50 protein-coding genes (1 of these 50 running past the window's edge) are annotated in these 57,671 nt (G+C 32.7%); 41 read left to right on the top strand and 9 right to left on the bottom strand.

Annotated features, from left to right (window positions below):
* The 8 genes from EDD63_RS03055 to EDD63_RS03020 form a co-directional block, all read left to right on the top strand.
* On the top strand, nucleotides 1-832 hold the 3' portion of the coding sequence (locus tag EDD63_RS03055) for an iron-containing alcohol dehydrogenase (RefSeq protein WP_134168374.1). Its footprint begins 338 nt before the window's first position; 832 of the gene's 1,170 nt are visible here — the last part of the coding sequence; the start codon falls outside the window, past its left edge; the stop codon is at nucleotides 830-832.
* 186 nt (nucleotides 833-1,018) lie between these two features.
* The gene (locus EDD63_RS03050; RefSeq protein ID WP_134168372.1) at nucleotides 1,019-3,898 is read left to right on the top strand and encodes a hypothetical protein; all 2,880 of its coding nucleotides are present in this window, start codon (nucleotides 1,019-1,021) and stop codon (nucleotides 3,896-3,898) included.
* A 214-nt stretch (nucleotides 3,899-4,112) separates the two neighbouring features.
* A complete protein-coding gene (locus EDD63_RS03045) occupies nucleotides 4,113-7,034 on the top strand; it encodes a hypothetical protein (protein WP_134168370.1) in 2,922 nt (973 codons plus the stop codon).
* A gap of 91 nt (nucleotides 7,035-7,125) precedes the next feature.
* Nucleotides 7,126-7,974, top strand: coding sequence for a tRNA 5-(aminomethyl)-2-thiouridylate-methyltransferase MnmM (gene mnmM, locus EDD63_RS03040; protein WP_134168368.1), 849 nt, complete (start codon nucleotides 7,126-7,128; stop codon nucleotides 7,972-7,974).
* 33 nt (nucleotides 7,975-8,007) lie between these two features.
* Entirely contained in the window at nucleotides 8,008-9,360 is a 1,353-nt protein-coding gene (locus EDD63_RS03035; protein ID WP_134168366.1) for an MATE family efflux transporter, read from the top strand.
* A 103-nt stretch (nucleotides 9,361-9,463) separates the two neighbouring features.
* Complete coding sequence (locus EDD63_RS03030) at nucleotides 9,464-9,964, top strand: phosphatidylglycerophosphatase A family protein (RefSeq protein ID WP_134168364.1); 501 nt, start codon at nucleotides 9,464-9,466, stop codon at nucleotides 9,962-9,964.
* Nucleotides 9,965-9,985: 21 nt separating this feature from the next.
* Complete coding sequence (locus EDD63_RS03025; RefSeq protein WP_134168362.1) at nucleotides 9,986-10,375, top strand: hypothetical protein; 390 nt, start codon at nucleotides 9,986-9,988, stop codon at nucleotides 10,373-10,375.
* Nucleotides 10,330-11,145, top strand: coding sequence for an AAC(3) family N-acetyltransferase (locus EDD63_RS03020; protein WP_134168360.1), 816 nt, complete (start codon nucleotides 10,330-10,332; stop codon nucleotides 11,143-11,145). The genes EDD63_RS03025 and EDD63_RS03020 overlap by 46 nt, the downstream gene beginning before the upstream one ends.
* Nucleotides 11,146-11,192: 47 nt before the next feature.
* Here EDD63_RS03020 and EDD63_RS03015 read toward each other — a convergent pair whose 3' ends face one another.
* The gene (locus EDD63_RS03015) at nucleotides 11,193-11,645 is read right to left on the bottom strand and encodes a GAF domain-containing protein (RefSeq protein ID WP_134168358.1); all 453 of its coding nucleotides are present in this window, start codon (nucleotides 11,643-11,645) and stop codon (nucleotides 11,193-11,195) included.
* 94 nt (nucleotides 11,646-11,739) lie between these two features.
* Between EDD63_RS03015 and EDD63_RS03010 the strand changes: the two genes are divergently transcribed.
* Genes EDD63_RS03010 through tsaD form a run of 6 tightly spaced genes read left to right on the top strand, consistent with a single transcriptional unit; the run spans nucleotide 11,740 to nucleotide 15,978 of the window.
* Nucleotides 11,740-12,294 (top strand): DUF402 domain-containing protein, encoded by a 555-nt coding sequence (locus EDD63_RS03010; protein ID WP_134168356.1) that lies wholly within the window; start codon nucleotides 11,740-11,742, stop codon nucleotides 12,292-12,294.
* Entirely contained in the window at nucleotides 12,281-13,489 is a 1,209-nt protein-coding gene (locus tag EDD63_RS03005) for an aminoacyltransferase (protein ID WP_134168354.1), read from the top strand. The genes EDD63_RS03010 and EDD63_RS03005 overlap by 14 nt, the downstream gene beginning before the upstream one ends.
* A gap of 12 nt (nucleotides 13,490-13,501) precedes the next feature.
* Entirely contained in the window at nucleotides 13,502-13,942 is a 441-nt protein-coding gene (tsaE, locus tag EDD63_RS03000) for a tRNA (adenosine(37)-N6)-threonylcarbamoyltransferase complex ATPase subunit type 1 TsaE (protein ID WP_134168351.1), read from the top strand.
* Nucleotides 13,942-14,523: a tRNA (adenosine(37)-N6)-threonylcarbamoyltransferase complex dimerization subunit type 1 TsaB gene (tsaB, locus tag EDD63_RS02995; protein WP_134168349.1), complete on the top strand. Its 582-nt coding sequence runs from the start codon at nucleotides 13,942-13,944 to the stop codon at nucleotides 14,521-14,523. Before tsaE ends, tsaB begins: the two co-directional genes overlap by 1 nt.
* Nucleotides 14,520-14,960 (top strand): ribosomal protein S18-alanine N-acetyltransferase, encoded by a 441-nt coding sequence (gene rimI / locus EDD63_RS02990; protein ID WP_134168347.1) that lies wholly within the window; start codon nucleotides 14,520-14,522, stop codon nucleotides 14,958-14,960. Before tsaB ends, rimI begins: the two co-directional genes overlap by 4 nt.
* A 1-nt stretch (nucleotide 14,961) precedes the next feature.
* Complete coding sequence (tsaD, locus tag EDD63_RS02985) at nucleotides 14,962-15,978, top strand: tRNA (adenosine(37)-N6)-threonylcarbamoyltransferase complex transferase subunit TsaD (RefSeq protein WP_134168345.1); 1,017 nt, start codon at nucleotides 14,962-14,964, stop codon at nucleotides 15,976-15,978.
* A gap of 35 nt (nucleotides 15,979-16,013) precedes the next feature.
* Here the strand turns inward: tsaD and EDD63_RS02980 are convergent, their stop codons facing one another.
* Together EDD63_RS02980 and EDD63_RS02975 are read right to left on the bottom strand one after the other, a co-directional pair.
* The gene (locus tag EDD63_RS02980; RefSeq protein ID WP_134168343.1) at nucleotides 16,014-17,216 is read right to left on the bottom strand and encodes an ATP-binding protein; all 1,203 of its coding nucleotides are present in this window, start codon (nucleotides 17,214-17,216) and stop codon (nucleotides 16,014-16,016) included.
* A 163-nt stretch (nucleotides 17,217-17,379) separates the two neighbouring features.
* A complete protein-coding gene (locus tag EDD63_RS02975) occupies nucleotides 17,380-18,249 on the bottom strand; it encodes a hypothetical protein (RefSeq protein ID WP_134168341.1) in 870 nt (289 codons plus the stop codon).
* Nucleotides 18,250-18,322: 73 nt separating this feature from the next.
* On the opposite strand from EDD63_RS02975, the gene EDD63_RS02970 reads away from it, so the two are divergent.
* On the top strand, nucleotides 18,323-18,814 hold the full coding sequence (locus tag EDD63_RS02970) for a MarR family winged helix-turn-helix transcriptional regulator (RefSeq protein WP_208318292.1): 492 nt from the start codon (nucleotides 18,323-18,325) through the stop codon (nucleotides 18,812-18,814).
* 57 nt (nucleotides 18,815-18,871) lie between these two features.
* Here the strand turns inward: EDD63_RS02970 and EDD63_RS02965 are convergent, their stop codons facing one another.
* Entirely contained in the window at nucleotides 18,872-20,779 is a 1,908-nt protein-coding gene (locus tag EDD63_RS02965; RefSeq protein WP_134168339.1) for a BglG family transcription antiterminator, read from the bottom strand.
* 170 nt (nucleotides 20,780-20,949) lie between these two features.
* Between EDD63_RS02965 and EDD63_RS02960 the strand changes: the two genes are divergently transcribed.
* From EDD63_RS02960 to EDD63_RS02910, 11 genes are all read left to right on the top strand, one after another.
* The gene (locus EDD63_RS02960; RefSeq protein WP_134168337.1) at nucleotides 20,950-21,261 is read left to right on the top strand and encodes a PTS sugar transporter subunit IIB; all 312 of its coding nucleotides are present in this window, start codon (nucleotides 20,950-20,952) and stop codon (nucleotides 21,259-21,261) included.
* 30 nt (nucleotides 21,262-21,291) lie between these two features.
* Nucleotides 21,292-22,530: a PTS sugar transporter subunit IIC gene (locus tag EDD63_RS02955; protein WP_134168335.1), complete on the top strand. Its 1,239-nt coding sequence runs from the start codon at nucleotides 21,292-21,294 to the stop codon at nucleotides 22,528-22,530.
* Nucleotides 22,531-22,541: 11 nt separating this feature from the next.
* Nucleotides 22,542-22,886 (top strand): PTS lactose/cellobiose transporter subunit IIA, encoded by a 345-nt coding sequence (locus EDD63_RS02950; protein ID WP_134168333.1) that lies wholly within the window; start codon nucleotides 22,542-22,544, stop codon nucleotides 22,884-22,886.
* Between the two features lie 50 nt (nucleotides 22,887-22,936).
* Nucleotides 22,937-24,364 carry a glycoside hydrolase family 1 protein gene (locus EDD63_RS02945; RefSeq protein ID WP_134168331.1) on the top strand — a complete coding sequence of 476 codons (1,428 nt, stop codon included), beginning with the start codon at nucleotides 22,937-22,939 and terminating at the stop codon, nucleotides 24,362-24,364.
* Nucleotides 24,364-25,800, top strand: coding sequence for a glycoside hydrolase family 1 protein (locus tag EDD63_RS02940; RefSeq protein ID WP_134168329.1), 1,437 nt, complete (start codon nucleotides 24,364-24,366; stop codon nucleotides 25,798-25,800). The genes EDD63_RS02945 and EDD63_RS02940 overlap by 1 nt, the downstream gene beginning before the upstream one ends.
* Before the next feature lie 199 nt (nucleotides 25,801-25,999).
* A complete protein-coding gene (locus tag EDD63_RS02935; RefSeq protein ID WP_134168327.1) occupies nucleotides 26,000-27,019 on the top strand; it encodes a hypothetical protein in 1,020 nt (339 codons plus the stop codon).
* Nucleotides 27,009-28,613 carry a hypothetical protein gene (locus tag EDD63_RS02930; RefSeq protein ID WP_134168325.1) on the top strand — a complete coding sequence of 535 codons (1,605 nt, stop codon included), beginning with the start codon at nucleotides 27,009-27,011 and terminating at the stop codon, nucleotides 28,611-28,613. Before EDD63_RS02935 ends, EDD63_RS02930 begins: the two co-directional genes overlap by 11 nt.
* A 279-nt stretch (nucleotides 28,614-28,892) precedes the next feature.
* A complete protein-coding gene (locus EDD63_RS02925; RefSeq protein ID WP_134168323.1) occupies nucleotides 28,893-29,525 on the top strand; it encodes a redox-sensing transcriptional repressor Rex in 633 nt (210 codons plus the stop codon).
* Nucleotides 29,526-29,527: 2 nt separating this feature from the next.
* Entirely contained in the window at nucleotides 29,528-30,910 is a 1,383-nt protein-coding gene (gene asnS / locus EDD63_RS02920; protein WP_134168321.1) for an asparagine--tRNA ligase, read from the top strand.
* A 95-nt stretch (nucleotides 30,911-31,005) separates the two neighbouring features.
* Nucleotides 31,006-31,818, top strand: a complete 813-nt coding sequence (locus tag EDD63_RS02915; RefSeq protein ID WP_243833726.1) for a PTS system mannose/fructose/sorbose family transporter subunit IID — start codon at nucleotides 31,006-31,008, stop codon at nucleotides 31,816-31,818.
* Between the two features lie 168 nt (nucleotides 31,819-31,986).
* A complete protein-coding gene (locus EDD63_RS02910) occupies nucleotides 31,987-32,787 on the top strand; it encodes a MurR/RpiR family transcriptional regulator (protein WP_134168319.1) in 801 nt (266 codons plus the stop codon).
* A gap of 28 nt (nucleotides 32,788-32,815) precedes the next feature.
* Here EDD63_RS02910 and EDD63_RS02905 read toward each other — a convergent pair whose 3' ends face one another.
* Nucleotides 32,816-34,291, bottom strand: a complete 1,476-nt coding sequence (locus EDD63_RS02905) for a glycoside hydrolase family 1 protein (RefSeq protein ID WP_134168317.1) — start codon at nucleotides 34,289-34,291, stop codon at nucleotides 32,816-32,818.
* Nucleotides 34,292-34,678: 387 nt separating this feature from the next.
* Between EDD63_RS02905 and EDD63_RS02900 the strand changes: the two genes are divergently transcribed.
* Entirely contained in the window at nucleotides 34,679-36,052 is a 1,374-nt protein-coding gene (locus EDD63_RS02900) for a PTS transporter subunit EIIC (RefSeq protein ID WP_134168315.1), read from the top strand.
* A gap of 244 nt (nucleotides 36,053-36,296) precedes the next feature.
* Here EDD63_RS02900 and EDD63_RS02895 read toward each other — a convergent pair whose 3' ends face one another.
* Together EDD63_RS02895 and EDD63_RS02890 are read right to left on the bottom strand one after the other, a co-directional pair.
* Nucleotides 36,297-36,965, bottom strand: coding sequence for an SdpI family protein (locus tag EDD63_RS02895; RefSeq protein WP_166667526.1), 669 nt, complete (start codon nucleotides 36,963-36,965; stop codon nucleotides 36,297-36,299).
* Nucleotides 36,962-37,234 (bottom strand): autorepressor SdpR family transcription factor, encoded by a 273-nt coding sequence (locus EDD63_RS02890; RefSeq protein WP_134168311.1) that lies wholly within the window; start codon nucleotides 37,232-37,234, stop codon nucleotides 36,962-36,964. The genes EDD63_RS02895 and EDD63_RS02890 overlap by 4 nt, the downstream gene beginning before the upstream one ends.
* 252 nt (nucleotides 37,235-37,486) lie before the next feature.
* Here EDD63_RS02890 and EDD63_RS02885 point away from each other — a divergent pair, with 252 nt between their 5' ends.
* The 5 genes from EDD63_RS02885 (at nucleotide 37,487) to EDD63_RS02865 (ending at nucleotide 42,764) form a co-directional block, all read left to right on the top strand.
* Nucleotides 37,487-37,954 carry a PTS sugar transporter subunit IIA gene (locus EDD63_RS02885; protein ID WP_134168309.1) on the top strand — a complete coding sequence of 156 codons (468 nt, stop codon included), beginning with the start codon at nucleotides 37,487-37,489 and terminating at the stop codon, nucleotides 37,952-37,954.
* Between the two features lie 13 nt (nucleotides 37,955-37,967).
* Entirely contained in the window at nucleotides 37,968-38,282 is a 315-nt protein-coding gene (locus EDD63_RS02880; protein ID WP_134168307.1) for a PTS fructose transporter subunit IIB, read from the top strand.
* 14 nt (nucleotides 38,283-38,296) lie between these two features.
* Nucleotides 38,297-39,349, top strand: coding sequence for a PTS fructose transporter subunit IIC (locus tag EDD63_RS02875; protein WP_134168305.1), 1,053 nt, complete (start codon nucleotides 38,297-38,299; stop codon nucleotides 39,347-39,349).
* 32 nt (nucleotides 39,350-39,381) lie between these two features.
* Nucleotides 39,382-40,653, top strand: coding sequence for a class II D-tagatose-bisphosphate aldolase non-catalytic subunit (locus EDD63_RS02870; protein ID WP_134168303.1), 1,272 nt, complete (start codon nucleotides 39,382-39,384; stop codon nucleotides 40,651-40,653).
* 86 nt (nucleotides 40,654-40,739) lie between these two features.
* The gene (locus EDD63_RS02865; protein WP_134168301.1) at nucleotides 40,740-42,764 is read left to right on the top strand and encodes a BglG family transcription antiterminator; all 2,025 of its coding nucleotides are present in this window, start codon (nucleotides 40,740-40,742) and stop codon (nucleotides 42,762-42,764) included.
* 44 nt (nucleotides 42,765-42,808) lie between these two features.
* On the opposite strand, the gene EDD63_RS02860 is transcribed toward EDD63_RS02865, so the two are convergent.
* The gene (locus EDD63_RS02860) at nucleotides 42,809-43,663 is read right to left on the bottom strand and encodes an HAD family hydrolase (RefSeq protein WP_134168299.1); all 855 of its coding nucleotides are present in this window, start codon (nucleotides 43,661-43,663) and stop codon (nucleotides 42,809-42,811) included.
* Between the two features lie 212 nt (nucleotides 43,664-43,875).
* Here EDD63_RS02860 and EDD63_RS02855 point away from each other — a divergent pair, with 212 nt between their 5' ends.
* Nucleotides 43,876-44,583: an alpha/beta hydrolase gene (locus EDD63_RS02855; protein ID WP_134168297.1), complete on the top strand. Its 708-nt coding sequence runs from the start codon at nucleotides 43,876-43,878 to the stop codon at nucleotides 44,581-44,583.
* Between the two features lie 24 nt (nucleotides 44,584-44,607).
* On the opposite strand, the gene EDD63_RS02850 is transcribed toward EDD63_RS02855, so the two are convergent.
* The gene (locus EDD63_RS02850) at nucleotides 44,608-45,720 is read right to left on the bottom strand and encodes a metallophosphoesterase (RefSeq protein WP_134168295.1); all 1,113 of its coding nucleotides are present in this window, start codon (nucleotides 45,718-45,720) and stop codon (nucleotides 44,608-44,610) included.
* Nucleotides 45,721-45,927: 207 nt separating this feature from the next.
* On the opposite strand from EDD63_RS02850, the gene guaA reads away from it, so the two are divergent.
* The 8 genes from guaA to EDD63_RS02810 all read left to right on the top strand — a co-directional run bounded on the left by guaA (nucleotide 45,928) and on the right by EDD63_RS02810 (nucleotide 57,200).
* Entirely contained in the window at nucleotides 45,928-47,469 is a 1,542-nt protein-coding gene (guaA, locus tag EDD63_RS02845) for a glutamine-hydrolyzing GMP synthase (RefSeq protein ID WP_134168293.1), read from the top strand.
* Nucleotides 47,470-47,640: 171 nt separating this feature from the next.
* The gene (locus EDD63_RS02840) at nucleotides 47,641-50,499 is read left to right on the top strand and encodes a Z1 domain-containing protein (RefSeq protein WP_134168291.1); all 2,859 of its coding nucleotides are present in this window, start codon (nucleotides 47,641-47,643) and stop codon (nucleotides 50,497-50,499) included.
* Nucleotides 50,489-52,576 carry a hypothetical protein gene (locus tag EDD63_RS02835; protein WP_134168289.1) on the top strand — a complete coding sequence of 696 codons (2,088 nt, stop codon included), beginning with the start codon at nucleotides 50,489-50,491 and terminating at the stop codon, nucleotides 52,574-52,576. The genes EDD63_RS02840 and EDD63_RS02835 overlap by 11 nt, the downstream gene beginning before the upstream one ends.
* Complete coding sequence (locus EDD63_RS02830) at nucleotides 52,569-53,504, top strand: hypothetical protein (protein ID WP_134168287.1); 936 nt, start codon at nucleotides 52,569-52,571, stop codon at nucleotides 53,502-53,504. Before EDD63_RS02835 ends, EDD63_RS02830 begins: the two co-directional genes overlap by 8 nt.
* 4 nt (nucleotides 53,505-53,508) lie before the next feature.
* Nucleotides 53,509-54,177 (top strand): DUF6339 family protein, encoded by a 669-nt coding sequence (locus EDD63_RS02825; protein WP_134168285.1) that lies wholly within the window; start codon nucleotides 53,509-53,511, stop codon nucleotides 54,175-54,177.
* Entirely contained in the window at nucleotides 54,174-55,094 is a 921-nt protein-coding gene (locus EDD63_RS02820; protein WP_134168283.1) for a PD-(D/E)XK motif protein, read from the top strand. Before EDD63_RS02825 ends, EDD63_RS02820 begins: the two co-directional genes overlap by 4 nt.
* A gap of 1 nt (nucleotide 55,095) precedes the next feature.
* The gene (dcm, locus tag EDD63_RS02815) at nucleotides 55,096-56,340 is read left to right on the top strand and encodes a DNA (cytosine-5-)-methyltransferase (protein ID WP_134168281.1); all 1,245 of its coding nucleotides are present in this window, start codon (nucleotides 55,096-55,098) and stop codon (nucleotides 56,338-56,340) included.
* A gap of 110 nt (nucleotides 56,341-56,450) precedes the next feature.
* Complete coding sequence (locus EDD63_RS02810; RefSeq protein ID WP_134168279.1) at nucleotides 56,451-57,200, top strand: HNH endonuclease; 750 nt, start codon at nucleotides 56,451-56,453, stop codon at nucleotides 57,198-57,200.
* The last annotated feature ends 471 nt before the right edge of the window (nucleotides 57,201-57,671 follow it).

The raw sequence follows: 57,671 nt of genomic DNA, 5'->3' as shown, positions 1-57,671 counted from the left end.
AGATGCATGGGAACTAATCTTAGATGCGAAAAAGATTAAAGCAGCTTTGCCTATTATTTCTGTACTTACATTAAGTGCAACAGGAAGTGAAATGGATCAAACAGCAGTTATCACAAATCCAGAGACAAAAAGTAAAAAAGGGTTTGCTAATGATTTACTATTTCCAAAAGTTAGCATTTGTGATCCAACATATACCTATACTGTAAATGCATTTCAAAGCGCATCAGGTGTAGCAGATATCATGTCACATATCATGGAAACATTTTTCCATCATGAAGCTGGATGTGATATTTCTGACCAAGTAGCGATTGATTTGTTGAAGACATGTGTAAAGTATGGTCCAGTATTACTAGATGAACCGAATCATTATGAAGCACGTGCAAATATTATGTGGGCATCAACATGGGCAATCAATGGATTTTTAGTATCAGGTCCAGGGAAGAACTGGAGCTGTCATGCAATGCAACATATTTTAAGTGCATACTATGATGTAACACATGGTGCAACACTCGCATTATTAGAACCAGCTTGGTTATCTTATATATTGAATGATACGAACAAAGATCGTATTGCACGCTTTGCAAGAGAAGTATTTAATGTTGAAGAAGAAAACACGTATAAGTGTGCGCAAAAAGGAATTCAAAAGTTATATGAATTTTTCACTGTTACAATGAAACTACCAAAGAATTTTGCAGAATTAGGTATTCCAAATGATGCAAATTTTAAAGAACTTGCTGAAGAGTGTGTTAAGTCACGTCCAGGTGGTAAAATCGGTGGATACGAAACACTAGAAGCAAATGATGTGTTTGAAATTTATAAGCGTTGTTTCTAAACAAAAAATGGAATAAATGTCAAGGCTATGTATGTAAAAATGCATAGCCTTTTATACGTATGAATGGTAAGTACTTATAGTAGTTATTTGGTTAAGTTTTCGTTATAATTTATACACTGTTTTGTGCAATCTATTTGTATGGAACACTATTTTGTGTATGTGTGTTTTTGGAAAGAGGAGAAAATGATGAGAAAACTAAAAACATACCTTTATGCGGTTTTAATTGTTGTGATTGTTTCGATATCGATAGTGCCAGTACAAGGGACTTTAAAAAAACAAACAATTACTTCAAATCGAGAACCTGCTGTTCAAAACAATCAAATAGCTTATGATAAGGAATATGAGCTAGGAAGTGCAACTGAGTTTATGGAATTGCAAGATATTATCAATGATGCAGTTGTTAATGACTACACATCTATTAAAGTAAATGTAATTGATCAAACTGCAATGATGACCAAGATGGTGAATATTAACAGTTCAAAATTAAAGCATGTGGTTATTGATACTACAAACTTTGCAATGATCATTCAAAACGAACTTCATGTTAAAGGAGATGTTGTATTTGACTATGAGGGAGAACATGGAGTAAGTGTACACTTGCTAGAAGGTTTTCAAACGGCTGTAAATATCAGTAATTCTGCTAAAGTACGTCTTTTGCATGTGCAAGGAAATGAAAACTACATACAAGCGAAACCCATTCAATTTGGAGTTCAACTATATGATGATGCGCAAGCAACCATAGAAGGGGATATTTCATTCTTTTGGAATGCTGTATATTTTACTGATAATACAAATACAACATATCTTGAAGTAAAAGGTAGCATTCATGACTGTAACTATGGTATTAATGCTACAGATAATGTACCAGGAGAAAGAGCTCGAGTTTTAGTTCATGGAGATGTTTCGAGTGAAGCTTTTGTTTTTGACTTTAGATGCTCTTTTGATGTAGAAATACTTGGTGAAGCAAAAGTTAATTCTGGAACACTTATGAGTGTATATGGTGATGATATTGATATCAGAATAAAAGCAAAACAGCTATATAGTGTAAATGATACCGAGCGTATTCGTTTTAATGGAAACAATATTACACTAGATTTAGACTTAGAAATGTATACTAAGAGTAGATTCGAAATAGAGTTTGAAGATGAAAGTCATTTGGTACTATATGGAGATTTTATTGGAAGCAAAGCTGGTTCATTAATTGAAGTAGAAGGTGAAGGAAGCTTAACCTATGCTGGAACAATGATAAATCAAAAAGGGAGTACACTAAAAGCAAATGGTGTTGATGTAATACTTGAAGATGAAAGTGTCCTAGTTGGTATAGGAAATACACAAGAAGATATAATTCAAGCGAAAGGTGTTACAAACAATGGTGTTATTGTTGCTGTAGATGAAGAATACAAAAGTGAAAAAACTGAGAATTCCCAAGATGGAGTGACAGTATTTGGAACAAATGCAAAAGATGTTGTATGGAAAAAACAAGCAGATGGAAGTATGTGGTTAACATATAAAGATGTTCCATTGATGAAAGAAAAAGAAGTAAATCCACAAAATATCGGAGAATTTAGTATAGGATTAGGTGATGAATATGAATATCATTCGATTCAAGAAGTGCTTGAAGCTACAAAGTCACTAAATTACACAGATACGATTATTAAAGTATGTAGCCCAAACATGGTGGAACAAGAACAAATTGTATTGAGTAGTGAGGAATCGACTCATCCGTATCTAGGCTATCAAACGAATGTGAGCATTGATACTTCAAAATACAAGTATGAATTGCATAACATTTTACATGTTTATGATGAATTTCGTTTTACATATACAGGTGATCATGGAGTTGACTTAAAGTATAAAAACAATAAAGATTTTAATCATGTACTTGCGACAGGAAATGCGTATATTGAAGTGAATCATATCGATAGTCAAATCTTCGATGATGGACAAAATGTATTTGCTGTTGCAATCACAGCAAATCAAAAAGCAAATGTAGTTGTTAATGGATCAGTTTCAAATGCGACAGTTGGTTGTTATATTCAAGATGAAGCACAGTTAGATATTTTGGGTAATCTTGATGCAATAGAAACAGCTCTTTATATTGTTAATGATCATACTCAAAAGACACCAAGTGCATATCTACATGGTAATATCACAGCAGGTGATCTTGGCGTATTTGCTAATGGAAATGTGAATGTAGAAGTTGGTGGAATCATATACACAAGCGGACGCAGTGCACTCGAACTTGCTGGAGAGAACATTAATGCTTATGTTTCTGTTGGTGGTATTGAAAGAGAAATAACAAGTGAGAATGAAGACAATGCAGATATTCATGTGTATGATTTCATTGATAATACGAATGTAAATTTAGATATTAAAAATACAATTGAGAAACCAATTACAATTTTGATTGATGGCGATGCGAAACTTAATGCGGTAGGACAATGGTTTGGGCAAACAACTGCTTCTTTAGTAGAAGTTGATGGAGAAGGTGAGTTAATTGTAGATGGAGGAATTATTAATACGTTAGGAACTGCACTTTTTGCAAGTGACACTGCATCTATCAAAATCGCAAAAGATGGCTATCTTATTGGAAAAGGAAGTACACAAGAAGATGTTATTGATTGTCTAGATGCACAATTACAAAATGAAGGAACCATTATTGCATGGAATGGAAATACAGAAAACCTTAAACATGCAACAAGTATAGGCTTAACAGTATTTGGAAAGCATGCTAAGAAAGTGACATGGTTTGTTGATGAAGGTGAAAACATTCATCTAGCACTTGATGGACAGCCAATTCTTTTAGTGAAAGAAGGAGAACTTGTAGTTGAACAACCTTCAGATAAGCCAAAAGATCCTAATGTTGATAAACCAATAAATCCAAATGGTGAAAATCAAACAGATTCAAACGTTAAAAATCCAACGGAATCTAATGTTGTGATTACAGGTACTTCACCAGAAACTGGTGATACAACAAATGCAGTATATTGGGTTAACTTGATTGTAGTTGCTAGTGCGCTCATCTTATTTATTCTAAAGAAGAACAACACAATAAAATCTAATTAACTATGAGTGTTTAGAAGTTACAAAACAAAAAAACAATTGATTGTCAAGGCTATGCGTGTAAAAATGCATAGCCTTTTATACGTATGAACGGCTAGAATGAATAGTAGTGATTGTATATCATTTTCGTTATAATTTATTGGGTGTTTTACATACTATTTCTACGTAAGATATCATTTTGTGTATGTGTGTTTTATAGAAAGAGGAAGGAATACGAATGATTAGAAAACTAAAAATTTGTTTACGTGTTGTTTTAGTAATGGTAGTTTTTGTAATGTCAATTATGCCAGTACAAGCAACACTAAGAAAAGAAGCAGTCGTCTTAAACCATGAGGTAGAGATTCAACAAGATCAAGTAATTTATGATAAGGAATATGAAATTGGAAGTTCTACAGAATTTGATGAATTACAAGACATACTTGTTGATGCAAACAACAACAAATATGTATCAATTAAAGTTAAAGTTGTGGATCAACCTGCAATTATGAGACAAAATGTAAAAATGTCGTTTCGAAAATTGAAACACGTGGTAATTGATACAACGGATTTTGAAATGATTCTTCAAGCTGGAATTACAATGAAAGATGATTCTACATTTGACTATGTAGGAGAACATGGTGTTCGTGTAGCAATGGTAGATGAAGGTCTAGCAGCAGTAAAAGCTTATGATTCATCAAGTATTCGTTTGCTTGATGTTAAAGGAATTCAAGATAATAACCAAAGTGAAAAAGTCCGTATCGGTGTATTAGCAAATAATCAAGCAAGTGTAATAATTGAAAAAGATATTTCGTTTGTTCGTACGGCTATGAATTTATCTAAATACACAAGTGATATGAAGGTTGTTGTAAAAGGAAATATACTAAAATGTAAACGAGGTATCAATACCAGCGAGTCAACCGCAGGAGAAAAGGCAAATGTTTTGATATATGGAGACATGTCACTTGATGCATTTGTTGTTGAAGCCAGAAGTTCAATTGACATTGAAGTGCGTGGAGAAGTAAAGACTAATTCTGAAATGCTTATGGATATAACTGAAGACGATGTGGAGGTTTATATTAAAGCAAAGGGACTACAGAATTTGAATCGACATGAAAATGTTCGTGTTGGAGGAAGTAATGTTACCTTAGTTTTCGATTTAGAAACGAATGATATGCAAGCATTGATATTTGACTACACCAAAGAAAGTCATGTAACATTTTATGGAGATGTAGTTGGAGATAAAGTAGGTGCATTAATTGAGATAGATGGTACTGGAAGTTTCACCTATCATGGAATGTTATCAAATTCAAAAGGGAAAGCTATTGTATCAAAAGATGCAGATGTAATGTTGGAAAGTGGCAGTATATTAGTTGGTAGTGGAATTACACAAAAGGATGTAATCAACGCCAAAAGTGTTACGAATCAAGGTGTAATTATTGCAGTAGATGGGAAAAATAAAAATCCCAAAACTGAAAATTCACAAGAAGGAATCGTTATGTTTGGTCAAGATGCAAATACTGTTGTTTGGAAAGAACAAGCAGATGGTAATATGTGGATAACATATAATGATGTATTATTGATGAAAGAAAAACAAACGAAAATAGGAGAATTTGATATAGGAGAGGGCGATACATATGAATATCACTCAATTCAAGATGTACAAGAAGCTATAAAAGGACAAGATTATACAGATGTAGTGATTACTGTCTGTAGTCCAAATATGGCAGAAAAGCATCCAGTTGCTATAGGTACGTATGAATCAACTATGTATGAAGGTGTATATCAAAACAATATCCGTATCGATACATCAAAATATAAATATGAACTGAACAGTTTGCTAGCGGTATTTGATGATTTCAGTTTTACTTATACAGGTGAACATGGTGTGGATTTGAAATACGAGGGTAATGATGAAGTCTATATTGTGCAAGCATCAAGCAATGCATATGTTGAAGTGAATCATATTGATGGTCAAATGGTTGATAATAATCAAAACCACTATGTAAATGGTGTTTTAGTAGATGATGAAGCAACTGTTGTAGTTAATGGCTCAATTACAAACTGTTTTGTTGGAGGAGGTACAAATAAAAATGGAACGCTTCATGTGGGTGGAGATGTTCATGCACTGAGTGTTGGTATCTCATGTGAAAATGATGATAGTGATAGGATGACAACAATTTACGTGTCTGGAGATATTGTTGCTGGTAATACAGGTGTTGCTGCTAGTGGTAATGTTAATGTGAAAGTTGATGGAATTGTTTACAAAAAACAGAAGGAAGGACATGCTGTTTTACTTGGTGGGATTAATATCGATGGAAATGTTTCGGTTGGTGGTATCCAAAGAGAAGCAAGCAATCAAGAAAATGAAGAAGCTGATATTTATGTCCTTGATTATACAGGTGATACAGAGGTGTTCTTTGAAGTTACTGGAGTAATTAAGCAACCATATTCCGTTTTTATTGATGAAGGTGCAAAATTATATGCAAAAGGACAATGGATTGGTCAAACAACAGATTCATTAGTGAACGTTGAAGGAGAATTCATCATAGAGGGTGGTATCATCAATGCATCTGGAGTCGCGCTTTCAGCAAGCGATACATCATCTATCAAAATCGCAAAAGATGGCTATCTTATTGGAAAAGGAGCTACTCAAGAGGATGTTATTGATTGTCTAGATACACAACCGCTAAATGAAGGGACTATCATTGCATGGGATGGAAATACTGAAAACTTTAAACATGAAACAAGCACAGGATTAACTGTATTTGGAGAACATGCAAAGACAGCGACATGGTTCATTGATGAAGGACAAAATATTCATCTAGCACTTGATGGACAACCAATCCTTTTAGTAAAAGAAGGAGAACTTGTTATTGAACAACCTTCAGATAAGCCAAAAGATCCTAGTGTTGAAAAACCAACAAATCCTGATGAAAAACCAACAAATCCAAATATTGAAAATCCATCAACTCCAAACACTGAAAATCCAAACAATTCAAATACGAATAAGCAAGTAAATACATCGAGTACGAAAGAAACAAACACGCAAGTGCATTCACCTGATACAGGTGATGTGAATGATGTATTACACTTTATGAATATGTTGATTACTACAGGTGCAGGTATTTTGATGATCCTGATTTTAAAGAAAAAGAAATAATATTTGTAAAGATATCGTAAAAATTATAAATTTTTTGTTAGAAATGCCGGAGATGATGGAAACATCATCTCTTTTACGTTAAAATGTAAGTATGAAAAAAATTGTTGAAGTAGCACATAAGTTTATTGCTGAGCATCAAGACTTAGACATTGCTGTTGACTTCACTTGTGGAAATGGGTATGATACGAAATTTCTAAGTGAGTGTTGTCATCAAGTATATGCCTTTGATATTCAAGAAGGTGCAATAGCAAAAGCGAAAACGATCGCCCAACGAAGCAATATTGAATGGATTTTGGACGATCACGCAAACGTAGATCAACATGTGGGTGCTTTTGATGTGGGTGTGTTTAATCTGGGGTATTTACCAGGAGGAGATGAAAGTATAACAACAAATGCGGATTCCGTGATTACGGCTTTAGATAAAGCCTTACAAATTGCGCATAAGCCAGCATTAATTATTATTGTTTTATATCCTGGATTTGAGCATGGGAAAAAAGAAGCAAAAGCAATCGAGGCATATGTTGAGAAACTTGATAGTAAACACTATGATGTTTCCATTCTTAAATTATTAAATCGCAAAGATGCACCTTACATTATTTCTATTGATGTAAAAGGTGAAGATGAAGCAGTACCATTTACGATACCGTTCCATCTTATAATCGGGGATACACGTTATAGTTTATCTAAAACGTTTGTAGAGTTTAATAAACTTGATTCATATGATGTGCAAAAAGTAATGTATAAGGATTTACTTTCTGTAACTTATGTTGATCAAAAACGTTTAAGCTTTACATTACCTTCTAATGATACTGTGACATTAGATACAAGCATGGTAAAAAAAGAAGTATTAAAAGATATTTATATGTGTATGTATCTAGTAAGAAAACGTAATGGGATAAACGAAGAACTACAAAGTGAAATCCAATTAGAGAATTGCTAGTACAATTGTTAAAGTCGGTGTATAATATCGAGTATGAAAAAAACACCGAGTCATTACTTTTTTGATAATATTCAATTACGGCAACTGATCCTACCTTTAATGGTGGAACAGTTGCTTTCTATTTCCGTTGGAGCCATCGATACCATCATGGTATCTTCAGTTGGTGAAAATGCAGTAAGTGGACTTGCTTTAGTAGAGACAATTAATATTTTACTAATTAATATCTTTGCAGCACTTGCGACAGGTGGAGCAGTTGTGGCAAGTCAGTACCTTGGAAAGAACAATGATAAAAAAGCAAGAGAAGCATGTAAACAACTATTATTTGTAGCAACCGGTATTGCGATTGTTGTTGCTGTGCTTGTCATTGTTTTTGAAGGAAGTATCTTACGGACAATCTTTGGTGATGTGGGTAAAGAAATTATGGAACATGCAATGGTGTATTTCTTTATATCTGCATTAGGATATCCTTTTATTGCTCTATATAATGGTGGAGCAGCAATTTTTAGATCGATGGGGAACTCACGTATTTCAATGCGTACTTCCTTATTGATGAATGGGTTAAATGTTTGTGGGAATACTCTCTTTATCTTTGGTTTTGGTTGGGGAGTTGCAGGAGCAGCGTTATCTACATTGTTGAGTCGTATCATTGGTTCTATATTAATCACTAGACGATTAAATGATGATAGTCTACCACTATATGTGAAACATCTAAAAGATTATCGTTTTGATTGGCAAATGGTGAAGCGTATTTTAAGTATTGCAATTCCATCAGGATTTGAAAATGGGATTTTCCAAGGTGGAAAAATTATTGTGCAATCATTAGTTTCTACATTTGGTGCAGCAAGTATTGCAGCGAATGCGGTTATTGGAAACTTTAGTTCGTTTATGATCGTACCTGGAGCAGCCATTGGACTTGCATTAATTCCAGTAGTTGGACGATGTGTAGGTGCAAATGATTATGACCAAGCCAAATTCTATATTCGAAAACTCATGGGATATGCCTATGTAACAACGGCAGCATCATCGTTGCTGTTTGTCGTTTTAAAACAGCCAATGTTTCAACTCTATTCATTAAGTAATGAAACGATGAGAATTGCAGATGTACTAATTATGATGATGGCAGTAGGAAATATTGTACTTTGGAATATGGCGTTTGCGTTTCCTAATGCACTTCGTGCTAGTAATGATGCCAAATTCACAATGGTGGTTTCAATTATCTCAATGTTTACATGTCGTGTATTCTTAGCTTATTTCTTGACTGGATTTTTCCATTTACGAATTGAAGCAGTATATATTGGAATGTTAGTTGATTGGCTACTGAGAAGTACATGTTTCTATTTGCGATATCGTAGTGGAAAATGGATGAATCGAAAACTTATAACCTAAGCAAGAAGTTGAATTGAATTCGACTTCTTTTCCTTAATATTTATCACTCATAAATGTAAAAAGTCATGTATAATAGTAAGGAGAGAATAAAAAGGGGATTTATATGTTTGAACACTGTATAGCATTATTAGAAGAACGTGGAGTTACAATTCAAGACATCAACGATTGTGTTATGTATTTACAAAAAGATCATCAAACGGGGATTAGTAATGATGATGTAACCGAAACAGTAAAAAGTATTATTCGTAAACGTGAAGTTCAACATGCGATTATGACAGGAATTGCTTTAGACAAAGCAGCAGAACAACATATCTTGGAAGATACGATGTTGGATGATATTATCAATCGTGATGAATCATTATATGGAATTGATGAGGTACTAGCTTATGGTATTTGTAACTTATATGGTTCAATTGCACTAACAAACTTTGGTTTTATTGATAAAGATAAGTTTGGTATTATAAAAGAATTAAATGATCACAAAGAAAATCCAGATATTTGTCACACATTTTTAGATGATATCGTAGGTGCAATTGCAGCAAGTGCAGCAAGCCGAATTGCGCATAATCAACGCGAAGTTGCGGTGGAAGAAGATGCGCTATAAGCTATTTGGAATAGTTTGTGTGTGTTTTATGCTTATCACAGGCTGTCAAAAAAAGATGAATATTCATTTGTCAGTATTGGTGAAGAGCAGATTTTAGAAAAGGTCAATAATGGAGAAGATTTTCTGTTATTGATAACTTACGATGGCAGTAGTGCGTGTCAAGAATTTGAAGAATTGATTATCGATGAATTCAAAGAAAATAATGTTGTGCTATATACGTTTAATGAAACGGATGTAAATGATGCATTTGAAAACCAACTAGAACATGCCTTATCTGGATATGATAGTTGGCCAGTAATGTTTCATATACGTTCTGGTGAAGTTGTAAGTGATGGAGTATACGAGTATAGTAAGGAGCCTAATGAATGGAAACAATGGTTAATATCACAAGGGATTCTGAGCGGAAACTAATTGGTGAAAATGTAATCACAAAAGATGATTTAGTGGAACATTTTCGTACGCTTGGTTTGCAAAAAGGAATGGTCGTCTACGTCCAAAGCGCATTGGAATATTTTTCATATGTTGTTGGTGGCAATCGTAGTATCATTGAAGCCTTACAAGAAGTCCTTGGATATGAAGGTACCTTTATGACAAGTAGCTTTACTCTGGATAATGTGGATCCATTAAATCGTGATTCACGTGCGTGTAAACCATATCAAGTTGAAGTTTTACGTGAATCAATACCGGCATTTAATAAAAAGTTATCGCAATCACGAAATCAACTTGCTAACCAGATGATGATGCATGATGGAGTATATCGTTCCAATCATCCAACACATTCGTTTGTTGCATGGGGAAAATATGCGAAACTACTATGTGATAAACAACTATTACACTTTCCATTACAGTCAAATTCACCGATTCAAAGAATGGCAGAATTAAATGGATATGTTTTATTGCTAGGGATGAAATATGAGGGGGCAGATATATTTAAGGCTGCTAGAATCAATGATGAAAATACACCGATTCGAATTGTATCAAGTCCATTAGATCGCAAAGGAAAAAAAGGGTTCATGCAAATGCTAGATTATGCATATGAACCTATTAATATACGGGATATCGAAGATATACTAGAAGAACGTCAAATTGTTAATGAAACTTTGATTTCACGAGCAAGATGTCGTTTCTTTAGTGCCAAAGAAGCACTAAGTTTATCGAAAGCTTACTTTTATTCAAAATAAAACCAGAAATGAGAATGTGTATAACACGTAATCATTTCTGGTTTCTTTTATAGTTGTTCAAGTTGGTTGACAAGAATTTCAACAAATCCTTCAAATAATTCTTTTTCGTCTTCTTTAAATCGTGCAAAGCTTGTAGAGTCTACATCAAGTACACCATAAAGTGTATCATTGACAATAATAGGGACAACAATTTCTGAGTTTGAAGCACTATCACAAGCGATATGTCCTGGGAATTTGTGGACATCTTCAACTACAAGTGTTTCTTGTTTGTATGCACTTGTTCCGCAAACACCTTTATTCATTGCAATGTTTGTGCATGCAACTTTTCCTTGAAAAGGCCCTAAAATCAAATTGTCATGTTTATATAAATAGAAGCCAACCCAACTAATATCTTCAAGTAATTGCATCATACATGCACTTGCATTACTTAAAAGCGATATTTCTTCAGTGATGTCTTCTGTGATTGCACGAAATTGTGCGAGTAGTAAATTCTTTTCCATATAGGTATACTACAACAAATCAAATTTCTTGTATAGATATAACAGTGAAATATGATGTTGTTAGTGGTATAATAAATCAGTTAGGAAGTGAAGTATGTTACCAAAAGAAAATGAGTATGTATATATCCAAAGCTATAAACATGACGGAAGTATTCACCGCACATGGTCGAAAGCTTTTGTCATAGAATCTAATAAAGATAGAATTGTTGCGATAACTGATCGTGCCTATGTAGTGGAAGCTGATGGACGTAAATGGTTAACTAGAGAACCAGCAATTTGTTTTTTCTATCCAAACCATTGGTATAATGTCATTAGTATGATTCGTAAGCATGGTGTGTTTTACTATTGTAACTTAGCCAGTCCAAGTATTTATGATGGGGAAGCTATCAAAAATATTGACTATGATTTAGATATCAAAGTAAGTAACACTTACGAACAAACCTTACTTGATGAAGATGAATATGAAGAACATGGTGCTAAGATGCATTATTCCAAAGAATTAGATACTGTGATTTGGAAAGAATTAAGAGATTTACAGCAACGAATTGATCGAAAAGAATCACCTTTTGATCATCGTGAAATTGAGAGATTGTATAATAAATATCTCATTATGAAAGAAGAATGGAGGAATCGACGTGTATCAGTTTAAACAAATTGATGCAATCACACATGATGTGTTTGTAAAAAATCATGAGCTTTGTAATTTACTGCAGTCTGCTTCATGGGCAAAAGTAAAAGAAAATTGGGATCATGTCTTTGTTGGTGTTTTTGATGATAAAACACTGGTTGCTTCATCACTAGTACTAATTAAACAACTTCCATTAGGATTTACGATGATGTATACACCTCGTGGACCAATTTTAGATTATACAGATGAGCGCTTAGTTACATACTTCTTTCAAGAATTACGTAAATTTGCTAAAAAGAAACGCTGTTTATTTGTAAAGATGGATCCAGCTATTCACTATCAAGATTTTCACTTGGGTGAACAGCCACAAGTAGAAGCCAATATTGATAAAATTATGAAGAATGCAAAAAAAGCAGGACTTATTCATCAAGGATTTTCAAAAGATATGTCTTCAACAATTCAACCAAGATTTCAAGCCAATGTATATCAAAGTGAATTTGATCCTGAGACATTTTCAAAGAGTACTAAAAAAATGCTAGCAACTGCTGCTAAAAAACAAGTAAAAGTAGAAAAATGTGGTGTAGAAAAAGTAGGAGAATTTAGTAAACTAATGGATCTTACAACTGAGCGCAAACAAATTGCTTTGCGTGGTGAATCATACTTTAGAAAACTACTTGATGTATATAAAGATGATGCCTTTTTGATGATGGCATCACTCGATTTGGAAAGTATCTATGCAGCAACAAAAGCTAGACATGATAAAAATATTGAAGATCTAGCAAATTGTCCAGAGAATGCAAAGAAAAAGCGTTTCACATTAGAAGAGTTAGATGCATCATTAAGTCGTGAATGTAAAGAGTTAGAACACTGGCTTGAAGTATATGGAACACATGTGTATATTGCTGGTACGCTAGTTGTGATGTATGGACATACAAGTGAAATACTATACGCAGGAATGAATGATGAATTTAAACGCTATATGGCGCCATATGCAACATGGTATGAATCTATGGCAATGTGCTTTACACATGTGGCAAAAACATGTAACATGGGTGGCATTGATGGCTCATTACAAGATGGACTTACAAAGTTCAAACGTAATTTTAACCCAATGATTAACGAATTAATTGGTGAGTTTGACTTACCAGGAAATACACTATTGTATAAATTAAGTCACACAATGTATGAAAAACGAAAACATGCATTGAATGGATAGTGAGGAATACACATGAAAACAGTAAGAGTAAAATCAATAGAAGAAACAAATGCTTTAGCCAATAAAATTGCTACATTGCTAGAAGGTGATGGATTGATATGTATGGCTGGAGATTTAGGAGCAGGGAAAACGACATTTACCAAAGCGCTTGGAAAAGCACTTGGTATTGATGATGTGATTACTTCGCCAACATTTAATATACTTAAAATCTATGATGGAGAACCTATGTTATATCATATTGATGCTTACCGTTTGGAAGGTATTCAACAAGACTTAGGTTTTGAAGAAGTATTTGATGAGAATGGTATTAAAGTCGTGGAATGGTATGACTACATCAACGATGTATTACCATCTGAACGCTTAGAGATTCATATTGCACTTGATGGTGAAGACCGTTTGTTTCAAGTGAGTGGAATTGGAAAGAAGTACCAAGAAATAGAAGAGGTGTTGTAATGAAAACCTTATGTATGGATACAAGTCATCGTTATTTAAATCTAGTATTAATGGAAAATGATGAAGTTGTTGCAAGCTACAGTGAATATGCATGGAAAAAACAAAGCGAAAGTATATTCGTAGAGTTAATCAGTTTAATGGAAAGTGTAAACTGGCAATCTGAAGATATTGATGAAGTTGTAATTACAGTAGGTCCAGGAAGTTATACTGGAATTCGTATTGCTATGAGTATTGCTAAAGTATTTACTTCTAGTATGAATAAAACACTTTACACAATATCTACTTTGCAGTTATATGCAGGACTTGACGATGTTCATGTAATCTTAGATGCTAGAAGTAACCGTGTGTATTATGGTCGTTATAAAGATGGAAAGATGCATGAAGAAGGTATTAAAACTGTCGATGAAGTCAAAGAGTTGGGTGGGCAAATCGTTGGTGATGCAAGTTTAATTGGTAGTCTTGATATTATTCCTGATTTTGTAAAAAACTTTAAGGATTTACGTCCATTCTACCAAAAGGTAGAACATATTCATGCGCTCATTCCAACATATCTAAAAGAAGAAAGTGCATATCTCAAATGATTGAGAAAATGACAATAAATGACTTACCAGAAGTGCTTGCAATTGAGTGTAGCGTGTTTAGTTCACCTTACACATTAGAAAACTATACATATGAAATTGAAGACAGTCCTGTTGCAAACTTATATGTATACAAAGACAATGGTAAAGTTGTTGGTTACATTGATTACTGGATTACCTTTGATAGTGCACAATTGTGCAAGATTGCCATAGATCCAGCATATCAAAGAAGAGGAATCGGCGAGAAGTTGATGGAATTCATGTTTGAACATTTAGATGAAGAAGTCGAACATGTATTTTTAGAAGTAAGAGACAGTAATGCTAAAGCAATCTCATTTTATGAGAAACTTGACTTTATTGAAATTGATATACGTAAGAATTATTACAAAGATCCCACAGAGGATGCCCGTATTATGGGAGTTATGTTAGTAGGTGAATAAGATGAAAGATATCACAATATTAGCTATTGAATCATCATGTGATGAAAGTGCTTGTGCCATTGTTAGAAACGGAAAAGAGATTCTAAGTAATGTGGTTGCAACACAAATTGAAGTCCATGAGAAATTTGGTGGAGTCTTACCAGAAGTGGCAAGTCGTTTACATGTTGAACAAATATCTGCAGTAATTGATGAAGCTGTTGAAAAAGCAGGAATCTCTGTAGCCGATGTAGATGCCATTGCCTATACACGTGGGCCTGGTTTAATTGGTAGTTTACATGTAGGTGTACAAGCTGCAAAAACATTAGCTTGGGCATATCATAAACCACTTTTGCCAATTCACCACATTAAATCGCATATCTTTGCCAATAATCTAATTACGAATTTAAAGTTTCCACTACTTGCACTCGTTGTAAGTGGAGGTCACTCTGAAATCGTGTATATGAAAGATGATAATTCATATGAAATATTAGGACAAACACAAGATGATGCAATCGGTGAAGCATATGATAAAGTTGCTCGTGTATTACATCTTGGATACCCTGGAGGACCAAAGATTGATAAACTGGCAAAAGGTGTTGAATCTTTATATAAACTTCCACAACCAAAAACACAAGGTGAATTCGATTTAAGCTTTAGTGGTTTAAAAAGTGGGGTTTTACAGTTTGTGGATCGCTGCAAACGTAAAGGGGAAACATATGATGATGCTACATTAGCTGCAAGTTTCCAAGAAACTGCACTTAATGAGATCATGGATAAACTAGTAAAAGCCATTGATACAGTAGAAGTAAATCAGGTGTTACTAGCAGGTGGAGTTGCTGCTAACTCTCGTTTGCGTGAAAAGATGGATGAAGCATTCAAAGATCGTAAAGAAGAACTGATTCTTCCACCATTATGGGTTTGTACGGATAATGCAGCAATGGTTGCAGTTGCTGGATACTTCGCATATAAAAATGAAGCATTTGGTGATTTTAGTCAAAGTGCAAAACCATCATTAAAAGTTATGGATATACAAAAATAGTGATAGACACAAATACATGTGTTTATCACTTTTTCTTAATTATTTAGTAACCAATCGATAGCGTGAATGACGGGTATTCCATCAACTATTCCTGTATCCATGCGATTTAGTGTTATAATCGTTTTCTTGTAGTTGTCTGCAATATGCAATAAGGATTTTTGTTCGCGTGTATCGTTTTGAGGTAACTGATAAGCAACTTGATAATATTCAACCAAACCATCTTTAAAACATACGAAATCAACTTCGCTATCATCTAGTTTTCCTACAAAAACTTCATATCCTCTTCGTTTTAGTTCAATATAAATTATGTTTTCCAACTGAGAGCCTAAATTACCAACTCTTTTTAGTGAATTATTTCGTAAACCAGTGTCAACGATATAATATTTTGCTTGCGTTTTTAGTCTTTGTTTACCACGAATATCATAACGTTGGGCTTCATAAAAAACAAAAGAATCTTTTAAAAGTTTAATATATTTATCAATAATATTAGAACTAGTTTTTAAACCTTCAGAATTTAGTGTGTCAGCAATTTTCTTAATAGAAACTTTTGATCCAATCACGTCTAGTAAATAATTGACAAGACGTTCTAGCAAACTAATCTCTCTTATTTGATCACGGGCGGCAACATCCTTTAAGATAATGCTGGTATAGATTCCATCAAGTATATCAGATTTAATTGTTTTGTCCTGAATACTTTGCAACATAGCAAATCCGCCCCATTCAAGATATTCATTAAATAAATGATCGATATCTATAGCACTGTTTTGATTTAATATATCGTGATACTGCTTAAATTCTTTGAACGAAAATGGATAAACTTGTAATTCAATATATCTTCCGGCAAGATATGTTGCTAATTCTCCCGAAAGTAAATTGGCATTAGAACCAGTAATGTAAATATCTGAATCAAAGGCAACACGAAGACCATTCACTAGTTTTTGCCAATTATGTACTTCTTGAATTTCATCAAACATAAAATAAATTTTACCTTTGCGATTACTTACTGCTTCTTGTAGATACTCATAAAGTAGTGTAGAGTCATTGAATTTAAAGTTGTCGGGATGCTCGAAATTCAAATATATAATGTTTTTGGTGTTGATTCCTGTCTCAATTAAAAAGTCTTTGTATAAACTTAAAAGAACAGATTTACCAGATCTTCTAACTCCAGTAATCACTTTTACAAACTCATTATCTTTAGACTGAATCAGCCAATTTAAATATATTGGTCGTTTTATCATTGGAAATCACCTCTCATTGATAGTATAACACATCTCATAAGTTTTTGAAGTATAGTTCAAAAACATTGGGAAAATGATAGTTTTTTTATGTATAATTCAAAAATTTATGGAAAAGAAATTGTCTCAATGTTACAAATCTATCCCAAACATCTTCACGAAAATATCAAATTCTTTTATGTAAGTTTTTTAAGTTTTTAAGAACTACCAATAAGACAAATATAAGCGTAATTCCAATGATTGAGAACAAAATGACTTCACTAAGTTTTACGACTGCACCTGCATTTGCCATAAAAGCCAACATAGCTAAAATAGCTACACCTAATGGTGTAAACTTAATGATGATCACAATAGATATTACATAACCTAGTGGTTTATCTTTATATAGTAATATTCCACCAAGTAATGCAGAAGGCAGTAAAATGGATAGATCCATGGCTTGGATAACTAAAGATGTGTAGTGTTCTAATTCAACAGGGATGATATTACTGGTGATCGTTGGAATAATAATTGATAGAGAACGAAACATCATCATGATTGAAAAGAAAATAAGAAATACTGCAAGTTTCTTCCTAGGAAATGATGAAGGCATTATTTGTTTTATTTTGTTGCTATCAAGAGAAGTAATACATATTGTGAAAGCAAAAAAAGATAATCCCATAAGAGCAATATAAACGATAAATAAAGGATTATATTGTGCTAGAAATACATACGATATGTATGAGTAAAGAAAATATGCAAGCACTCCAGCTAAAACAAGTTTAGCAGCAATTGATTTTTTGTATGTATAATATGTTGCTGCGATTAATGATGGAATCGCTATAAGCAATGTAGTTAAATCTTGACCTTTTGCTTGTGCTGCAATGCTTATCGAATCGTTGTGATAAATTCCTTTTCCATATAATGAAATCGTTGCACCATTGACTGATGTCATGTTTGTTTGTTCGTACACTGTATTTGATAAAAGCCCAATACCTGTAGCGAGTATTGTAAGAACAACTATAGCGAATACTAAATATTTTAATGTTTTATTCAATTCGAACCTCCTATGGTAACCAGTTACCGTTTACATTATAGCAACTGGTTACTATAATGTAAAGAAGAAGGGAATGGTGGATACAGTGGATATACAAACATTAATTAATGAATATGAAGGAGATCGAGTAAAAGAAATACGTGGTGTGTTTTCAAGTATTTCGATTCTACAAAATCGTTTACAAACGATATTCGATAAAAGTGATACACAAATTACATTGAAACAGTTTATGGTATTGGCAATGATTCGCCATGCGAAACATGCACCATCGTATACACAGCTTGGTGAATTACTTGGAAGTTCTAGACAAAATATTAAAAAGTTAGTTACACTTCTTGAAAAGAATGGATTTGTTGAAGTAAAACCGGGTAAAGGTAATATGGTCTCAATTCATCTGACAGATGTAGCAAGCAGCTATTTTGGCAAAGTATATGATGAACATAGTATAATCTTAGAGCGTATCTTCTCTGTATATTCTGATGAAGAGATTCACACGTTCTATCTTTTGATTACAAAACTATATGATGGTGTGAAACAAGAAGAAAATCGTATGAATCAAAAGTAAAAATATAGATATTAGTAAAAAAAGCATAGAGTCCAAGATTGGATTCTATGCTTTTGCTTATGGTTCATTTACATACGATACAAGCAATTCAATGAATTGGTCTGCATCTTTAGCTTGAATAATTTGTTTTACGTTTTCTGGTTCACTTAAAATCATAGTGATTGTATCAAATATCTCATTGAAAATAAATCGCTCATTGATGTTAAATGATAACATCATTACAAGATTTACAACTTTATCTCCCCAAGTAATACCAGTAGGGGATATGAGAATGTTAATCCCAGTTTTCTTTGCCGTCATGCGCATTGCATGAGGAATCGCAAAGGAATTAAATGCTGTAGATGACATTTGTTCGCGTGCTTGAATTTGTTCTTCGAATGTTTCATCTACATAATCTAGTTTATATGCTTTATCACAAAGATAATGAATGACTTCATCACTTGTTTTTAGCGACTTATTGGTTTCAAACATTTCATCTAGAATAATTGTTTTTAAGTGCGTGCGTAAGATGGACTGCTTTTTAGCGATAAGTATTTCATTTACTTTTGTGCGTATGGCATAACGATCTTTTTCGTTAAACATAAAGCTGACTATCAATGTTGGAATTGGAATAATTCCACTGATTGGAATTGTAGAAATAACTAAATCATACATATCGTAGTTTTCGATCTCTGCTTCACTTGTTACTACGTTTTTAATTAAGATGTAATTTGAGAATTCTATATGAATAGAATCCACAAGCTTTGAGTTCATATCATAATAGTTTGGACAATACAAAAGCGCATTGATTTTGTTTTGTATTGCTTTTTGTGTTTCTAAGGCACTACCGAGATGGAATGCAATGTAGGCAATTTCATCTTCGTTGATTTTAATGTTTGTTGCTTCTTCTATTCCGCTAGCCATATAAATTGCAGCATCATAGATCAGTGGACATGTGTACTGAATTCCTGCAGCTAATGGATTTTTACTTGAGTAGTTAAATTTAGCACGAACAAGTAGATTTCGAATATGCAGTGCAAACCTTGTTAAAAACTCAGGTTCTTTTAGATTGATATAGTAGAAAGCATTTACTCCATCCACTAAGTTGTTTACTAAATCCAATGTATCTTTTTCGATTAAATCTTCTAAGTTTGAATGATTGATGTTATCTAAATCAATCGCATTTGCATGTGCTGCGATAAGTAAAGATAATTCATAGATTTCACTATCATTGTAGGTGATGTGAAATTCTTCTTCCAAACGCGATGCGATGATTTGTGCAAGTCGGTGCTCATGCGGATGTTTGATATTCGTAGAATCTTCAAGTGTACTTGTATAATCACTTTGAATACGGTCAATGGCAATCGTGATATGTAACACTAGATTTGTCAAAGAATAATCATTGATAAAATACTTGTATGTTTCAAATGTTTGCACAACTGTTGCCTTAATAAAATCAATATCAATTGATGGAAATCCATCTTGTAATGATTTTAGATTCACAAAGTTGACACTAGATTCCTCATATAAAATACTACTTACAAGTTTACGTTTATTTTTTTCAATTCCTTGTAAGGACAAATAATCGTTTTTATTTTCTAAAGTTAAATCGAATTTTTGGACTTTTCGTTTTACTTTCTTTAGTTCATTTTTTAATGTAGACATACTGATAAATAAATCTTCACACAAAGAAAAAGCATCAACTGAAGCTTCTTTAACCAATTCATTGATAATGTATGCAACACGATCTAACTCTACTTCTTTTTCACTTGAAGCATTGGCAAGTAATTCTGTTGCAATCTCTGGTGAGATACAGTAGCCATTTCTTGATGATTCAATAACATTGTTGTGGGTTGCATTAAATTGTGCTACATAGTTTTTAATACTACGTGAAGACACATTAAGTGTTTGTGCTAATGCGCTCGCTTTGGTCCATCCACTGCCATCAAGTAATGCTTTGACTAACTGTGTTTCAATACTATTCATCTTTTCCATATTTATATAATATAGTAAATCAAGTAAAAAGCAAAACATAATAATGCACCATAAAAGTGAAAGCAATTGTTTGCACGATTAGGGTGCAAAACTTAAGTTGAGACATTTTTGATTATATTTCATAATACAAGTAGTTAAACCGGTTTATAGGAGGAAATGTAATGAAAAAACTGAATGTATTACTCGTATGTGGATCAGGAGCAAGTAGTGGATTTATGGCTGCAAATATCCGTAAAGCTGCATCTGCAAAAGGTTTAGAAATCTCGATCACTGCAAGAGGTGAAAGTGAAATTGAAAACTATGTAGATGAAATCGATGCACTTATGGTTGGACCACACTTAGAGTACATCATGGATGAAGTTGATGAGTATGTTGGAGATGCTCCAGTTAAAGTAATTTTAATGAAAGCAGATTACTATTCAACATTAAATGGTGAAAAAGCATTAGATCACTTATTAGAAGAAATGAATTAAATAAAAAGATTAGAAAAATAGAGGGAAAATATGAATAAATTAATCTATTGGTTGGAGAATAGTTTTTCTCCAAAGATGACAAAAATTAATAATAATGTTTGGATTGTAACTTTAAAGGATTCAATCATGCAAGCATTACCATTGATCTTCTTAGGGTCAATATTCTGTATGTTAGCGATTTTAAATGAATATGAAGCATTTGCGTTCTTGCCTAGCTTCTGGACTCCATTTGGATGGACAATGGGAATGATTTCATTAATCATCGCTTTCTTGATTCCATTAAACTTAATGGAAAAGAAAAGATTACGTAAACAAAGATTCAATGCTGCGATGGCAGGAGTTATCTTATTCTTAATTATTATTTCACCACAAGTAATTGCAGATGGTGCTCCAGGATTTGGACACAGTGCATTAGGAGCTGGTGGTATGTTCGTCGCAATTGTTGCTGGATTATTCGCTGGTTGGGTAATGTCATTATTCGGGAAATTCTCTTTCTTCAAAGAAGATTCTGTAATTCCTGATTTCGTTAGATCGTGGTTTGATGCAATGTTACCAATTGGAATTATCATTGTTGTAGGTTGGGTATTGGTTGATATTGTTGGATTTGACGTGTATAACTTTGTACTATCAATATTCATGCCATTACAAAACGTTATTGAAACGCCTTGGGGATTCTCATTAATGATGTTTGTTGTGTGTTTCTTATACTCACTTGGTATTTCTACATGGGTACTTACACCAATTATCAACCCTGTATTACTTACTGCAATTCAAGCAAATATTGATGGAACAGCTTTAAATTTAGTTACAGATCCAACAATTTATTCAGCATATTTATGGATTGGTGGTATTGGATGTACAATGCCTCTAGTATTTATGCTTATACGATCAAAATCGAAGAAATTAAAAGCTTTAGGAACTGCATCTATTGCACCAACAATATTTAATATTAATGAACCTATTGTGTTTGGTGCAATTGCTTGGAACCCTATTTTAATGATTCCAATGTGGCTACAAGGTATCATTTTACCATTAGTTGTGTGGTTATTTACAAAAGTAATTGCATTTGCACCAATTCCAACAATTACGTTCCAAATGTGGTACTGTCCATTCCCAATTTCAACTTGGTTAACAACTGGTTCTATTCAAGGAATATTATTGATGGTAATAGTGTTTGTAATTGCATCACTAATCTGGTATCCATTCTTCAAAGCATATGAAAAACAAGAACTAGATATTGAAACAAAAGAAATAAGCGAAAAAGCGTAAAGGAGAGAAGTATGTCAGACAACGAACAAGCAGTACAAACCGCGATGTCAATTATTCTTGCAGCAGGTGATGCAAGGGTAAAGTGTAAAGATGCACTAATTGAAATTTCGAATTTTGATTTTGACAAAGCGAAAGAATTAATGAAAGAAGCGCAGGCAAAGATCACTGAAGCACATAAAGTCCAAACGGATGCAATTCAAGGTGAAACAAGAGGTGAAAAGTCTGAATATTCTCTACTCTTTGCTCACGCGCAAGATACATTAATGACAATTTATAGTGAGATTAATATCACGAAGCAACTAATCAAGATTTTCGAAAGTTATGAAACAAGAATTTCAGCATTAGAAAACAAATAATTTAGTGGAGTCTCTTCGTAGACTCCTTTTTAGAAAGAGAAGGAGATACAATGAAAGCAAATACTGGTTTTCCAAAGAATTTTTTATGGGGTGGTGCAATTGCAGCAAACCAAGCAGAAGGTGCTTGGGATGTAGATGGCAAAGGACCAAGTGTAATGGATGTAGTAGCATTACCAGAGGCATATTCAAGACAAGGAACACTTGGGTATGAACAAACAAAAGAAAGTGTACTATCTGCATTAGAAGATAAAGAAGGGTATTATCCTCGTCGTGTGGGAATCGACTTCTATCATACGTATAAAGAAGATTTGGCATTAATGAAAGAAATGGGATTTACTTGTTTACGTACTTCATTTAACTGGCCACGTATCTTTCCTAAAGGGGATGAGAGTCAACCTAATGAAGAAGGATTAAAATTCTATGATGGCTTGATTGATGAGATGGTAAAACTAGGAATTGAACCAGTGATGACGATGTCTCACTATGAATTACCATTACATTTAGCTACAGAATATAAAGGATGGACAAATAAAAAACTTATTGATTTTTATATGAACTTATTCAAAGTCCTATTTGACAGATACCATGGAAAAGTTAAATACTGGATTTTAGTCAATCAAATCAATATGCTTGGTTGGGGTGATTACTGTTCATTAGGAATGTTAAAAGGGGAACATGAAGACTGGCTAAGTGATCGTTATCAAGCAGTTCATAACCAATTTGTAGCTTGTGCAAAAGCAGTAGAGTATGCACATAAAACAGATGCTTCTTGTCAAATGGGAATGATGAATGGAGAAGTATTAGGATATCCAGCATCAACAAGTCCTGAGGATGCCTTCCAATCACTGCAAGCAATGCAAATGAATGATTACTTCTTTAGTGATGTAACAGCACGTGGAGAATATCCAGGATATGCATTACGTTATTTTGAAGAAAATAATATTAAAGTTGAAGCAACGCAAGAAGATCTTGAAGTACTTAAAAACAATCCAGTTGATTTCATTTCATTTAGTTACTATTCTTCTGGATTATATGATAAAGAACATGGAAATGATTTACTGTCAAATCCAAAATTACCAGCTTCTATTTGGGGATGGCAAACCGATCCAATCGGTTTACGTTATTCACTAAATGCATATTATGATCGCTATAAAAAACCGATTTTCATTGCAGAAAATGGTTTAGGAGCAATCGATGAATTAGTTGATGAAACCGTAGATGATACGTACCGTATTGAATATCTACGTGCACATATTGAAAATATGCGTGAAGCAGTAAAAGATGGAGTTGAGATGATTGGTTATGCATCTTGGGGTCCAATTGATATTGTTAGTGCATCACAAGGTGAGATGAGTAAACGCTATGGATATATCTATGTAGATTTAGATGATCGTGGTCAAGGTAGTGGAAAACGCTACAAGAAGAAAAGTTTTGATTGGTATAAAAAAGTAATTGAAACAAATGGAGAAGAATTATAATGAAACAAAATAATCAGGGGTTTCCTACAAACTTTCTTTGGGGTGGTGCAGTAGCAGCAAACCAATGTGAAGGTGCTTGGGATGTAGATGGTAAAGGTTGGTGTGTTGCTGACATTAATGAGTTTCGTGATGATATTGCTCTAGAAAAGAAAAGTAATGCAGAAATCACGACAGCATACGTAAAAGAAGCAATGGAAAGTACAGACCGTATTTTTCCAAAACGTTGGGGAATTGACTTTTATCATACATACAAAGAAGATTTAAAACTATTAGCTGAATTAGGTCTAAAAACATTTAGAACATCAATTAACTGGGCAAGAATCTTCCCAAATGGTGATGATGAAATGCCTAATGAAAAAGGGCTAGCATTCTATGATAATTTAATTGATGAAATTATCAAAAATGGAATGGAACCACTTATTACAATGTCACACTACGAAATTCCATTAAACTTAACACTCAACTACAAAGGATGGTATGACCGCAAGGTTGTGGATTACTTTGAACGTTATGGACAAGTGATTTTGGATCGTTATGCAGATCGTGTAAAGAAATGGATTGTTGTAAACCAAATCAACTTGATTAAACATGAATCATTTAATCACTTAGGTATTGCTGAAGATTTAGTAGAAAATCTAGCAGAAGCAAAATATCAAGGGGTACATAACGAGATGGTAGCAAGTGCACGAGTAACAAAATATGCGCATGAACACTATCCAGATGTTGAAATTGGTATGATGTTATGTGGTGGTCCTACATTTGCAGCGAGTAGCAAGTCTGAAGATGTACTTGGTTCCATGAAACTAAACCAAATGGAATACTTCTATGCAGATGTATTACTACGTGGGTATTATCCAAACTATGCATTTGCATTCTTCAAAGATAAAGGTATTAATATTACCTTCTATGAAGGAGATGAAGAAGATTTAAAGAATACAGCAGACTTTATGTCATTCTCATATTACTATACAGAAGTATCTGACTATGATTCTTACTACAAAGATGAAGGTGCACACCGTAATAAAGAATTACCTACTAACCCATGGGGATGGTCAATTGATCCAAATGGATTACGTATTCTCTTAAATGAATTCTATGATCGTTACCAATGTCCAATCTATATTACAGAAAATGGTATTGGATACTTTGATAAATTAGAAGATGGTCAAGTACATGATACATATCGTGTTGATTACTATCGTGAACATATCAAAGCAATGAAAGCAGCAATCCAAGATGGAGTAGATCTACGTGGATACTATGCTTGGGGACCAATTGATATCATTAGTTGTTCATCAAGTGAAATGAGTAAACGCTATGGATTTATCTATGTAGACATTGATGACTATGGTAAAGGTAGTGCAAAACGCATCAAAAAAGATAGTTATGCATGGATGCAAAAAGTAATTACTTCTAATGGTGAAGACTTGGATTAAACATGAAACATAATAAAACAACGCTAACTTGAGAAAGTGGCGTTGTTTTTATATGCGTATTCGATTTTATGGATATTTTCTACAAAAAAATAGATTACAAATATATAAATAAATAGTGTATAATTATTTGTGAGCCGATTTACATAATTAAGGAACGAGGTGAGAATGTTTGTATACATTCAAGAGAACAGAACAAAATATGCCTAAAGGTGAAGAGTATGAAACGAAGGCTATGCTTTATTTAATGAATACTCTAAAAAACAAGAGTGTAGATGATATTTTTCTAGTTGACATGTTTAATGATATATCAGCTTCCACATTAGCATTTGAATATATAATCGATGCACAAGCCAAAAACTACACTTCCTTTAATGCATCAAAAATTGGAGAATCATTAATTACATTATTTAGCAACCACCTTTCTAATATATATTTTAAACAATATGTTTTATACTGTAGGGTTTTGCCTAAGAATTACTTAATTACGCCTGATACTGGTGAAAATTTTATCAAATTGGATATAAACTGTTTTAAACCAAAGAAAAAAGATTTAATTATGAAATCATTTTATAATGAAATTGATAAATCTTACGGTCACGATTACCATAAATCTATTGAGGAAAAGGTCTATTTTGATTTTTTTTCAAATCTTGAAATAGTTGTAGATTCCAGAACGAAAAGTGAGCATGTAATCAATTCATTGCCTGTGAAAGCGTTAGAGAGTCTAGATGATGCGAAATTAGAAATGATGTTTGGTGAAATTACAACTATGAGAATGACATTAAAACTTATATGTGTAGAGAATGAAAAAATAAATTCAATATCGGAGTGTGAGAAATATAAAAAATATATAAAAAGAAAAAACATTGAATCATTTATAATTTCAAGAGTTATTGGTTATGATTTATTTAACAATGATATTATTGGTACGCCCTTGCGGTTTTCAAATAATTATTTGAATGAAAAAGGTCATGAAGAACAAAAAGATATTATTCTATCAATCTATGCAGAAATTAGTCGTGCTTTTTTTAATCTAAATAATCCTGTCGAATTATTTAGCTTTTTAGATGTCGTAGTTGAGGAAGTCAGAAAACGTGATGATGTAGAGTATGTCTACCAAAATGTAATGAATAAGATCACTAACTTGCCTAGTGAATTATCTGAGCTGTCTTCAAAATATATTATTAGTGTAACGTTAGGGGGATATTATGATAATTAAAAAAGTGGCAATCGGTAATTCACAAGAAGCATACGTTGAAAGTAGAATAAATAACGGAGTTAATATCCTATTTAGCCTTGATAATAACAAGGGAAAAACGGTTGTTTTACAATCCATAAGTTATACTCTAGGTGCTTCAGATTCGTTTCCTGATGGAATAGATATAAAAAATTACTATACTTACTTAGAGTGCACGATAAATGAAAAGGATCTAAAAATTGTTCGAAGAAAAAATTGCATATTGTTAATAGAAAATGAAAAACTACATATTTTCGATTCAATAAGTGAGTTTAAGTACTTTGTAAATTCAAGTATTATTCCCTTGCCAAAGTATAAAAAAGCAAATAAGGAGAAAATTGTAGACTTTTCAGTGTATTATGAAATGTCTATTATTCCTCAAGATAAAAGAAATCCGGCAAATATTATCAATAAAATGGGATGTAATAAAGATGACTTCTTGAAGATGATTGCCAGTATCGCAGGACATGCAATCTTACCAAATTCAGATCTTGAAAAGCTTAAAAGCGATATTAAATTAAAAAAAGACGAAAAAAAGAATTTAGAAAAAAAGGTGAGATTTATTCAAAGCAATAAAAAAGTATTTGAATCAGTTAGTAAGACGATTGATATTGAAGAATCTGAGACAGTCCGACTACAGTTACAAACATTGGAAAGCGAACATATCGAAATAAAGAAAAAAAGAACAAGAGAAATTAATAGGATTATAAAACTTCAAGAACTTATACATGAGTTAAATTCTCTTAATCGTAAGGTTGAGGAGGGAAACTTAATTTGTGGAGAATGTGGGAGTGATAAAGTGATATATATAAAAAAAGGCTTTCAATTCGATACAAGCAACAAGGATGTTAGAAAAAACATTATTTCAGCAATTGAAGGACAAATTTTACTTAAAAACGAAATTGTTGAAGAGTATAATTTGAATATTGCTAAAATAATCGATTCAAAGCGATCATTTATGATGAATACACCAAAAGAAACTCTCGATTATTTGGTTTATCATGAAGAAATTAAGAATGTAAACCAATATTTGGAGCAGATAGAAAAATTAGATGTAGAGATATCTGAACTAAAAAATGATTTAGAGATATCTTCAACAATTAATGGAGATGAAAACAAGAAGTTTTTAGAAGTGAAAAATAATATAGTAAATGAGATGAACAAACTTCAAGCAAAAATTGAATTAGACACCTCTACGATTTATAAAGATATTTTTTCAACAGCATCTAAGATTCTTTCAGGTAGTACTGAAAATGAGTATTACTTTTGTAGAACTGTTGCTTTATCGAATGTGTTAAAGCATGACTTGCCGATAATAGTAGATTCATTTAGAGATGGTGAGTTATCAACGTCAAAAGAGAAGAAAATGATTGATATATATATAAGTTTAAATAAACAGGTAATATTAAGTGCAACTTTAAAAGATGAAGAATATGCCAATGCACAAAAAAAATACTTAATGAATGATAATTTAAATGTAATAGATTATGAATCTGTCGTAAAATACAACTTACTTAATGAGTCTTATGTAAGTGAATTTAAGAAACTTTTATTGCCTTTAAATATAATGATTTAATAAAATGCAAATTTAACTCTCATATAAAATTGAAGCACATGTGAACAAACTCACAAAATTGACAAGTTAGCTATTCAAGTGTAGGATTTATACAGGTTAACAGAGAGGGTTAATCATACGATAACAAGAGGCGTTTATTCGCCTTTTGTTGTATTTGCAGATATGTGAAAAGAAGTGCATAAAACATATCATTTTATATGTTCATTAGAATCACTTGTGACGAAAATTAATTATTTCACAAGTAGCACTTATGTGTTACAATACACATGGGTGATAAACATGGAAAGTAGAAAAGTACCTAAGGCAACCTTACAAAGATATCCGGTATATCTTAAAGCGCTTAGACGATTGAAGAAATATGGAAATGAAAGAATCATGTCTAAAGATTTAAGTGCTTTAACAGGAATTGAGTCAACGACGATTCGTCGTGATTTTTCTTTATTGGGGAATTTAGGAAAGCAAGGATATGGGTATGATATTGATACCTTAATCGAAATATTTAATGAACAATTAGGTGTGGATTTTGATGAGAAGATTATTTTAGTAGGAGCAGGGAATTTAGGACGTGCATTACTAAAATACAACAATTGGGACCACGTTGTTGGGGAGATTGCAGTTGCTTTTGATAGCAATCCAGATCGACAAGGAACTCGTTTTGGCGTACCTGTTTATCCAATCGATGAATTGGAAAAAGAAATGCCAGAAGGATGTCGTATTGCAATTCTTGCCATTAGTGATAATGTGCAACAAACTGTGGACCGACTTATAGCAAACGGTATTCGTGGAATCGTTGATTTCACGCATAAATATATACAAGTTCCAGACTACGTATCCGTAAAAGTAGTCGATGTTGTAAGTAGTATACAAGAACTTGTATTTGAAACAAACGCGAAAGATAAAAAAGGAGAGTAACGATGTTTGAATTTATTACCATTAGAGAACTCTATGAGATGATGCTAACAGGCTCAACCATGGAAATCGATTCATTAGAGTATGTAGAATTAGAAGGATGGATCCGTACCAACCGTGATAATGGAAAAGTAGGATTTATTGAGATGAATGATGGTAGTTACTTCCGAAATTGTCAGTTAGTATACAAAGGTGACATCAAAGGATATGATGCCATTACAAAATATGGTACAGGTAGTGCCATTCGTGTTATGGGAAAACTGAAAGCAACACCAGAAGGTAAACAACCATTTGAAGTAGAAGTGAAAGAAATGGAATTACTAGGTGCTTGTGATCCAAGTTATCCATTACAAAAGAAACGTCATTCATTTGAGTATATGCGTGAAATTGCGCATTTACGTCCTAGAGCAAATACGTTCTATGCAATTTTCCGTCTACGTAGTGTATTGAGTATGGCAATTCACGAATTCTTCCAAAACCAAGGATTCGTATATGTACATACACCAATCATTACGGGTAATGATGGAGAAGGTGCAGGAGAAATGTTTACTGCAACTACTAGAGATGATGCAAACTATGAAGAAGACTTCTTTGGTAAAGAAGCATTCTTAACCGTAACTGGACAATTACACGTAGAAGCATTTGCGATGGCTTTTAGAGATGTGTATACATTTGGTCCTGCATTTAGAGCAGAAAACTCAAATACATCAAGACATGCAAGTGAGTTCTGGATGATTGAACCGGAAATCGCATTCGCGGATTTAGATGATGACATGGATTTAATTGAAGATATGATTAAATTCTGTATTGATTATGTATTAGAAAACGCACCAGAAGAAATGAACTTCTTTAACACGATGATTGATAAAGATGCAATCAACCGTATTACCAAAGTGCGTGATTCTCAGTTCAAACGTATGACATATACAGAAGCTGTTGAAATCCTAGAAAAAGCAGATGTTAAATTTGACAACAAAGTATTCTGGGGAATGGACTTAAACAGTGAACACGAACGTTACATTTGTGAGCAAGTTGTAGATGGTCCTGTATTCTTAACAGATTATCCAAAAGATATCAAAGCATTCTATATGCGCGTCAACGATGACAACAAAACAGTTGCTGCGTGTGATTTATTAGTACCAGGAGTTGGAGAACTTGTTGGTGGATCACAACGTGAAGAGCGTTATGACGTATTAGAAGCGCGTATGAAAGAAATGAACATGGAAAGTGAACATTTACAATGGTACATGGATTTACGTCGCTACGGTGGTTGTAAACATGCAGGATTTGGTTTAGGATTCGACCGTATGTTGATGTATTTAACAGGTATGCAAAACATTCGTGATGTTGAACCATTCCCACGTACACCTAAAAACTTAAAATTTTAGTACAAACATCCCTTGTTATCAGATTGTCTGATGATAAGGGGTTTTTTAAAGGGAAAAGTAATGAATATTTAAAAAAGTCATATGTAGGATATCTTTTGGATTTAAATATAATTATAGGAATTATCAAAGATGAAGAAGAAGTTTTGAATATTGTGAAAACACTTGATTCATCATGGAACTATGAACGTATGCAAAACTTAGCATATGCATATATGATGGCTCCAATTATTCGTAGACTGTATGATTCAGAAGAAGATCGTGCACTTGCATTACAACGTCATTTGGAGTTTATGTCAGTAACACCACACATCTGTACGTTGTTAGTTGGTATTTCTGGAGCAATGGAAGAAGAAAATTCCCGAAATCCAGAATTCGATGCTTCAAGTATTAATGCAGTAAAATCAAGTTTAATGGGACCAATGGCTGGAGTAGGAGATTCATTTTTCTGGGGAACATTGAAAGTTATTGCAGCTGGAGTAGCAATCTCTTTATCAAACCAAGGAAATATCATGGGTCCAATCGCATTCTTACTGATTATTAATGTGCCACACTTTATCTTACGTTATGTATGTTTAGATAAAGGATTTAAACTGGGAGCTAAGTTCTTTAATGATTTAGGTAATAGTGGAATTATTTCTAAAATCACAACAGCAGCATCAATTTTAGGATTGATGGTTATTGGTGGAATGGCAGCAACAAACATATACTTTGAGTTACCAATTCAAATTGGTAGTGGGGATTTTGCAGAACCACTTCAGGGATATATCAATCAAATTATGCCTGCATTCTTCCCAGCAGTATTTTTCCTAATTATGTATTGGTTATTAGGTAAGAAAGTTAAAACAACAACAATACTTATCGGACTAATTATTGTTTGTATTACTTTGTCGGCATTTGGTATTGTGTAAACAAGAAATGCATTTGAAATAGAGGTGGAAATATCAAAAATCCACCTCTGTTTTTTTCATTAACATTTGTTTGAAATGTATTAATATATAGTAATTGACTACTATAATGTACTATTTTTTAGGTTAATCTCATGTTACTATATTTTTATCACAGTTGTGGAGGTGTCTATGAGTATATACAAGTTGAGCTTAATCAATAAACTTCTTCAAGTTATCAATGAGCAAGATAAAGATGATACAAACTATATTTTAGCGAAATATTTCTTAGAACATTATTTAGAATTAAGAGATGCAAATATTTACACAGTTGCAGATGATTGTTTCGTTTCAAGAAGTTCGGTGAGAAGATTTTGTAAATACATTGGTTATGAGAATTTCAAAGATTTAAAGAATGAGTTTAAGTCAATGAGTCACGAATTTTCATATTTTATTGGTTTGCAAAAAGGTCATGAAAGTCTTACAGATTATGCTAAATGGACACAAAATGAGTTATTAACGATGCCTGCAGAGGTTGATCATAATATTCATGAAGCAGATTATGAAAAGATAGTTTCTTATATACACAATAGCAATCATGTTGTGTTACTTTCTTCATATTCTAGCAATATGGTGTTGTTGGAATTTCAAAGACCGTTAGTACTTAGTGGTAAGATTGTAAATGTGATGTCTGATACAAATATCGATGAACAAAGCTTACTTGAATTAAGTGAGAATGACTATCTTATGGTAGTTTCAACATCTGGACAATTTGCCAAAGAGTTAAAAGATTTGATTGTTAATGTGAAAGCACATAAGACACTGATAACCACTGCAAGAGAAAAGGAATTCTCCAATACGTATCATGAAGTTTTATTTTTAAGCGATTATGATCATTCAAATGAAAAGAGTATAGCAGGGAAGTATGGGCTTAATTATTTCTTTGATATGTTATATCATGCGTATTACACAAAATATGGAACAAAACTATAAAAGGTATCTTGCGACACCTTTTGTTGTTTTATTCTTGATGCATATCCTTACCCCAATCACGTCCATTGGATTTGATTAGTTTTGAATACCAATAGAATGAATCTTTTTTGATTCTGTTCATAGCAAGTTCTGAAGAATCTTTTGCATTTACTAGTTCTTCATCGGTTGCATCTATGTATACTAAACCATAGCGTTTTGCCATACCATTTCCTGTAGAAAGGATGTCAGTAAATGACCATGGGTTATATCCCAACACCTCACATCCATCTTCAATTGCTAAACCAACTTGATAAATGTTTTCTCGTAAAAAGTCAATTCGTTCAGGATCATGAACTTGTCCATCTGCATCTTTACTTTCATGCATTCCAAATCCATTTTCTGTAATAATCATTGGTAAATGATAGTGATCCCATAGATAACGTAATGTATAGCGTAATGAAACTGGATCAATTTCCCAATCCCAATCATTTGTTTCTACATAAGGGTTACTGGTTAGTGCATATTCACCTGGAACTACAGGAAAAGTTAAATTTCCTTTCACTCCATCTTTATTTAACAGGTAGTCTTGTGTTTTTGCATTTGCAGGTGCATATTTTCCTGTATTACTGCGATAACAGTTAACTCCAATAAAATCTACTTTTGCTTTAGCCATAAGTTCTTCATCACCAGGTTGGATTCCTGGATCAATGTCATGGTTTTTCCAGTAATTCTTTAAGAAGTTACTGTATTTTCCATAGACGTTTGTATCATTCCACAGTTTTTCTGTAAATTCTTCTGCATTCATTGCACCAATTTGATCCATTGGTTTACAAGTTTCAGGGTAAATCGGAACCATCCCAGGAACAGGACCAATTTTTCCGCCTTCAACCATTTCATGGCATGCAATTACAGCTTTTGCTGAACATAAGTTCATATTATGATTGATAATCCATTTTTGCTTAAACCAATCATCACATCCTTTTGATACTCCCAGCCAATCACCATAGCAAATTTGCATATTTTGTTCATTGATTGCTAGCCAGTATTTTACTCTATCACCGAAGTGCTCGAAACATACTTTACTGTAGTATTCAAATTCATCAACAATACTTCTATCTAACCAACCGTTACATTTTTCTTCAACCCAAACAGGCATATCGTAATGGTAAAGTGTAACAATAGGTGTAATGTTATATTGCAATAGCTCATCAATAAGATTGTTATAAAAATCAATACCAGCTTGATTTACTTTTCTATCACTATGTGGGATGATTCTAGGCCAAGCTAGTGAAAAACGATATGATGTAAATCCGCATTCTGCCATTAAGGCAACATCTTCTTTATAGTGATTGTAGTGATCTGCTGCAATTGAGTTGTCAGCAAATGGCTTTTTTTTCTGTGAATTTAAATCAATAATTGCTGGAGTACGACCATCTGCTTTTGTGGCACCTTCAGCTTGCCAAGCAGCACTACTCGCTCCCCAGAAAAACCCTTCTGGAAATTTAGGGTCATGGTTATAATGCATATTTTTTCCTCTTCTTTCTTTTACTGTGTCTGCGCAAATTGAAGTAATGGTTATTTCGTGAACCACCATTACATTTCGATTATAGCAATCCAAAAAAATGTAAGGGGGCGTAAATTTGTCCCAGAAAAGATGAGTCAAAAAATATCCAATTTCACTTTATATAAGGATAGAAAATAAGGAAAGTAGGGAAAGATGAATCCAAATTTTATATTCTTTAGGTTTGGGGCAACTTTTTGCCCCCTTATCTAAAATTGTCTTTGTTATAATGAAGTCACAATGGTAGCGGTTTCAAAAGTGTTGCCATGTGATAGTTTGCGCAAATTGTCACGAAATAAGAGTTACATGTATAACAACGTAATTTAATTTACTTAAAAGGAGAAATATAAAATGAGCAAAGATTTTAAAAATATCAGAGACTCGATTATCGAATATAGTGGTGGAGTTGAAAATATCGCTACTGTTAGTCACTGTATGACACGCCTACGTCTACAAATAAATAACACAGATAAAGTTGATATTGAGAAAATTAAAAGTATTCCAGGTGTATTAAATGTAATTATTCAAAATGGTGAGCATCAAATTGTAATTGGACAAGATGTTGCTAATTTATACGCAGAATTTCAAAAAGTAGATGGAATCAAAGTTGGTGGATCCATTGAAGATGCAGATGCTGCCAAAGCAGATGGAATGGAAAGAGGGAATGTTCTAAATGGTGTTTTATCATTTATAGGTGGAACATTCTCTCCATTAATTCCAGTTTTAGTTGCAGGAGGATTAACAGGAGCAGTATTAACACTTTTAACTAATTTCTTTGGGGTAAGTACAGAATCAGGAACTTACACGATTATTTATGCAATTAATCAGGCAGCATTTTACTTCTTGCCTGTATTCATTGGACTCTCTGCTGCATCACGCTTAAAAACAAATGGATACCTTGGAGCGTTTTTAGGAGCAATTCTACTTTATTCAACAATTAATAATGCGGAAGGTTTAGACTTCATTGGTATTAATGTTGCACAAATTGCTTATAACTCAACGGTATTCCCAGTAATTCTTGGTGTATTATTTATGTCTGTTGTATATCGATTATTACAAAAATATACACCAGTTTACTTACGAACAATATTTGTACCTTTACTTACAATATTAGTTACAGTACCAGTAACATTAATTGTATTAGGGCCTATCGGAAACACAGTAGGAACATGGTTAGCCGATGGAGTATTTGCAATTTATGATGTAGTACCAGCAATCGCGGTAATGATTATAGGAATTACTACACCTCTATTAGTGTTCTTCGGAATGAATAACGGTACATATCCAGTTATATTTGCATTACTTGCACAAGTAGGTAGTGATCCATTGATTTGTACAGGGATGGCACCAGCAAATGTTGCAGTCGGTGGAGCGTGTCTAGCAGCAGCGTTACTTGCTAAAAATGCTGAAGATAAGTCAGTATCAATCTCTGCTGGTGTAACTGCATTATGTGGTATTACTGAACCAGGTGTATATGGTGTATTATTTCCTAATCGTTATCCACTAATTGGAGCTATGATTGGTGGAGGTATCGGGGGATTACTTGCTGGATTACTAGGAATGACACAATACGTTATCTCTACACCAGGTTTCATTTCGATTCCTGCATACATAAATCCAGATGGAACAAATGGAAATTTAATTATTGCGGTTGCAGTTATGGTTATCGCATTAGTTATATCATTTGTTGCGACATATTTCTTTGGTAAGAAAACAACTGCTTAAATAGTAAAAGTCATTATTCCTTCATTTTGAAGTGAGATAATGACTTTTTTTACTATAAAGGGTTTAATTATCGTTTGCCTGCAGCACTTTGAAAACCACTTAGGAATGCAAGAACTAGTGCGATTGGAAGAAAGCAAAGCCAAAGAATGATTTTGATTAATTTCATATGCAATAACTCCTTTCGTTGTTGTTTCTATATACATATTGTAACAAGTACCCTGGCACAAAAAAACGCCATGTGGCGTTAATTGTTTGATTCGATTTTGTATTGTTTGTACGAATAGATAGAAGGTATTAATACATCTGCAAAAATAATAATCAACATGATGATAATAAACACCGATACATCTGAATCAAGGAAGATTGAGATAATTCCTAGGATGACAATGAATAGTCCTGAGATTACCCAAATAGGTCCTGCAAACCGATGCGTTTTCTCCCAATTTATTGGTGAGGCAAGTGTCCAAGGAAGTTTAATACCTAACCAGTAATTATGTCTTATTTTAGGTAAGTAGTTTCCAATCACCATAAATAGTAAGCCAATAAAAATAAATACTATAGTTGAAATGATTTGTGGTTTTGAGTAAATACTTAAAATACTAGCACCAACAATAATGGTTGTTAGTACTGGCATAAAGTAATAGAACATAAGATTTGCAAGTTTGCTATTTTTTGTTCCATGTTTATCAGGTAAAATTCGTTGTATAAACAATAAAACTAAATGGAAAGCAAGCATACCAAACACTTCAATATAGATAAAAGATTTATCCATCCAACCATCTACCTCACCATTTACATCCCAGTGTCTAGGAATACTAGCTGGTAGGTTATTGTATGTGAATAATATAATCGTTAGTGGAATTACATATAATAGTAAGCTAATAATGCATGACTTTTTATTAAAGGTTTTCATTTGTCTTGTCCTTTCATAAATTGGGTTACCCATAAGGATAACTCTTCAAATACAGATGTATTTAAACCATAATAGATAAAGTTTTTTTCTTTATGCTCATATACCAAATCTGCTTTCTTTAGAATGGAAAGGTGATGTGATATTGTAGCCTTGGAAACATTGAACTGATCAGAGATCTCCCCAACTGAAACTTCACCATTCTTTAGATAGGTGAGTATATCACGGCGAATTGGATCAGATAATGCTTTAAATGTTTCGTGAAATCCCATAAGTATCCTTTCTTTATTTAGATAAATATCTAAATAGATAATAGTTCAAAATGCAATGAAATGCAAGAGAAGTTCTTTGTTATGTTACATCAAAATGTCTATTACTATAATTGGGTGAAAGATTTGTAAAAATACATTACAATCTTTTCATCTTTTTTATTTTTGATACTCATTTATGATTAAGGTGTAGATAGGAAACACTATCTAATATCAAGGTCGACATTGATAAGAAAGAAATGGGGGGATGAGTACATGCTACAAGATGTTCAACCGATCTGTGAAGATATGATATTTATTAACACATCTTTGACAAGAAAAAGTGAAGCGTTAGATACACTAGTTAATCAAGCGCTAAAGGTTGGATTAATTTCTGACAGTAAAGAGTTTTTAGAAGCAGTTTATAAACGAGAAGAAGAAGCATCAACAGCAGTTGGATTCAACGTTGCAATACCACATGGAAAAGCAAAAACTGTAAAAAAACCGTTTATAGGATTTATTCAGGTAAAAGATTCGTTTTACTGGAATGAAGATGACGCAGAGTCAGTTCAACTAATATTTTTGATTGGAGTACCTTCAAAAAATGAAGGAAATATACACTTGAAATTTATATCACAATTAAGTCGAAAATTAATAAACAATGATTTTAGAAAATCATTACTTAAAGCGACATCCAAAAAAGAAGCATTTAAATTGCTAAGTGAAATTAATAAAGAACTATAGGAGGAAACATAACATGAAAATAGTAGCAGTAACAGCATGCCCTACAGGAGTAGCGCACACATATATGGCACAGGAAGCGATAGAAGTCGAATGTAAAAAGAGAAATCATGAAATTCAAGTTGAAACGCAAGGCAGCATGGGAATGGAAAATGAACTTGAACAAGAAACAATTGATGCAGCTGATGTGGTGATTTTAGCGGTTGCGATTGGAATCGATGGTGAAGAGCGCTTTGAAGAAAAAGCAGAACAAGGAAAAGTAATTAATATTGAACCAGGCGATGCAATTAAAAATGTTGCGAAGTTAATTGATGAAGCAGAAAAACTTTAAAGGAGAATATAATTATGAAAAACAATAAAATATGGAAAGACATTCAGAAGGCATTTAACACTGGTGTGTCTTATATGCTTCCTTCAGTTGTTGTGGGAGGGATACTATTAGCAATAGCATTATCTACAGGAACAGCAACGGATGAAGGTATGAAAATAACTAGTCCATTTATGCAAAATTTAAACGATTTAGGAGCAGCAGGATTTGCAATGATGATTCCATTACTATCAGGATATATTGTATATTCACTTGCTGGTAAACCAGGTATAGCACCAGGTATGATTCTTGGATATGTAGCAAACAACCCAATTGGAGAATCTCAAGTAAAAACGGGTTTCTTGGGTGCAATGATACTTGGTGTTGCTGTCGGATACTTTGTTCGTTGGTGTAAAACTTGGAAGGTACCAAATACAATCAAAACAATTATGCCAATTTTAATTGTTCCAATTTGTACAGTATTAGTACTTGGATTAATTTATATTTATGTTATTGCAGTTCCTATTGGTGTATTCATGGACTGGCTTGTTGAAGTCCTTGGTAATATGCAAGGAGGAAATGCAATACTACTTGGTGCAATTATTGGTGCGATGACAGCGGTTGATATGGGTGGGCCAATCAACAAAACGGCTACAGCATTTACACTTGCCTTAATGGCTGAAGGAATCTATGCACCAAATGGAGCACATAGAATTGCTGTCGCAATACCTCCATTAGCAATGGGAATCTCAACTTTTATTGATCGAAAAAAATATACAAAAGATGATAAAGATTTAGGAATTTCAGCTTTCTTTATGGGGTTAATTGGAATTACAGAAGGAGCGATTCCATTTGCAGTTAAAGATATGAAACGAGTTCTTCCAGCGATTATTATTGGTAGTGCAGTTGGTGGTGCACTAGGAATGATGAACTCAGTAGAAGCACTTGTACCACACGGAGGATTAATTATCTTACCAGTAGTAAATGGTAAATTATGGTATGTGTTAGCCATGTTAATTGGAGTAGCAGTATCTGTTGCGATTCTACACTTTACGAAACCGAATGTAGAGGAAATAGAAGAAGTAAAATAACGATCAGAGTAAATAATGGAGGAGAAAAAAATATGGAGAAAATGCCAATAAAAAAGGTTGTTGAAGGACTGTTAAAACTTCAACAACATGGAGAAAGTGCGACACTTTTAGGAATTGGACCTATGTCAAAAAATTGCGTTCAAGCAACACTAGAATTATCTAAAGAAGATGACTACCCAGTGATGTTTATTGCAAGTAGAAATCAAGTAGATGCAGATGAGTTAGGTGGCGGATATGTGAATGGGTGGAATCAATATTCGTTTGCCAATGCAGTAAAAGAAGTAGCAGAAGAAATTGAATATGACAATTTATATTACTTATGTCGTGATCATGGAGGACCATGGCAACGAGATAAAGAAAGAAATGATCATTTACCTTTAGAAACAGCAATGAGTCTTGGAAAAAAATCATACGAAGAAGATATTAAATCAGGTTTTGATTTATTGATGATTGATCCTACAAAAGATCCATTCGAAATGGGAAAAGTGATTCCACTTGATGTGGTTATTGATCGCACAGTTGAACTCATTGAATATTGTGAAAAAGTCAGAAAAGAAAATAATTTACCAGAAATTGGATATGAGGTAGGAACTGAGGAGACAAACGGAGGGTTAACCTCAACTGAGACATATGAAACATTTATTAAGAAATTGGAAAGAGAGTTAGTTGCTCGTGGTTTACCAATGCCAACATTTATTGTTGGACAAACTGGTACATTGACACGTAAAACAGAACAAATTGGTACGTTTAATTTTAAAAATGCGTTTGATTTAGCACAAATGGCTAAAAAATATAATGTTGGCTTAAAAGAGCATAATGGTGATTATCTTGATGATGTGACTCTACTTGAGCATATTCCTTCAAAAATTACTGCAACAAATATTGCACCTCAATATGGTACGCAAGAAACTAGAGCATATTTACATCTAGCTGCAGTCGAACAAAAACTTATGGAGTATGGGCTTATTAAAGAAGCATCAAATACAAGAGAAACGTTACTTATTCATGCAATAAAAAGCGAACGTTGGCGTAAGTGGATGGTTGGAGATCAAAAGAATTTAACGATTGATCAAATCCAAGCAGACCCTGTATTATCTAATGAAATTCTTGATATTGCTGGACACTATACATTCAATGATGAAGAAGTAAAAGAAGAAATTGAAAAAATGTACAACAATTTAAACGAACACAATATTGATGGAAATAGATATGTTATCGATTATATTAAACGACCAATTCGCGATTATGCAGAATGCTACAATCTAAAAGGGGTTACATCTAGAATTATTGAAAATTCAATATAGAAAATATGCAGTCACAAATAAGTGGCTGCAGTATTTGTATTGGACATATTTTATATGATATCGTAGAAATGCGATGGAGGGATATTATGTTAAGTGCTCGAATGCTTATAATTATTGAATACTTAAGGAATCAGAAAACTACTAGTTTTAGAGAAATTGCAAGTGAATTGGATATTAAAGAACGAAGTGTTCGATACGACATTAAAGGAATAAATGAGGAGCTTCTAGTTCGTGGATTACCACAAATAGAAAAACAATCAAAAGGAAAGCTTCTAATATCAAATTCTCATATCTTTGATGAATTGCTAGATAATAATGATATTCAATTGTCTAGCGATGAAAGAGAATCACTAATCCGTCTTTACATTTTGTTTAATGTTGAGAAACTTAATATACGTAGATTATCCGACGAACTTGAGGTTAGTCGAAGGTCTGTTCAAAATGATGTTGATAATGTAATGAATAAACTTGAATTGTATGAGATGCATTTGTCTTATGATAGAAAATTCATTTTAAAGGAATCAGAGGACAATAGTTATCTTGTTAGAATGAATGAGATAAAAAAATACATATATTTACTGACAAAGGAAGTTGATTCACTTAATTTATTTGAGAATAAGGTCATGGACTTTTTAAATAATATATTTGGTGAAGAAGTTATTTTTAAGTTATATCACTGGATATTGAATAGAATAAAGCGAATGCAATGGAGTTTCAGTGATAACTCATTTGATTGGTATGTTGCAAATGTGCTTACTACATGTCTTTGCATTATGCGCAAGTATACAATTCCTCATTATGAATCAACGAATGATATTGAAAATAGTTCTATCACTGAAGTAGAAGAAATATTACATCTTACATTAACAACAAATCAAAAACATTTAATCTTAAGCTATTCAAATTACACAAATAAGTATGGAGAACTTGACATTAATTTAGATTTGATACTTACTGAAGATATTATTTCTCGTATGATTTCAATGATGTCGGATGCACTACAAGTATATTTTCTAAAAGATACAATATTAATTAAGGGATTATTAAATCATGTGGCTCCTTTACTTGAAAGAATCAAAGGAAATGTACATGTTTATACTATGGATGAAACTGTAATTCCAGAAAGCTATATGTACGTTTATGAAGCAATTCAAGCTTGCACAAAACAAATACCTATTCTGGAGAGTATTACAAAGGAAGAACTTGTGTATCTAACAATTCATTTTATTGGTAGTATACAAAGATTACGTCATAATTCTTTGAAGAAAGTATTACTGATTTGTGGGTTAGGTTATGGAGCAACAGCTCTATTAAAAGATTCGTTGAGAAATGAGTATCAAGTGGATGTTGTTGGTAGTTTCTCTGCTTATGAAGTTGATGCATATACACAATGGGAAGATGTTGATGTTGTTATATCCACATCGAAAATAGTATTGCCAGTTCCAAAAGCAATGGCTGTTGTAAATGCTGTCTTTACATTAGAAGATCATGCCAAACTTGAAAAGCTTGGACTTGAAAAGAAAAATGTACTAACAAATTATATTGATATTGAAAGAAGGTTAGATTTCTTAAGTGATAAAGATCGTAACAAAACATTAACTATTATTAAGGAGGAACTTGGCTATAAAGACGTTAACATTCCCCAACGATATAGTTATATTAGTGACTTAATCGGAATCGAATCTATACGTATTGTTGATTCTATATCACGATGGAAGGATGCAGTCAATCTTTCAACAGGAATTCTGTTAGAGAATAAGTTAGTTACAGATGAGTATCAAACTACCATATTGAGAGGGATAGAAGAGTCTGGATTTTATTCGGTGACAGATGAACGATTTGCGCTGTTCCATTGTGGAAATACAGATTCAATTAAACTAAGTGGAATGAGTTTGTTGGTAAGTAAGAAACCAATAGAGTTTGGTCAAAAGAAAGTAAATGTATTGTTTAGTTTAGCTAGTAAAGATCGAAAGGAGCATATTCCAGCTATTGTGAAACTAATGCGAATGGTAAATACAACGAATTTTATCGATGCTTTGAAACTATGTAATACAGCAACTGAAGTTCTTAATGAACTATATAGATGTGAAGAAGAAATCAAAGTGAGTTAAATAAAACACCATACCTAACGGATTAATTTAGGTATGGTGTTTGTTTATAAAATTGTTTTCATTGCTTTATAGATTCCATCATTATCATTGGTATCTGTAATGTATTTAGCAAGTTCCAAAATCGGTTTATCTGCATTTGCCATAGCAATAGTATTCGTGAAAGTTTCAAACATTTCATAGTCATTCATACTATCACCAAACACATATACATCATCTTTAGAGATTTGTAGACTGTTTGCATATTCAAGTAGTAAAGTTGCTTTGTTAGCATCTTTTGAAGTAATTTCCATAAATGCTTCATATGATGAATGGACAGCAAGTTCAGGTAAATTATCAATACGTAATCGACCTTCTACACGTTTTTCAGCATCGAAGTTACGTGCATCGATTTTTAAGATTTTTGCACCTGTATCTATAAATTCATCAATACTAGTTACTTCATGCGTATTAGCTAAGAAGATATCTTTTTTCATTAGTGGAGAATCTTTCACATCATCGAAATCATCACCACGATTTTGCTTCACAATTTTCATATGATTATCAAAGAATGTATCAATATCTTCAAATATATATTTACCTTTCGTTGTATGCACAGTAAACAGAAAGTCATAGGCAACTAGAATTTCGAGAATTGAACGTGCTGTTTGATCACTCATACTGCTTTCTTTTTGAATGGTTCCATCTTTAGTGATAAGTTGGTGTCCATTGTTTAATAGTAGATCACAATCAAGTTGATATAAATCTACAATTGGTTTAACTAAATCATAGTTACGACCTGTAACTATACACATACGATTTCCTTGTTTAAGAAATGCGCGAATGACTTCCAAAGAAGAATCAGCAATTTTCTGTTTACTTGTTAGTAATGTACCATCTAAATCAAATGCTAATAATTTCATATACTATCATTAAACTTAGCATAAACTAAGTTTATCTCCTTTCACTTTAAAACGATTTGTCCACTTGGTATGCTATCACATATGACGTTGGTTATCTAGTTAATATCTCTACAAAATATCGGATTTATCATTGATAAGGCTTTCATTTATGTATCAAGATACATCTTTAGTGATTGAACATGATATGATAGTAGAAAGAAAGGGTGGATACGATGATACAAGGACTTACAAAGAAGAAACTAACAATGCTAAATGAGCAAGTGGATATCTATATATTTCGGCCTAAGGAAATACAAGAAGATAAAATATATCCAATTGTTTGGGTGCTTGATGGAGATAGTATTTTTAATAATTTAGGACAGATGTTTCGTGATCCTTTATTACAAGAAATGTATGTAATTGGGATACAACCAAGTAATCGAGATGCACAGTATACGCCATGGGATGTTAGTGAATTACATGATATTTATGAGAACTTTACAGGACAGGCATCGGTATATTTAAATGAATTACTACAAGTGCTGCCACCTTTTTTAGAAGAACAGCAGATTCCTAAAGTTCCTACATATCTTACAGGTTTTTCACTTGCTGGATTATTTTCGACGTATTCTTTATATCAAACAGATTACTTTGCAGGTGTTGGAAGTCTATCAGGATCTTTCTGGTATCCAAATTGGTTAACATTTATTAATGAACATCAAGTACTTAATAACCAAGCACAAGTATACTTTTCTTGTGGTACTCGAGAATGGATGGAGACAAGTGGAGAAAAACTATTCACAAAAGATTTAACTCAAGCAACAATTGATACATTACCAAATCGTTCAGTTGAACTATACATTGATGAAGGTGGTCACACACAATATTTAATGAAACGTTGGATGAATGTACTGCAGTGGATACACAATCAAACAAAATAAAAATGAGCACGAGCTCATTTTTGTTTATCTATCCATAATCATGTTTATAATTACAATTTCTGAATCACTACCAAGTCTAGCTGGTACTCCCCAAGTTCCTGCACCACTTGATGTTATCATTTGATATGGCTCTTTAAAATAGCCATAAGAGTGCGGAAATTGAATTGCAACCAATAAGTTGTATGGAAATATTTGACCATCGTGGGTGTGTCCAGATAGCTGTAAATCAATATCACGATAGTCATCAATGATTGGCTGATGATCTAAAACAATGATAGGTTTACTTTGGTCAAGCTTTTTAGCAAGTGATTTTAGAGATGGACGATCTTTATGCTTCGTGTAATCATCACGTCCAATAAGTTGGATATCATCGGCAACTACCATCACATCGTCCACAATTGGAGTAATACCTGCTGCTTCAAGTGCATCATAATAGATGCCTAGATTGCTGCGATGTTCCTCGTGGTTACCAAACACATAGTAAGAACCATAGGTAGGGGTTAGTTGTTTGAACACATCAACTGATTTCTTTAGATGATAATCATTTGTTAGTTCATCAAAGATATCTCCACCAAATAGTACTAAATCTGGTTCTGCGTTATTTACATCATCCACAATTTTCTTAAGTTTTTTAATGTCTACTGAATTTCCTAAATGTAAGTCACTAATGTATGCAATGCGAAGTTCACTATGTATACTTTCTTTTTGCACATGAACATAATAACTCTGTGTTGTTATGACTCGAGCGTGAATCGTTGAATATGTTCCAATAATAATAGAGAATACCATTAATAGCATAATAATATCTCTTCTAGGAACATACCATTTACGAATCATTCGTTTTTGAATAATGTTGTAAATTGATACAAATGCGAAAAAGATAAATGACAGAATAATAAACATAAAGAATACACTTGTACTCCAAAGAATAAATAACACTGGCCATCCATGTGTCGTTAGTCTAGGAACTAAGAAGAAACGTAAAATAAACATAAACTGGAAAAAATACAAAAATGTATATAAGCCTCTTTTTACTTTCTTGTTCTTAATACGTAAAATCTCAATGTATTTAAATGCTGTATACCCTGTAACAACAATAAGAAACACAAGTAATAATAATTTAAATATACTCACCATGCTTATATTTTAGCATGGATTTTATTAAAAATCTCAATGATTAAACTTGTTTGAGTGATAGAGTGAATACGAATAATAAAAGCAGATAAAAATAATTACTAATCCAAAGTATTATAACTATTCTCATTCTTTTGTATATTGTATGCAAAATGTAGAAAAAAGTTGCCGGAAATGTTACACTAGGTGAGATAAAAAAAGGAGAAAATGATGGCTGATAAAATTATTGTATTAGACTTTGGTAGTCAATATAACCAGTTGATTGCTAGACGTATTCGTGAGTTTGGAGTTTATAGTGAATTACATCCACATGATATGAGTCTAGATGAAATTAAAGCATTAGGTGATGTTAGAGGGATTATCTTTAGTGGTGGACCAAATAGTGTCTATGATGAAGATGCATTTAAAGTAGATAAAGCAATATATGAAGCAGGGATTCCAATTCTAGGGATTTGTTATGGAATGCAAATGACTCACTATATGAATGGTGGAAAGGTTAAAGCATGTGATTCAAAAGAATATGGTAGAACTGAAATCGAAATTGAGAATGACTCACCAATCTTCAAAGGATTGCCAAAAAAACAAGTTGTTTGGATGTCACATGGTGATCAAGTAAGTGAGCTTGCTGATGGATTTGTAAAAGACGCATCAAGTTCAACATGCACATTTGCAGTAACAAGCAATGTAGCTAAGAATATTTATACATTGCAATTTCATCCAGAAGTACGTCACTCAGAGTTTGGGAATGATATTTTAAAAAACTTTGTCTTTGAAGTTTGTCATGCAGATGCTGATTGGTCTATGCATAGTTTTGTCGATACAGAAATCGCAAAGATCCGTGAACAAGTAGGAACTGATAAAGTATTACTTGCTCTTAGTGGTGGAGTAGATTCTTCTGTAGTTGCAGCGTTATTACATAAAGCGATTGGTGATCAACTATACTGTATGTTTATTGATCATGGATTATTACGTAAAGGTGAAGCTGAAGGCGTAATGGAGATGTTTGGAAAAGAAATGAACATCAACCTTACAAAAGTAGATGCAAGAGAACGTTTCTTAAATAAGCTTGCTGGAGTTAGTGATCCAGAAGAAAAACGTAAAATCATTGGTAATGAATTTGTTTATACATTTGATGAAGAAGTGAAAAAACTTGTTCAAGGAGAAGATATTAAGTGGTTAGCTCAAGGAACATTATATACAGATGTTATTGAGTCTGGTACAAAAACAGCTCAAACAATCAAATCACACCATAATGTTGGTGGATTACCTGAAGATATGCAGTTTAAATTAATTGAGCCATTAAATACATTATTTAAGGATGAAGTTCGTGCATTAGGTACAGAACTTGGGCTTCCTGAATCAATGGTGTGGCGTCAACCATTCCCAGGACCAGGATTAGGTATTCGTGTTCTTGGTGAAATCACTGAAGAGAAACTAGAAATTGTACGTGATTCAGATTTCATTCTACGTGAGGAAATTGCAAAAGCAGGATTAGATAGAGAGATTTGGCAATACTTTACAGCACTTACAAATATGCGTTCTGTTGGAGTTATGGGAGATCAAAGAACATATGACTATGCAGTTGCCATTCGCGCTGTAACATCAATTGATGGAATGACTGCTGACTGGGCACATATTCCGTTTAATGTGCTATCAGTTATCTCGAGTAGAATTGTAAATGAAGTTAATCATGTGAATAGGGTACTATTAGACATTACTAGTAAGCCTCCAGGGACGATTGAGTTTGAATAGTTAATGATTATCTTAATTAAATATTGTATAATATTTAAGGGACAATCTTTATTCATGAGTATTTGATTTAACTATAATCGAAATAAAGAGATTGTTTTTACAAATAATCTCTTTTGTTTTTGATTTTAATAATTTTGGTAAGTATTGTAAGTATACTAAAGGAGGAATAAAATGGATGTTTTTGGAATAGGATATGATGAATACCGTGACTGGATACGTAATTCTAGAAAACGTGGTATTAGTTGGGATGATATTGCACTAGGACTTAAAAAAGATGAAAGAGGATTGGTTGAATTTCTAAATCGTAAAGTATTTGAAGATGGATTCTGTGAAATTACACTTGAAGAATGGGATGCTATTGTAAAATCATTAAAAGAGAGTGAAGAAAAGATGATTGCTTTTAAGGATTCAAAAAAATCGGGGATTATCACTAATGGAGCTGATAATAATGAATTTGAAGTGCCTAAAGGAAATCAAACTGTTTGGGTGAATTACAGAAAAATGCTAAAAAGAAAGAAATTCGATGAGGATGCCATTGCAGGAATTGAAGACAGTGCACATAGAACTCTTAAAAGACTAAGTATAGATACAAGACAAATTGGATCAATAAAAGGTATGGTTGTTGGAAATGTACAATCGGGAAAAACTGCTAATATGGCTGGCTTGATAGCTATGGCTGCTGATTATGGATGGAATATGTTCATCGTTTTATCCGGGACTATCGATAATCTTAGAATTCAAACACAAGAAAGATTAATTAACGATTTGAATTATCAAGACAATTGCAATATTAGTTTTCAACTTCTTGAACATCCGTCTACTTCAAGTGGCTTTGTTAAAGAATCACAATTGTTTAATTTTAATGATGGACAATCAAAAAGATATTTTACCGTATGTCTAAAAAATGCGAAAAGACTACAAGCGTTAAATGATTGGCTTCATCATGACGAAAATAAATATAAAAATATGAAGATTCTTATAATTGATGATGAGGCTGATCAGGCAAGTGTAAATACAAGCAATATGTACGAAACACTGTCAATTGAAGAAATTAACGATGAGAGAAAAAAGATAAATAAACTTATCATCGACTTGGTAGAAGGAACAAAAAATGGATATATAAAAAATAAAGATTTTAAAGCGAAAGCAATAAATTATGTGTCATACACTGCTACACCATATGCAAACTTTTTAAATGAATCAACAATAGACTCTTTATATCCAAGAAATTTTATAAATTTTTTAGATCAAACAAAAGAATATTTTGGTCCACAAGAAATCTTTGGTGTTAGTGGTGTTGAAGACTATAATGGAATGGATATTGTAAGAAATGCTGACGATTTTGATAGAAAGGCGTTAAAAAATGCAACTGAACGTAATTTGAATTTTAGTGCACCAAAAAGTTTAGAGCATTCTTTATTATGGTTTTTGTGTACAGCAGCTACTATGCGACATTTTCAAGTAAATAGTTTGATAAGTAGAAAACCTGTTACGTTATTAATTCATGTAAGTCAAAGACAAGCCGATCACAATACGATTTATCATTCTCTTCATAATCTTTTGACAAGTTATAAACATAATGTTAGTCAAACGATTGAAGCTTGCAAGAAAGTTTGGATGCGCGAGACAACAGCACTTGATAAAGGGAAATTCATAGATTCATTACCTTTATATGACTATAACTCAAGAAAAATAAATGATTATCCGATGTTCGAAGAAATTGAAATTTACATTGAAGAACTTTTATCTAAGATTTCATATATAAAGTTAGATGAACAAGGGAATCTCAACTATCATAACGGTTTGCATATATGTGTTGATAACTGCGCGAACAACATGTCTCGTGATAGTGATGATCATGTTCGTTTAGCATATCCTAGTGAAATAAAGGATGATAACCTTGCTCCAGCTTTTATAGTTATTGGTGGGAGTACTTTATCTAGAGGATTAACTATGGAAGGATTGGTTTCTACATATTTTCTTCGTACTGTAAAGCAAGCAGATACATTAATGCAAATGGGACGTTGGTTTGGGTATCGTAAAGGTTATGAACTACTTCCTCGAATTTGGATGGATTCAGATGCACAAGAAAAATTTGAATTCTTATCAGAGCTAGATTATGAGTTAAGGAGTGATTTAGAACGTTTTCAAAATGGATGTGATCCAAAAGAATATGGTGTAAACATTAAAAGTACACCAAAAATGTCATGGCTAGCAATTACTTCAAAAAATAAAATGCAAGCCGCAATCAATGCCAATTTTGATTTTAGTGGGTACTCGACACAAACTACACTTTTCTCTAATAATGAAGAAAGTGTCGCTACAAACTTAGCAAACTTAGATGTACTGATACAAAAATTGGATGATTTTGATGTTACACATGACGGAACAAGTCTTTGTTGTAGAAACGTCAATTTCAACGAGGTAATAAAACCATTTTTGGAAGTTTATCAAGCTCCAAAAGAAACGAGTTTTTTTCACGAAATTGAACAGTTTACAAAGTGGTTTGAAGAAATTAACTCTAGCCAAGAATACGATAACTGGAACATCGTATTTAACGGATCAGGGAAAATTAACGATCAAAATCCTTGGGTGGTAAAGAATTATGGATTAGGATTAACAAATCGTTCAAAATTGATAAGTGAAAAAAATGACGAGAAAAACCTTATTGATATAAGAATTTTAAGATCACCAATTGATTTGCTTGCAGATGTTCCATTAGAGTTTGCATCACGTGTTGATTTTAAAGGCTTAAGTAGAAATCAAAAAAGAATCACACAAGAATATAAATCATATAGAAAATTGGTAGGTTTAGAAAAAACGCCTTTACTGACAATATATCGTATAAAGAAGGATTATAAATATCTTTCAAACTCTAATAAAATAAATAAAACACGTGAAGATATGTGTGCTGTAGATGATCTTGTTGGTTTAATGATTACAATGCCTGGACAAAAAATAAACGATAATCACGTTGTTACTATTACAATAGACCTTGCCAAACATAAGGAATTTGATTATGAAGATTGATGTATTAAGAAATGGTAGAATGCAACAAACAGGAAGTTCATTGTTTCGTGCAATTCAAAATAATAAACTTCCGACTTTAGACTTGTTGACTAGAGAGGTTGTTCAAAATAGTTTGGACGCATCGGATTTATCAAAAAAGTATGTTGATTTTGGTGTCTTAGCAGGTGATTTTAATTCAAAAGAATTTCTAATACACTTGGATGAGCTAAATAACAGTTTTTCATTGAAATATCCATTGGATAGATATCGTTTTTTAGCATTTTCTGATAAAAATACTGTTGGACTTACAGGTCCTTTGAGCGATGATGAAGTTACAGAGAGTAATAAGGCAGGAAATTTGCTTAAACTTATTTATCATATAATGAAGCCTCAAGAGCAAGAAGGTGCAGGAGGTTCTTGGGGGCTAGGGAAAACAGTGTATTTTAGAGTAGGTATCGGAATGGTGCTATATTATTCTCGTGTGAAGCTAAGCAATGGACAATATCAACAGCGACTTGCTGTCACATTAGTTGAGAATGAAAAGGAAGATACATTTATTCCTAAAGACAAGTACAAAAATTATGCTGGTATAACATGGTGGGGCAAGAGGTATAAAGATACCGGTGAAACATGCCCGATCACTGATGATGAAGAAATAAATGAAATTCTTCATTGTTTTAATATAACACCATACTTTGGTGAAGAGACTGGAACAATTATATTAATTCCTTATGTCAATGATGAAGATCTACTTAATAACGCTCACCAGATTTATAGTGATAATGATACAAGATATCCATGGACAAATTCTTTGGGTGCATATTTTCGTGTTGCAATTCAAAGGTGGTATGGTCCGCGTGTCAATAATATCAATTATCAATATGGACCATTTTTAAGAGTGTCTATAAATAGAAATGTGTTAAGCGAAAATGATATTTTGCCATTATTTAAAATTATAAAGGAACTATATAATGAAAATGAGGGCTACTTTCTTAGTTTTCATAATCCAATGATAATCAAAGATGTAATACTAACAAATGAGTTTGCTTCTAGTTCAAATAGACTTGCAGGAAAAATAATGTTTATTAAAGTAAATAAATATGAACTTAAGATGACTCCACCACATAACTACTTTTCACCATATAGTTATTGCAGTTTAGACATTCCTACTGAAGGTAACCTTCCTATAATTACATTTACTCGAAAACCCTGTTTAATTATTAACTATGAATTTGAGAGCGATTGGACAAGAGGTATTCCAAAAACTGAGGAAGATGAGTATTTAATAGGAATATTTAAACTTAATTCTGAAAATAAACTGCTTCAAATGGATGGTAGAGAAAATTATGATAACTTGGAACAATACATTAGATCAATTGAGTTAGGTGATCATTCTAGATGGGATGACAAGCCGGAATACAAAATAATAAGAAAGATTAAATCTCATGTATCTAAGTTTGTAGTTAATGAATATAAAGAAGATACAGCATCTAATACAATTGAAATTGACGAGGCGATAGGTCGCCAGGTTGCAGCGATATTATTGCCCTCAACAGGGTTTGGAAGAAGTAGTACATTAATAAAATCAAGCAATGGAGCGTCAAGTGAGTCATTTAGTGCTACCGGTAAGAATGCAAATTGTAAGGTAACTAGTTCAAAACTTACAAATCGTGGTTTAAAGAATGATGTTGAGATATTTACCGGAAAAAATAATAATCAAATAGATATTACTATAAGTGTTGAAAGAGAAACTGGAAGTTTTACGTTTAGAAACTGGATGGAAGAATTCAATGAAGAATTTCCGTTTTTTATATATAGTTTTAATGTTGATTCAATTATGGGCAAAAAAATAGAGGGCAAGTGCATTGGGTTATATATTGACGATAAAAATCCTTATGCTCAATATGAGGGGATAACTTGCAAGTTATTGCGAGGCCGCAATTTGGATAACTTACCAACAAAAAATTACCTTTGTATTCGGCTTTCAGGAAACGCTTTAAAAAACAGAAAGATTCGAGCCGAACTTTGTATTGGTTCGATTTCTAGAGATTTTAAAGGTCTAATAAAAGTAATTGGAAAAGAGGTAATAGATGAGTAATTCATTTGTCATGTATCCCACCATAGATGAAAATCTATTTGACTTAATGGGAATTACACTAAATAATGTAAAATTCTTTTTTCTAAATGAAGAAGGTGAAATTGAAATAGACGATATTGAAAGAGAGAATATGAGCTATCAGATTGTCTCTACTTTGACAGGTTACAGTCCCCAAAAGAATGAATTAATAATTGAAGTTGAGTTGGAAATAACTGATGTAAGACATTTGTTTGGTGAAGAAGGAGTAACAAATGCATTTGGAGTGCTTGGAATCGCTTTACATTGGTATTCCGTAAGTTCATCACAACGTGGATCATGTAAAATTCACGAAATACACCCAATGGATAAGAAGGTATTGGTCAACTATCGAAAAAAAATAAACGCAAGTGAATTTCGTGGAGTCGTAGATTTTAATTTTAGTATATATTTAGAAAGTATGAAACCGAATTTTTTAGATGAATTCTATTGTAATACTCCTGGTACAATTTTTGGACAATTTTTACCATTTAAATTAATATTTGATGGAAGAGGATCAATGTTTCCAATCACAGTTGAATCAAGACCAAATGCTCCTTTATGGCGTGTCCTTATGGAATTTGGAGATATATGTAATGAAACTTTCACCTCGGAGTATTTACAAATATGTTTGAATAGTGCACACCCACAATTTCAAATAATTAATGAAGGTTTAAGTATTAAAAAATCTCCTCTATTAATCGAAATAATATCAAGTGCATTAGTGATTATAGTTGATGAGATTAAAAGTGATCAAAATGATTGGGAAAATATCTTAAGTGGAAACTATCAAGAAGGTTCTATTGCAGCAGCTATACATTATTTTTTAACTACTTTTGAATGGGATGTATCTAGTTTAAACAAATTATCTTATTCGATTCGAAACACACTTAATGAGAAAATAGGGAGATAATCATATGGTTTGGAAAGAATTAACTAAAAGTCAATGTGAAGAAATTATATCTACAACTGATAAATTGGAACCGGATTTTGATGCTGAATATCAAGAATTGTATGATGGATTAGCAAAAATATACAAAGACATTGCAATTTCAACGAAAAATAAATATAAAATTGATTATTTATTTGGACTCTCACTGTATTCTTATCTTCGTGATGCAAACTTTACTTTACGAGATGCTTCAAATGATGATGTATGGAGATATTTATCGGTAAAAGTTTTTCCTCAACAAGTTGCTAGCCGTTGGAATGGTTTGCATGAAGACCGATTATATAAACTATCGAGAAGAATATGGTTGAAAACACTTTGGTGGTATATTCATTTAAGTTGGGCAGGTAGTGTTGAAGAAACGACTAAGGTAGTTGAAGGGAATTCGACGGATGAAATAATGCAATTAGTTGAGCGTAGTGGAAAAGGATATTTAATATCGTTATATCGTCAAATTATGTTAAAATATTCTTTGCTGGATTCAAGTTATAAGAAAAGAACGACAAATATCTTTAGAAAAGTATTAATTTTAAATACAGCAATGATTCAAACGGTAGAACCATGTTTTTTTAGTGGCGGTCTCGTAGGATATGTAGATTACCTATTTAATTATTTTATAGATGGAGAAAAACAATGAATGATATCAGTTTTGATTTGAAGAAAAATTTTGCAAACCTTTATCATAACCAAGCTTTGCGTATTCACGCGGATAGCGACTTAGAAATTTGGACAATTCGTACGAATAAAGAATATGGAATAGCGGTTGAAAACTTTTATGAAGTTGAAATTGATGAAAAATTTAACTCTGTCAGTCTTTGCAGTAAAAAGAGAATTATAAATAACAGAGATGGAAGTTGGTTGCTTTTAGTTACACAGGAAGAAGGTTTAAGAGAACAGTTTTCGTCTATTTGTGCTGAGTTTATACTAAATGGCATCAAATATTTAAAAAATGGTTCTTTTGCGAATCCGTATGCTTGGTGGGAATCTTGGAGACAGCTACTGGGAGATTCGATAAAAACGAAGCGAATTTATGATGTACTAGGTGAGTTGATTTGTTATGAAAATATTTATGAACGAAATCCGAATACTACCTGGTTCGCTGAAACCTATGGAGTTAACGATATTGAAACAAACAAAGGTAGATATGAGGTAAAGTCGACAGTTGCTAGGTATGGTAGCGCTGTTACAATATCAAGTGAGTATCAACTTGATTCAAAAAAAACTTTAAAGTTACTATTCTGCAGGTTTGAAAAAGTGGATATGAATGGTATCTCTATCAATGATGTTTTGGCAAGCAATACATTTACAGAAAAACATAAAGTAGAGCTAGAGGAAAAATTAGGCAATTTAGGATACCCTAAGCATATGCCAGAAAGAAATATTAAATTTAGATTATTAAGCATAATGGAATATACAATTGATGATAAGTTTCCAAGAATTACGAAACATTCATTTAAAGATGATGTATATCCAAAAAGCATTTCTAATATCCAGTATCAAATTGATCTTAATGGATTGAATTGTAGACAGATTAAAACAAAGTGGGAGGAATAACGTGATAAGGTTAGCAGAGACATTCAGTGGAATAGGTGCTCAAAGAAAGGCATTGCGAAATGCTGGAATTGAGCATGAAGTTCTTGTTACATGTGATTGGGATGTTACTGCAATGGTAGCATATGATATAATTCATCATGGTCCTTTGGAGTTTTCTAAGTTTAATAATATGACTGATGAAGAAGTAATGAATGAGTTTAAACGTTATTCACTAAGTATGAATGGAAAGGTTCCGATTAAAAGTAATAGTTCGATTTATAAAAAACCAGATGTACTACGTCGAATTTTAGGCGCAAAGGAAAGATCTAATAATGTTGGCAGCATTATGGAAATGCGTGCAACTGACATTCCAAATGATTGTAATTGCCTTTCGTACTCATTTCCATGCCAAGATTTATCTGTGGCTGGTTTTTGGCACGGAAATAAGGGTGGGATTGATAGATTAAGTGAAAATCGGTCTAACATGTTATGGCAAATTGACAGATTACTTAGTGAAATGGAAACTATTCATAAAGAAAAACCTCGGTTTTTATTAATGGAAAATGTAAGTAATATACTAGGAAAAAGAAATAAGCCGAATTTTGATGAATGGTTAGTTACACTTGAAGAGTATGGGTACTATAATAAAGTGATGGTGCTAAATGCTCAAAATTTCGGATTACCGCAAAAAAGAGTTAGAGCATATATGTTGAGTATTCGAATAAATGATCAACCACAGGGATTCGATCAAGTATTAAATGATTATTTTTCACAAAATGATTTAACAAATTTTCATGCTAATGTAGAATTAAACCTAGAGAATTATTTGCGATTAAATATGGCTAACGAGATCTATTTAAACGAAGCATTATCCGTTCAACCAAATAATACAAAGTCTCGAGCAAGAATATATAGAGATAATCATCATATTCTTGATAATGAAGGAAATGTAGTGAATGAAATACTTGCAACAGTTACTACAAAACAAGATCGCCATCCAAACTCAGGTGTGATTGCAATGCCACATCGTCAAGGTAAATCTGACTTCAGGTACTTGACTCCAAGGGAATGTTTTTTACTAATGGGGTTTTCAGAAGATGACTATAATAGTCTATTGAATAATAACTTTAATATGTCTTCAAAATACAGTCTATTTAGTTTAGAGCGATTATATAGACTGGCTGGAAATAGTATTGCAGTCAATGTACTAATGGAGATTTTCTCGCAAATTGATGATTTAAATGAGAAATATTTCTATGATAGATAGATGATTAATAAAGTCTTTTTCTGTGTAAAATGATAGGAATCTCTATGTGATACACAAAACTATGATATAAAACAAAAACTGAACCAGTATTAGTGAGGAGTGTTTAGATAATGCAAATAGATATGAAGTATTTTAATGTTTATTATTTTTGTCAGTTAGCAAATGAGTCTATGGGGAAATTTGAGTATTTATCTAAAAACGCTGAGTTTTTTGAGCCTTTGCATATCGTGGATGAGTTTCCTAAAGTATCTATTTTAAGAGAATACTGTTTTTGGCTTGTTGATAGCGTCTTTGATGAACACGTTAGATATATGGATGAAAAAAATGATAATGCATACTTTGACCCTATTTTTTGGCTTAATCAAGCTATTAGTAAGTATAAAAATATTGAATTAGTAATCGATGAGAAAATATTCGAGAATACTATTGATTATTATGATAAATACGATGTTTATATTGACTATATTGATAAGATACAAGCAAATCTTTATGAGACTATAATTTATAGCGTTGCAATAGAAATGGAATACATTTTATTTCAAAATAGAGATTTCTTGTTAAGGTTTAATGAGCAAATGGCTTCTTCATTTGACTTAAAAGTTAGAAAAAGGGGTTATATTCCGAAATGGGTAAAGCGAGCGGTAATATTTAGAGATAACGGATGTTGTGTGTTTTGTAAAAAAGATTTAACAGGTTTATATACAATGTTAGAGGATGATGAAAGACATTTTGATCATATTGTCGCTATAAGTAATGGAGGATTAGATGATGTATGTAATATTCAACTGTCTTGTAAAATGTGTAATTTAAGTAAATCAGACAATAATAGTACAAGTAGTTCATATCAAAGTCCATACTAATAGGTAATAAATGAGGATACTAGCGAAAATATAATTATTATTTGCTAGCGATATATTGAGAATCAATATACCCCGAACTTCTATATTGCTGGTGTTTATCTATAGGACAAAATATCCCCTTGTTTTTGAATAGCTAATCTAAAACCCCATGTTGCTGATAATACTCCTTTTGAATAGCTAATCTAATACCCCATGTTGCTAATAATACTCGTTTTTGTTGTAAGCGTAAAATAATACACGGATTTTCAAAATAGCATACAAATGATAGGGTATCTCTATAAAAGGAGGTACCTTATTTTGAAAGAAACAACAATGAAGAAATGGCAAAAGATTATAAATGATTGTGAAGCTAGTGGTATGAGAAAAAGTGAATATTTGGAGATGTATGATATACCACCAAGTCAGTATTATAAATACCGGAAGTTATTAGCGCAGCAAGAACAAAATAACCAGTTTGAGAAGATGCAGATT

Origin of the sequence: Breznakia blatticola, from assembly GCF_004365815.1 — a bacterium.
Lineage (GTDB): Bacteria > Bacillota_I > Bacilli_A > Erysipelotrichales > Erysipelotrichaceae > Breznakia > Breznakia blatticola.
The sequence above is the reverse complement of the archived record's forward strand: the minus strand, read 5'-3'. Positions and strand labels throughout refer to the sequence as shown.

Bases quoted from the DNA above. Each gene is read 5' to 3' on its own strand.
- EDD63_RS02840 (WP_134168291.1), top strand. From the start codon at position 47,641: ATGGATGTTTTTGGAATAGGATATGATGAATACCGTGACTGGATACGT.
- tsaE (WP_134168351.1), top strand. From the start codon at position 13,502: ATGAAAACAGTAAGAGTAAAATCAATAGAAGAAACAAATGCTTTAGCC.
- EDD63_RS02870 (WP_134168303.1), top strand. From the start codon at position 39,382: ATGGAGAAAATGCCAATAAAAAAGGTTGTTGAAGGACTGTTAAAACTT.
- EDD63_RS02965 (WP_134168339.1), bottom strand. From the start codon at position 20,779: ATGAATAGTATTGAAACACAGTTAGTCAAAGCATTACTTGATGGCAGT.
- EDD63_RS02830 (WP_134168287.1), top strand. From the start codon at position 52,569: ATGAGTAATTCATTTGTCATGTATCCCACCATAGATGAAAATCTATTT.
- rimI (WP_134168347.1), top strand. From the start codon at position 14,520: ATGATTGAGAAAATGACAATAAATGACTTACCAGAAGTGCTTGCAATT.
- EDD63_RS02850 (WP_134168295.1), bottom strand. From the start codon at position 45,720: ATGGTGAGTATATTTAAATTATTATTACTTGTGTTTCTTATTGTTGTT.
- EDD63_RS02875 (WP_134168305.1), top strand. From the start codon at position 38,297: ATGAAAAACAATAAAATATGGAAAGACATTCAGAAGGCATTTAACACT.
- guaA (WP_134168293.1), top strand. From the start codon at position 45,928: ATGGCTGATAAAATTATTGTATTAGACTTTGGTAGTCAATATAACCAG.
- EDD63_RS02940 (WP_134168329.1), top strand. From the start codon at position 24,364: ATGAAACAAAATAATCAGGGGTTTCCTACAAACTTTCTTTGGGGTGGT.
- EDD63_RS03035 (WP_134168366.1), top strand. From the start codon at position 8,008: ATGAAAAAAACACCGAGTCATTACTTTTTTGATAATATTCAATTACGG.
- EDD63_RS02820 (WP_134168283.1), top strand. From the start codon at position 54,174: ATGAATGATATCAGTTTTGATTTGAAGAAAAATTTTGCAAACCTTTAT.
- EDD63_RS02950 (WP_134168333.1), top strand. From the start codon at position 22,542: ATGTCAGACAACGAACAAGCAGTACAAACCGCGATGTCAATTATTCTT.
- EDD63_RS02925 (WP_134168323.1), top strand. From the start codon at position 28,893: ATGGAAAGTAGAAAAGTACCTAAGGCAACCTTACAAAGATATCCGGTA.
- asnS (WP_134168321.1), top strand. From the start codon at position 29,528: ATGTTTGAATTTATTACCATTAGAGAACTCTATGAGATGATGCTAACA.
- mnmM (WP_134168368.1), top strand. From the start codon at position 7,126: ATGAAAAAAATTGTTGAAGTAGCACATAAGTTTATTGCTGAGCATCAA.
- EDD63_RS02825 (WP_134168285.1), top strand. From the start codon at position 53,509: ATGGTTTGGAAAGAATTAACTAAAAGTCAATGTGAAGAAATTATATCT.
- tsaD (WP_134168345.1), top strand. From the start codon at position 14,962: ATGAAAGATATCACAATATTAGCTATTGAATCATCATGTGATGAAAGT.
- EDD63_RS02970 (WP_208318292.1), top strand. From the start codon at position 18,323: ATGGTGGATACAGTGGATATACAAACATTAATTAATGAATATGAAGGA.
- EDD63_RS02885 (WP_134168309.1), top strand. From the start codon at position 37,487: ATGCTACAAGATGTTCAACCGATCTGTGAAGATATGATATTTATTAAC.
- EDD63_RS02900 (WP_134168315.1), top strand. From the start codon at position 34,679: ATGAGCAAAGATTTTAAAAATATCAGAGACTCGATTATCGAATATAGT.
- EDD63_RS02980 (WP_134168343.1), bottom strand. From the start codon at position 17,216: ATGATAAAACGACCAATATATTTAAATTGGCTGATTCAGTCTAAAGAT.
- EDD63_RS02905 (WP_134168317.1), bottom strand. From the start codon at position 34,291: ATGCATTATAACCATGACCCTAAATTTCCAGAAGGGTTTTTCTGGGGA.
- EDD63_RS02930 (WP_134168325.1), top strand. From the start codon at position 27,009: ATGATAATTAAAAAAGTGGCAATCGGTAATTCACAAGAAGCATACGTT.
- EDD63_RS03020 (WP_134168360.1), top strand. From the start codon at position 10,330: ATGGAAACAATGGTTAATATCACAAGGGATTCTGAGCGGAAACTAATT.
- EDD63_RS03010 (WP_134168356.1), top strand. From the start codon at position 11,740: ATGTTACCAAAAGAAAATGAGTATGTATATATCCAAAGCTATAAACAT.
- EDD63_RS02955 (WP_134168335.1), top strand. From the start codon at position 21,292: ATGAATAAATTAATCTATTGGTTGGAGAATAGTTTTTCTCCAAAGATG.
- EDD63_RS03050 (WP_134168372.1), top strand. From the start codon at position 1,019: ATGAGAAAACTAAAAACATACCTTTATGCGGTTTTAATTGTTGTGATT.
- EDD63_RS02880 (WP_134168307.1), top strand. From the start codon at position 37,968: ATGAAAATAGTAGCAGTAACAGCATGCCCTACAGGAGTAGCGCACACA.
- EDD63_RS03030 (WP_134168364.1), top strand. From the start codon at position 9,464: ATGTTTGAACACTGTATAGCATTATTAGAAGAACGTGGAGTTACAATT.
- EDD63_RS02865 (WP_134168301.1), top strand. From the start codon at position 40,740: ATGTTAAGTGCTCGAATGCTTATAATTATTGAATACTTAAGGAATCAG.
- tsaB (WP_134168349.1), top strand. From the start codon at position 13,942: ATGAAAACCTTATGTATGGATACAAGTCATCGTTATTTAAATCTAGTA.
- EDD63_RS02935 (WP_134168327.1), top strand. From the start codon at position 26,000: ATGCCTAAAGGTGAAGAGTATGAAACGAAGGCTATGCTTTATTTAATG.
- EDD63_RS03045 (WP_134168370.1), top strand. From the start codon at position 4,113: ATGATTAGAAAACTAAAAATTTGTTTACGTGTTGTTTTAGTAATGGTA.
- EDD63_RS02835 (WP_134168289.1), top strand. From the start codon at position 50,489: ATGAAGATTGATGTATTAAGAAATGGTAGAATGCAACAAACAGGAAGT.
- EDD63_RS03015 (WP_134168358.1), bottom strand. From the start codon at position 11,645: ATGGAAAAGAATTTACTACTCGCACAATTTCGTGCAATCACAGAAGAC.
- EDD63_RS02960 (WP_134168337.1), top strand. From the start codon at position 20,950: ATGAAAAAACTGAATGTATTACTCGTATGTGGATCAGGAGCAAGTAGT.
- EDD63_RS02945 (WP_134168331.1), top strand. From the start codon at position 22,937: ATGAAAGCAAATACTGGTTTTCCAAAGAATTTTTTATGGGGTGGTGCA.
- EDD63_RS02890 (WP_134168311.1), bottom strand. From the start codon at position 37,234: ATGGGATTTCACGAAACATTTAAAGCATTATCTGATCCAATTCGCCGT.
- EDD63_RS02910 (WP_134168319.1), top strand. From the start codon at position 31,987: ATGAGTATATACAAGTTGAGCTTAATCAATAAACTTCTTCAAGTTATC.
- EDD63_RS02895 (WP_166667526.1), bottom strand. From the start codon at position 36,965: ATGAAAACCTTTAATAAAAAGTCATGCATTATTAGCTTACTATTATAT.
- EDD63_RS02810 (WP_134168279.1), top strand. From the start codon at position 56,451: ATGCAAATAGATATGAAGTATTTTAATGTTTATTATTTTTGTCAGTTA.
- EDD63_RS02855 (WP_134168297.1), top strand. From the start codon at position 43,876: ATGATACAAGGACTTACAAAGAAGAAACTAACAATGCTAAATGAGCAA.
- EDD63_RS02860 (WP_134168299.1), bottom strand. From the start codon at position 43,663: ATGAAATTATTAGCATTTGATTTAGATGGTACATTACTAACAAGTAAA.